This is a genomic window from Amycolatopsis stemonae (assembly GCF_054781455.1).
This window is the reverse complement of sequence record NZ_BAAGUJ010000004.1, coordinates 338,059-395,094: the sequence shown is the minus strand read 5'-3', so window position 1 is coordinate 395,094 and position 57,036 is coordinate 338,059. Positions and strand designations below refer to the sequence as shown.

The following is a 57,036-nucleotide window of genomic DNA, read 5'->3' as shown; positions in this document are numbered from 1 at the left end:
CGCGACGGGGTCCGGGTCGAGCCCGGCATCCTCGCGCAGCTCGGCCAGCAGCGGCCGGACGTCGGTGTTGTAGGCGTCCATCAGCACGGCGTTCGCGCCGAGCACGTCACCCGACTGCTGGGCGGTGCGCAACGCGGGCCGGTCGACGAGCAGTGCCTTGGCCGTGGCCTCCTGGACGTTCATCACCGACCGGATGATCGCCGGGATCTTGGCCTCGATGTTGTGGCACTGGTCGAGCATGAACGCGATGCCGTACGCCGGGTCCAGCGCGTCACCGCGGACGATCTCGTACATGATCCGGAACAGCTGGAACGGGTCCGCCGCGCCGACCATCAGGTCGTCGTCGGCGTAGAAGCGGGAGTTGAAGTCGAACGCGCCGAGCTTCCCGGCCCGCAGCAGGAACGCCACGATGAACTCGATGTTCGTGCCGGGGGCATGGTGGCCGGTGTCGATGCACACGGTCGCCCGCTCCCCCAGCTCGAGGCAGTGCGCGTACGACGTGCCCCAGTCCGGGACGTCGGTGGCGTAGAAAGCCGGCTCGAAGAGCTTGTACTCCAGCAGCATCCGCTGGTCCGGACCGAGCCGGTCGTAGGTCTCCTTCAGCGCCGCGGCCAGCCGGTCCTGGCGGTCCCGCAGGTCGTCCTGGCCCGGATAGTTGATGCCGTCGGAGAACCACAGCTTGAGGTCGCGCGAGCCCGTGGCGTCCATGATGGAGATCGCCTCGAGGAGGTGGTCGGTCGCCTTGCGGCGGATCCCGGCGTCCGGGTTGGTCACCGAGCCGAGCTTGTAGTCCTCGTCCTGGAAGACGTTGGTGTTGATCGCGCCGATCTCGACACCCTGGTCCCGCGCGTAGGCGGTCAGGGCGCCGTAGTCGTCGACGCGGTCCCACGGGATGTGCAGCGCGACGCTGGGTGCCACGCCGGTGAAGCGGTGCACGGTCGCGGCGTCGGCGATCTTCTCCTCGGGGGTCCGTGGCACGCCCGCCTGCGGGAACACCTTGAAGCGCGTGCCCGAGTTCGCGTACGCCCACGACGGCGTCTCGATGCGCTGGGCCCGCAGAGCCGCTTTGACATCCACAGGGATCACCGTCCTTCCCGGACGTCGAGGTGGAAGACCTCGCCGAGCAGCCGGACCCCTTCGTCCGGCCGGCCGCCGTCGAGGCCGGTGAAGAACTCCGCCATCTCCGCCTGCCAGCGGCGGTTGACCTCGGTGCGGGCCATCGCCGCCTGCGCGACCGCGAGGTCGTCGGCCTCGACGTAGCCGACCAGTAGCCCGTCGTCGCGCAGGAACAGCGAATAGTTGCGCCAGCCGGAGTCGTGCAGGGCCTGCCGCATCTCGGGCCACACCGCCCGGTGCCGCTCGGCGTACTCGGCACGCCGGTCGGGCTTCACCTGGAGGCAGAAGCAGTACCGTGGCATCAGAAGTTGAACTTGTCGATGTTGTTCGCGTCGAACGTCGTCGGCGGGCCGAGGACGATCTCGCCGTTTGCGCCGATCGTGTAGTCGCCGAGCTTGCCCGCCTTGAACTTCTCGCCTTCCTTGCCGGTGATCTGACCGGACTTGAGGGCGACGCCCGCGTAGGCGGCGAGGTAGCCGATGTCGGCCGGGTTCCACAGGGCGAACTGCTTGACCGTGCCGTCCTTGACGAAGGCGCGCATCTGGTTCGGCGTGCCCAGGCCGGTCACCGCGACCTTGCCCTTGTAGCTCGACGAACTGACGTACCGCGCGGCGGCCGCGATGCCGACCGTGGTCGGCGAGACGATCACCTTGAGGTTCGGGAACGACTGCAGCAGGCCCTGGGCCTCCTGGAACGACTTCTGGTCGTCGTCGTTGCCGTAGGCGATCTTGTCGAGCTTCAGGCCGGCGTACTCCGGCTTCGCCAGTTCCTTCTTGAGGACGTCGATCCAGGCGTTCTGGTTGGTGGCGTTCGGCGTCGCCGACAGCACCGCGATCTCGCCGGACCCGCCGGAGAGGTCCTTGGCCTGCTTGGCCAGCGCCTCGCCGATGCCCTGGGTGGTGGCCTGGTTGATGAAGACGTCTCGGCAGTCCTTGGCCGCGTCGGAGTCGAAGGCGACGACCTTGATGCCGGCGCTGCGGGCCTGGTTGAGCGACGGGCACACGGCGTTCGGGTCGTTCGCGGCGATGCCGATGACGTCCTGCTGCTGCTGGATCAGCGTGTTGATGTAGCTGACCTGCGAGGACGCGCTGGCGTCGTTCGGGCCGACCAGCTTGTACTCGCCCTTCAGCTCGGCCAGCGCGTCCTTGCCGCCGCTGACCTCGATGTCGCTGTAGGGGTTGTTGAGCTGCTTGGGCAGGAACGCCATCTTGACGCCCTGCGCGGCGGCGGCGTTGGGGTTCGCCGTCGCCGTGGACTGCTGCGCGCCGGAGCCGCTGCTGTCGTTCTTGGTCGTGCCGCCGCAGGCGGCCAGCACGAGCACCAGCCCGGCCGACACTGCGCCGGTGAGGAACCGTCGGGACATCTTCGTCACCTTTCCGGGGATACCGCTTGCCTGCGGCGCCGCACTGAGTTGCGGGCCGAGGACACGATGTTGGGCAGCAGGACCGACACGATCAGCAGCACGCCGGTCACGATGTTGAGCGCCTCGTTCGAGACGTCCTGCAGGCGCAGGGCGTTCTGCAACGACGCCAGCAGGACCACCCCGGCGAGCACGCCGGGCAGCGTGCCCTTGCCGCCGAAGATGGACACGCCGCCGAGCAGCACGGCGGCCACGACGGCCAGTTCGAGGCCGAAGCCGTTGTCGGCGCGGGCACTGGAGTAGCGCAGGGTCCAGAGGATCCCGGCGAGCCCGGCGACCGCGCCGCTCACGACGTACAGCCAGAACTTCAGCCGTCCGGTGCGGATCCCGGCGAACCGGGCCGCCTGCTCGCCCGCGCCGGCCGCGAACACGCCGCGCCCGACCGGCGTCGCGTGCAGCACGACGCCGAAGACCAGCGCCACCACGGCCAGCGGGACGAGCACGTTCGGGATCGGGCCGTCGCCGAGGGTCCCGGTGACCCAGGACGTGTAGGCGCGCGGGAAGTCGGCGACCGCGCCGTCGCCGAGGACGACGAACGCCAGCCCGCGGTACAGCGCGAGCGTGCCGATCGTGACGGCCAGCGAGGGCAGCTTCAGCACGGTGACGAAGAAGCCGTTCAACGCACCGAGGACCGCGCCCAGCACGATGCAGAGCGGGATGATCGTCTCGATCGACAGCCCCGCGTCCCACAGCGAACCCATCACCGCGGACGTCAGCCCGAGCGTGCTCGCCACCGAGAGGTCGATCTCGCCGGTGACGATGACGAACGTCATCGGCAGCGCGACCAAGGCGATCGGCAGCAGGTCGAGCAGCAGGAAGGTGAAGTTGCGGCTGGTGCCGAAGTTCTCGACGGCCCCGGAGGCGACGATCAGGACGATCACCGTCACCAGGACGACCGCGGCGTCCCAGCTGAGCAGCCGGGAGAACCGGCTCCCGTGGTCAGACATGGGCGTCCCTCTTCTTCAGTGCCTTGGCGACCCGGACCGCGACGAGCCGGTCGGCGCCGATGGCCAGCAGGATCAGCGCGCCGACGATCGCCTGCTGCCAGAACTGGTTGATGTCGAGCACGGCCAGGGCGCTGCCGATGACCGTCAGCAGCAGGGCGCCGAGGCCGGCACCCCAGACCGAGCCGCTGCCGCCGAACACCGCGACCCCGCCGACGACGGCGGCCGCGACGACGTTCAGCTCGTAGCCGGTGCCGGCGGCCGCGTCCACGGTGCCGAAGCGCGCGGCGAACAGGACCCCCGCCAGGCCGGCGAGCGCGCCGCTGACCAGGAACGCCGCGGTGGTGTTGCGGCCGACCCGGATGCCGGCGAGCTTCGCCGCCTGCGGGCTCGACCCCATCGCGTACAGCTCGCGCCCGGCCGGGTAGCTGCGCAGCACGACGCCCGCGACGACCAGCACCAGCAGCGCGATCAGCACCAGCCACGGCACGCCGAGCAGCGACGACGTGCCGAAGTCGAGGAACGACGCGGGCAGCTTGTCGGCGTTGATCTGCTGGCCGCCCGCCCAGAAGTAGCTGACCCCGCGGTAGGCGTAGAGCGTGCCGAGGGTGACGACCAGCGCGGGCACCTGGCCGAACCGCACCAGGGCGCCGTTGAGCAGCCCGCACACCGCGCCGACGGCCAGGCCGGCCAGCACCGCGACGACCACCGGCAGGCCCGGGTGGTCCTTCATCAGCGTGCCGACCGCGAACGCGGCGAGGCCCAGCACGGACCCCACCGAGAGGTCGATGTTGCGGGTGATCATCACGATCGCCTGCCCGACGGCCAGCACCGCGAGGATCGCCGTGCCGAGCAGGATGTCGCGGACGCTCTGCCCGGACAGGAACCGCGAGTTCTGCGTCGCGGTGAACGCGACGAGCACGATCAGCGCGAGCACGATGCCGGATTCGCGGGCCTTGAACACGTTCGCGGTCCACGACGGTCGCGTCGGGACGGCCGGCTTCCCCGCCACGGGGGCCTCCTTGGTCACGGTCATGCGGCGGCTCCCTGCCCCATCGCGGCGAACATGACGGCGTCTTCGGTCGCGTCGGCCCGCGGCAGCTCGGCGACGAGCCGGCCCTCCCGCATGACGAGCACGCGGTCGGCCATGCCGAGCACCTCCGGCAGTTCCGACGACACCATCACGATCGCGACGCCCTCGGCGGCCAGCGCCGACATCAGCCGGTGCACCTCGGCCTTCGTGCCGACGTCGATGCCGCGCGTCGGCTCGTCCACGATCAGCACCTTCGGCGCCATCGCCAGCCACTTCGCGAGCACGACCTTCTGCTGGTTGCCGCCGGAAAGGGTGCCGACGGGGTCGCCGAGGCGGCGGTACTTGGTGCGCAGGCGCCCGGTCCAGTGCCGTGCTTCCCGGCGTTCGCCCGCGCCGGTCAGGAAGCCGAGCTTCGCCAGCGCGCGCGACCGCGGCAGCGTCACGTTCCGCTCGATCGAGAGGTCCATGATCAGGCCCTGCTGCCGCCGGTCTTCGGGGACCAGCGCCATGCCCGCGGCCATCGCGGCCCGCGACGAATGCGCCTTGAGCTTCTTGCCGCCGACTTTCACGACTCCGGCGTCCCGTTCGTCGACGCCGAAGACGGCCTGGACGACTTCCGAGCGCCCGGACCCGACGAGCCCGGCGAAGGCGACGATCTCGCCCGCGCGCACCGAGAAGGAGATGTCGCGGAAGACGCCTTCGCGGGCCAGCCCGGCGACCTCGAGGACCACCGCGCCCGGCTCGACGTCCTGCTTGGGGAACAGCGCGTCCAGGTCGCGGCCGACCATGCGCTTGACCATGTCGTCGACCGTGACGTCTTCGAGCGGGTCGGTGGAGACGTGCTTGCCGTCGCGCATGATCGTCACGCGCTGGCACAGCTCGGTGATCTCCTCGAAGCGGTGCGAAATGAACATGATCGCGGCGCCTTCTTCGCGCAGCGTCCGGGCGACGGTGAAGAGCCGCTCGACCTCGACGCGGCTCAGCGCGGCGGTCGGCTCGTCCATCACCAGCACGCGGGCGTCCGCGCTGAGCGCCTTGGCGATCTCGACGATCTGCTGGTCGGCGATGGACAACCCGCGGGCGGGCCGGGCCGGGTCGATCCGCACGCCCAGCCGGGCGAAGAGGCGTTCGGCCTCGGCGCGGATCGCCGTCCGGTCGATCCGGCCCAGGCTCTTGCGCGGGTGGCGGCCCATCACGATGTTCTCCGCGACCGAAAGGTCCGGGAACAGCGTGGGCTCCTGGTAGATCACCGCGATGCCGGCCGCCTTCGCGTCGGCGGGAGAGCCGAACGAGACGGGCTCGCCCTGCAGCAGCAGCGTCCCGTCGTCGGGCCGGTGCACCCCGGCGAGCATCTTGACGATCGTGGACTTGCCGGCGCCGTTCTCCCCGACCAGCGCGTGGGCCTCCCCGGCGTGCAGGCCGAAGCTCACGCCCGCCACCGCCGCCACCGCGCCGAACGACTTGGTCACGCCGCGCACCTCCAGCAGAGGGGCCCGGCCCGGGTCCTGCCGCGTCATCGCGACCTCCGGATTGAAAGGTTTCACAAATCTGGTGCGGTGACGCTACTATGCGGTCGGAGAGCAAGTCAATGAATCCGGCGAACCGTGGCCAAACGGCTTCTGGACCGGGCAGGTCGTGGTGATGTTACGTTTCAAAGGGGGACGAGCATGACGGTCCAGGAGTCCGGCACCGAGCCCAGAACGGCGGGCATGAAGGACGTCGCGGCCGCCGCGGGCGTCTCCCTCGGCACGGTGTCCAACGTGCTCAACCGCCCCGACCGCGTCAGCCCCGCCACCCGCGCGAAGGTCGAAGCCGCGATGGCCGAACTGCGGTTCGTGCGCAACGAGTCCGCGCGCCAGCTGCGGGCCGGGCGCAGCCGCGTGCTCGCGTACGTGATGCTCGACGGCAGCAACCCCTTCTTCACCGATGTCGCGGCCGGCATGGAAGACGCCGCCGACGCGGGCGATCTCTCGCTGTTCCTCTGCAACAGCGCCCACCAGCCCGCGCGGGAAGCGGCCTACCTCGGCCGCCTCGAACAGCAGCGGGTGCAGGGCATCCTCATCACGCCGGTCGACCCGGACGCGCCCCTGCTGCACGAGATCGCGCTGCGCGGCACGCCCGTGGTGGTCGTCGACCGGACGCCCGGCGGCACCACGCACTGCTCGGTCGCGGTGGACGACGTCTACGGCGGCGAGATCGCCGTGCGGCACCTGATCGAGCAGGGCCACGACCGGATCGCGTTCATCGGCAACCACACGACCGTCGGCCAGGTCCGCGACCGCCGGCTCGGCGCGTTGCGGGCCCTTCGCGCGGCGGGACTCGACGCCGGCCGGCTGGTCGACCTCACCACGACGGCCCTGACCGTGGCCGACGGCCGCGGCGCGGGTGAGCGGCTGGCCGGGCTGCCGGCATCGGTCCGCCCGACGGCGGCGTTCTGCGCGAACGACCTGGTCGCTCTCGGCCTGCTCCAGACGTGCGCGAACCTGCGCATGCGCGTCCCGGCGGACCTGGCGATCGTCGGCTACGACGACATCGAGTTCGCGGCGGCGGCCGCCGTCCCGCTGACGTCGGTCCGCCAGCCCCGGCGGCGCCTGGGCCGCACGGCCGCCGAGCTGCTGCTGGCCGAGGCCGAGCCGGGCCACGAACACCGGCAGGTCGTCTTCACGCCCGAGCTGGTGGTCCGCGCCTCGACGTTGCGCTGAGCCCGAGCCAACCGTTTGATCGTCTGTGACGTCTTACCCTTCGGGAGCGATTTCCCGGTCGGGACGGCGAACACGGAGGTCGTGGATGGCGGCAGGGAAGCCCCGGTTGTCGCGGCGCGAGTTCCTCGTCGCCGGCGGCGCCGCGCTGACCGGTGCCGTCGTCTTCGGCGGTGCCGCCGGCTCGGCCGGGCTCGGCGAGCCGGACCCGGACGCCGTGCGGCTGGGCGATTTCTGGCTGTTCGGCCGGTACGAGGACGGCGCCGCCGAACTCGGCTACGACGAAACCGACCTGTCCCCGGTGCAGCTCCCCCACTGCGTGACGCCGCTTTCCTGGACCGGCTGGCAGCCGTCGTCGTGGCAGGAGCAGTGGATCTACCGCAAGCACTTCACGGTCTCCCCCGCGATGACCACCGAACGCGTGCGCGCCCGCTTCGAGGGCGTCATGACGAGCGCGGCGGTGTACCTCAACGGCGGCCTCGTCACGGCGCACGACGGTGGCTACCTGCCCTTCGAGGTCGAGCTGCCGCAGGTCACGGCGGGCGACAACGTGCTGGCCGTGGTCGTCGACGGGCGCTGGCAGCTCGACGTCCCGCCGAACCTGCCGCGCAGCGAGGGCCCGTCGGTGATCGACTTCTACCAGCCCGCCGGGATCTACCGCGCCGCCTCGATCGGCACCGTGCCGCGGACCCGGCTGTCCGACGTCTTCGCCCGGCCCGTCGACGTCCTCTCCCCCGGCCGCTCGCTGCACCTGACGTGCGAGCTCGACACGACCGTCGCGCTCGGCGAACCGGTGCAGGTGACCGCGTCGGTGCGCCAGGCCGGCCGGGAGCTGGCCCGCGGCAGCGCCGAGGTCCCGCCGATGGCGGTCGGGACCAGGACCGTCGAGTTCGACGTCGGCGGGCTCGGCGCGGTCCGGCTGTGGGACGTCGACGACCCGGCGCTCTGCGACGTCGTGGTCGGCATCCGGTCCGGGCCGCGGGCACTCGACCAGCAGACCGTGCGGATCGGCTTCCGCGAAGCCCGGTTCACCCCGGACGGCTTCTTCCTCAACGGGCGGCGGCTGAAGCTCTTCGGCCTCAACCGCCACCAGTGGTACCCGTTCGCCGGCGGGGCGCTGCCGGACCGCGTCCAGCGGCGCGACGCCGAGATCCTGCGCCGCGAGCTGAACTGCACCATGGTCCGCTGCTCGCACTACCCGCAGTCGAGCGCGTTCCTCGACGCGTGCGACGAGCTCGGACTGCTGGTGTGGGAGGAGATCCCCGGCTGGGGCCGCGTCGGCGACGCGCCGTGGCAGCAGCGGAACCTGCGCGACGTCGAGGCGATGGTCGTGCGCGACCGCAACCACCCGAGCATCGTCGTGTGGGGCACGCGGGTGAACGAAGCCGCCGGGACCACGGACATGTACCTGAAGACCGGGCGGCTGGCGCGGCAGCTGGACCCGTCGCGCCCGACGAGCGGGGCGCTGGCCAGCACCACCGGCGCGCGGCTGGCCCTGCCGCCGGGCACCGACGAGCAGGTCCTGGCCTACAACGACTACACCGCCCGGCGCGGCGCGCCCTTTCAGCTGCGCCCGCCGCGCGCGGGTGTCCCGTACCTGGTCACGGAGTCGATCGGGACGCTGGCCGGGGTCCGCGCCTACCGCCGGACGGATCCGCCGTCGACCCAGCACCTGCAGGCCGAGCTGCACGCGAAGGCCCACGACCTGGCCGCGGCCGACGACCGCTACTGCGGTTTGCTCGCCTGGTGCGCCTTCGACTACCCGTCGGGCTGGCAGCGCTCGCTGGGCGGGTCGAAGTTCGCCGGGGTGTCGGACATCTTCCGGATCCCCAAGCCCGCGGCGGCGTTCTACGCCTCGCAGGGCGACCCGCTCGTCCGGGCGGTCGTCGAGCCGGGCTTCGCGTGGGACTTCACCACCCAGCCCACCGGGCCCGGGCGGGACGCGACGATCTGGTCGAACTGCGACCGGCTCCTGCTGTTCCTCGACGACCGGCCCGCCGGCGAGGCCCGCAGCCGCCGCGCCGACTTCCCGCACCTGCGGTACCCGCCGTTCGCCGCCGACCTGACCGTGCCGCGCGGGCGGCGTCCACAGCTGCGGATCGACGGCTACGCGGGCGGCCGGCTGGTCGTCTCGCGGCGTTTCAGCGGTGACCGGAGCCGCGACGTGCTGAGCTGCGTCCCGGACGACACGCAGCTGCGCTCCGACGGCGGCGACGCCACGCGGGTGGTCGTGTCCGCGCTGGACCGCTTCGGGACGCTGCGCGCGGGAGCGACCGGCGCGGTGACGCTGACGCTGACCGGGTCCGGTGAGCTGGTCGGCGACCCGGCGCTGGACCTGGGCGCGACCGGCGGCGGCGCGGCGGTGTGGGTGCGGCCGTTCGCCGGGCCACCGGGGACGCTCACGCTGACCGCCCGGCACGACACGCTCGGCACGGCCACGGCGACGATCACCACGACCGCAAGCGGGACCGAACGCGGGTCCCGCTCGTGACTCACCCTTCGCCGGTGAGCACGCCCGCCAGCACGGCGGCCTGGCTGATCGGCGGCGAGCCGCTGGCCGTCAGCAGCGTCACCGGGCCGCCTGCGGCCAGTTCCCGCAGCCGCTCCAGCGCGGCCACGCGATCCGGCTCCCGCAGCTCCGAGCGGTACCGCTCGGCGAACTCGGCGAAGCGCTCGGGATCGTGGCCGTACCAGGTGCGCAGCTCGTCGGACGGCGCCAGCGCGCGGTACCAGCCGTCCAGGACGACCGTCCGGGACGTGCCGCGCGGCCAGACCCGTTCGACGAGCACGCGGACGCCGTCGGCGGGCCCGGCCGGGTCGGCCAGCCGCGCCACCCGGACGACCGTCGGCTGCATGCGCGCATTCTGCGGCGCGCCCGGCCGATCCGCCACTCCGGAAGGCCGGTGACCTGGTGCGCAACCGCGTGACACCCACCGGGGAGATCGTCGACGTCCCCCTGCGCGGCGCGTGGACGGGCAACCGGGGCGTGCTGCACCGCGGCCACGAGATCGTCCGCTTCCACGGCGGCGACCTGTGGATCACCTGCGTGCTCGCGTTCAAGGGCCGGTGGCGCGAGCAGTGGCTCCCGAACCGCTACACGCACCTGTACTTCCACGACGAAGCCGTCTCGTTCGCCGCCGGGCACCGGCCCTGCGGCGAGTGCCGTCATGCCGCGTACACGGCCTACCGCGACGCCTGGCCGGGCCGTCCGTCGGCGACCGCGATGAACCGGCGGCTGCACGCCGAGCGCCTGGTCCGCGGCACCCACGAACGCCGGCTCCACGAGCTGCCGTGGGCCGGCCTCCCGGACGGCGCCTTCGTCCTCCGCGGCCCGCACCCCGAGGTCGTCGTCGACGAGCACCTGACGGAGTGGACGCCCGCGGGCTACGGCCGCAAGCAGCGGCTGCCCACGGCAGGGACCGTCCCGGTGCTCACGCCCCCGGCCACGATCGCCGTCCTTCGCGCGGGCTACCCGGTGCAGATCGACGCGGGCGCCCGCTGACCGGCCCCCGTTCGTGCCCCGAGAGCGACGGCGAACAGGACTGTTGCACGTCGCGTCGCCACCGCCGAGACTGCCGGGATGGACCAGCACCTCGTCGACCGGGCCCGGCAGCACGCCCTCGGTGACCTCCTCCGCCGCACCGCGCTGCGGCTGCCCGGCAAGCTCGCCGTCGTCGACGGGACCGAGCGGCTCACCTTCGCCGAGTTCGAAGCCGCCGCCAACCGGTGCGCCCACGCCCTCGCCGCACGCGGGCTGCGCAAGGGTGACCGGCTCGCGCTGCTGAGCCACAACTGCTGGCAGTACGGTGCCCTCGCCTTCGCCACGGCCAAGCTCGGCGTGCTCCTCGTGCCGGTCAACTTCATGCTCGGCGCCGACGAAATCGCCTACATCCTTCGCCACGCCGAAGTGAAGGCCTTCCTCGCCGAGGACGCCCTCGAACCCACCGCCGCCAAGGCGCTCGAGCTGGCCGGCCGGCCCGACGTCGTGCGCGGGCGCATCGGCGCGGACGGCGAATGGGAGGACGTCGCCCCCTGGCTGTCCGAAGGGGACTCGACGGCGCCGGACGTCCTCGTCGCCGACGACGACCCGCTGCGGATCATGTACACCTCCGGCACCGAGTCGCGGCCGAAGGGCGTGCTGCTGTCGAGCCGGTCGCTCATCGCGCAGTACGTCTCCTGCGTGGTCGACGGCGGCATGAGCGCCGACGACGTCGAGGTGCATTCGCTGCCGCTGTACCACTGCGCGCAGCTCGACTGCTTCTTCTCCGTCGACGTGTACCTCGGCGCGACCAGCGTGATCCTGCCCGGCCCGGACCCCGCGAAGCTGCTCGCGGCCGTCGAACGCGAGCGCGCCACGAAACTGTTCGCGCCGCCGACGGTGTGGATCTCCCTGCTGCGCCACGAAAACTTCGACCGGACCGACCTCTCCAGCCTGCGCAAGGGGTACTACGGCGCGTCCGCGATGCCGGTCGAGGTGCTGCGCGAGCTGCGCCGACGGCTGCCGGACGTCGACCTCTGGAACTTCTACGGCCAGACCGAGATGGCGCCGCTGGCGACGATCCTGCGCCCGCACGAGCAGCTCGAGCGCGCCGGGTCGGCCGGGCGCGCGTCGCTCAACGTCGAGACCCGGATCGTCGACGACGAGGACAACCCGGTCGCGCCCGGGACGGTCGGCGAGATCGTGCACCGCAGCCCGCACGCCACCCTCGGATACTACCGCGACGAGGAAAAGACGGCGGAAGCCTTCCGCGCCGGCTGGTTCCACTCCGGCGACCTCGGGGTCGTCGACGAAGCCGGCTACCTGTCCGTCGTGGACCGGAAGAAGGACATGATCAAGACCGGCGGCGAGAACGTGGCGAGCCGCGAGGTCGAAGAGGCGCTGTACCTGCTCGACGGCGTCGCCGAGGTGGCCGTGTTCGGAATCGGCCATCCACACTGGATCGAAGCCGTGACCGCGGTCGTCGTGCCGCGGGAAGGCGTCACGCTCGACGCTGCGCGAGTGGTCGACCACGCAAAGGCACACCTCGCCGGTTACAAATGCCCGAAGTACGTCGTGTTCGCGGACCGCCTTCCCAAGAATCCGAGCGGTAAGATCGTCAAGCGGGAATTGCGGGAACGGCACAAGGGACTCGCGACCGAAGGCTGAGCAACCGAATTCTCCTTGCGGAGCACGGGAAACAGCGGATACCGCCGGGGCCGCACGACGGCTTTCCGAGGTCCGCGGGACACCCGTCCCACCAGGGCCGACCGGCCCGGAAACGGAATACCGACAAGCCGTGGCGCGTGACGTCCGTCGGGTCTAGGAATGAGGCCGTCCACCGTTTCCCCGACCACGGAGGTATCTCCCGTGTCCGTTTTCGTCGCCGTCCTGCTCGCCCTCGGCGCCGGGCTGCTCGTCGGCGCGCGGGTGCACAGCGCCCGCGAGGCCCGCTCCAACTACTCCGCCTACCGCGCCCGCACCGCCAAGGGGTTCGGGGAGATGATCCGCACCACCGTCTCCGCCGGGGTCGCCGTCGCCGCGGCCCTCGTGCTGCTGTTCATCCTCCTCAACGTGCTGCAGCAGGCCTGAACCCGAACCCGACTCATGGCGGGTTGTTGCGGCCCCGGCCGCAGAGGACGCTTTTCACGGCTCCCACGGGTGGAGCCGGGAAAGGACTACCTCCATGAGATCGAGGGTGCTTTCTGCTGCGCTCAGTGCGGCCGTGGGCCTGCTGGGCGCAGTCGTCGTCGCCGCGCCGGCCGAGGCCGCCGCGGTCTGCGGTGACCAGGTCGTCGGCAACGGCGGGTTCGAGAGCGGTACCGCGCCGTGGACCCAGAGCAGTGGCGTGATCTCCGCCGCCACCTCGGCGGAGCCCGCGCACGGCGGGACGATGGACGCCTGGCTGGACGGCTACGGCAGCACGCACACCGACACCTTGTCCCAGTCACTGACGCTCCCCGCCGGCTGTGCTTCCGCGTCGTTGTCCTGGTGGGCGCACGTCGACACCAAGGAGACGACGACCAGTACGGCCTACGACAAGCTGGTCGTGCAGGCGGGATCCGACACCCTCGCAAGCTATTCGAACCTCGACAAGAACACCGGGTACGTCCAGCGCACCGTCGACGTGTCGCGCTACCTGGGCCAGACCGTGACGCTGCAGATCACCGGCACCGAGGACTCGAGCCTCGCCACCAACTTCCTCCTCGACGACTTCTCGCTGACCACGACCGGGACGAGCAACCCGCAGTCCCCGGTCGTCACCTCGCCGGGTGCCCAGACCACGGCCGCCGGCCAGGCGGTGTCCCTGCAGGTCCAGGCCAGTGACCCGCAGAACGACGCGCTCACCTACAGCGCGACCGGCCTGCCCGCCGGGCTGACGATCGGCGCGAGCACGGGCAGGATCACCGGCACGCCGACCGCGGCCGGCACCTCGTCGGTGACGGTCACGGCGAAGGACCCGGCCGGCAACAGCGGCAGCGCCACCTTCCCGTGGACGATCACGGCCGCGCCCGCCGACTCCACGCGCACCCCGATCAACCCGGCCTACACGGTCAGCCTGACGTCGAACAGCTCCGGCACGACGTGGACCGGCCACCAGAGCGTCAGCTTCACCAACGGCTCGGCCAGCGCCCTGCCCGAGGTCTACCTGCGGCTCTGGGACAACTACCACGGCAGCTGCCCGACGACGCCGATCACGGTCACGAACGTCACCGGCGGCACACCGTCGGCGCTCAGCGTGAACTGCACGGCCATGAAGATCACGCTCCCGAGCCCGCTGGCCCAGGGCCAGTCGGCGACCATCGGGTTCGACCTGGGCATCGACGTGCCCAGCGGCGCCGACCGGTTCGGCCACGACGGCGCGTACAACATGATCGGCAACGCGCTGCCCGTGCTCGCGGTGCGCGACAGCGCGGGCTGGCACCTCGACCCGTACACCAACAACGGCGAGTCGTTCTACACGGTGATCAGCGACTTCGACGTCACCCTGGTGCACCCGACGTCGCTGCTGACGCCGGCCACCGGCACGTCGACCGAGACGACCAGCGGCACCACGACCACCACGCACGCCGTGGCGAGCAAGGTGCGGGACTTCGCCTGGGCCTCGGGGCCGTTCGCGAAGATCCAGACGACGTCCGGGAAGGGCGTGCGCGTCAACGTCTACTCGGTCAGCGGCATCTCCACCAGCAGCGCCAACCAGATGCTGACGCTGGCCGCGGACGCCATCGACGTGCACTCGGGCCGCTTCGGCGACTACCCGTACGGCGAGGTGGACGTCGTGCTGGACAACAACTTCTGGTTCGGCGGCATGGAGTACCCGGGCTTCGTGATGGACCTCGTGTCGACCACGGCCCTGCCCCACGAGCTGGCGCACCAGTGGTGGTACGGCATCGTCGGCGACGACGAGTACAACTCGCCGTGGCTGGACGAGAGCTTCACCGACTACGCCACCGACCTCTACCGCGGCATCACCGGCAGCGGCTGCGGCATCACGTGGCAGTCGAGCGCGGAGAAGCTGACCAACTCGATGGCCTACTGGGACGCGCACTCGTCCCGGTACTCCACGGTGGTCTACAACTACGGGAAGTGCACCCTGCACGACCTGCGGCGGACGATCGGCGACACGGCCATGGCGAACCTGCTGAAGTCGTACGCCCAGTCGCACTGGTACGGCGTCTCGACGACGGCCGAGTTCAAGGCCGCCGCCCAGGCGGCGGCCGGGTCGACCGACCTGACGTCGTTCTGGGCGTCGCACCGCGTGGAGGGCTGAGAAACCGGGTTGGGTTCCCCGTCCGTGTCCGGCACTGTGAGGGCATGGACGGGGAACGGCTCTTCTGCGACACGGCGCTCGCGGCACGGATCGAACGCGCCGAAGCCCGGTTGATCACCGAAAGCAGTGACGCCGCACGGGCGCGCCGCGGGGACGCCGTCGGCTTCGCGCGCCCGCTCGCCGGCGGTGTCGCGAGCCTCGCCGAAGCGGACTCGCCGTTCACCAAGATCTGCGGGCTCGGCTTCGACGGCCTCCCGGACGGCCTCGAAGAGATCGAAGCGGCCTTCGCCGAGCTGGGCGCGCCGGTGCAGGTCGAGCTGTGCCAGCTCGCCGACGCGGCGGTCGGCGCGTACCTCACCGGACGCGGGTACCGGCTGGAGTCGTTCGAGAACGTGCTCGGCCGCCGGGTCGGGGACGCCGGCGCCCCCGGCGACGTCCGGCTCGCGCGCGAGGACGAGCTGGAGACGTGGCTGGCCGAGGTCGCCGACGCGTTCGCCGTCGCCGACACCCAGGGCCTGCCTTCGCACGAAGAGTTCCCTCGCGAGACAGTCGTCGACGCGATGCGGGACATGGCCGGGGTGCGGCGGTACCTCGTGGAACGCGACGGCGAGTTCGCCGGCGGCGCGAGCCTCCGCGTCACCGACGGGATCGCGCAGTTCACCGGCGCGGCGACCGTGCCCGCGCACCGCCGCCGCGGCGTGCAGACCGCGTTGCTGCGGGCCCGGCTCGCGGCCGCCGCCGAAGCCGGGTGCGACATCGCCGTCGTCACCACGCAGCCGGGGTCGAAGTCGCAGCAGAACGTGCAGCGCCAGGGGTTCGACCTGCTCTACGCGCGGGCGATCCTCGTGAAAGGCGTCTCCTCGACGAGCTCCTCGGGCGCCGAGAGCCGCCAGGCCTCGTAGAGCAGTTCGGCGAGCTCGTCGGCGTCGATCCGGTCGAGGTACACCACGACCCAGCCGAAGCCGCCCGCGGTGAACTGCACCTCGAAGACGTCGGGCCGCTCCGCGACCAGGGCCAGCTGTTCGGAGATCTCCTGCTTGAGCCCGACGGTCCGGGTGCGCGGCCAGAAGTAGCCGAACCGCTTGCCGCGCACGCCGAACGAGGAGTAGTCGCGTGCCTCCGATCGCTGGACCTCCGCCAGCCGGCCGAGCAGCAGTTCGAGTTTCCGGACCGTGACCGTCACCTGTCGCTCCCCCTGTCTCCGGCGACCACCGTAGCGCGCCGGTACCGTGCGGGACATGAGCGATCCGCCTGACGTCGTGATCAAGCGGGGGCACGCTCCCGGCGCGACCGCCGCCGAGGCCGCGGGGCTGCGCTGGCTGGCCGCGGCGGGCGCGGTCCCGGTGCCGGTGGTCCGCAGCGCCGACGACGAGCGGCTGGTCCTCGACCGGGTGCCGTCCGGTCGCCCGTCGGCCGCCGCGGCCGAGCGGTTCGGCCGCGGGCTGGCCCGGCTGCACGCGGCCGGCGCGCCGGCGTTCGGCTCGCCACCGCCGGGCGGTCCCGCCGACGCGTGGATCGGCCTGGCACCGATGGCGAACGTCCCCGGGGACGACTGGGCCACCTGGTACGCGTCGCGGCGCGTGCTGCCGTACGTCCGGCTCGCGGTGGACGCCGGGACGTTCGGCAGCACGGAAGCGACGCTGTTCGAACGTGCCTGCGACCGGATCCCGGCGTCGGCCGAACCCCCGGCGCGGCTGCACGGCGACCTGTGGAACGGCAACGTCCTGTGGGACGGCCGGGACGCGTGGCTGATCGACCCGGCCGCCCACGGCGGGCACCGCGAGACGGACCTGGCGATGCTGCAGCTGTTCGGCTGCCCGCACCTCGACCGCGTCATCGCCGCCTACGACGAGACCGCGCCGTTGGCGGCCGGCCGGCGCGACCGGATCGGCCTGCACCAGCTGTTCCCGCTGCTGGTGCACACCGTCCTGTTCGGACAGTCGTACGCCGGGCAGGCGGTCGCGGCGGCGCGCTCGTTCTAGCAGTGCTGGAGCATCGACTCCAGGGCCGTCTTCTCCGGCACGGTGATCGTCAGGCCGTAGTTGCTCTTGACCACGATCCAGTCCGTGGCGTAGGTGCACCAGTACGAGACGAGCGGCGGTTTCCACTGGTCCGGGGCCTTGTCGCTCTTCTGCTCGTTGAGGTTGTCGGTGACGGCGTGCAGCTGCGGCCGGACCAGGTCGTTGGCGAACTGTTCGCGCCGCTCCTGCGTCCACGACTTCGCGCCGCTCACCCAGGCCTGCCCGAGCGGCACCATGTGGTCGATGTCCACATCGGACGCTTTGTGCCACGTCGCGCCGTCGTAGGCGCTGACCCACGTGCCGGACTTCGGGGCGCAGTCGGAGGTGGTGGTGACGTCCTGGCCGTCGCGCTTGAGCACCTGTTCGCGGGTGTCGCAGGCGCCGTCGACCTTGTCCCAGTGGGGGAACTTGTCGCGGCTGTAGCCGTCCATGGTGCCGCGCACGGCGACCGTCAGCTTGGCCAGTTCGGCCCGCGCCTCGGTGGGCGCGACCGGCGGCGCGGCGGCCGTACCGGTCGGCCGGCCGCCGGCCGCCGGCCCGTCGGGCACCTTGCAGCCGGTGAGGGAGGCCCCCGCGAGGGCGGCCAGCAGGACAAGCGCTCGGGTGCGCGGCATCGTGAACCCCTTTCACGTCCACCGGGAGATGCCCAGCCGACGCCGCGGGGAAACGGTGCAGTCGGTGTACTTGGCGCGAAAGTTACGAGCCGTGGAAGACCTGTGCGACGAACACGGCGGCCACGATCCCGGCGGCGACGAGCAGCGTCAGCACGACGACCAGCCCCCACGGCACCAGCCGGATCGGCCGCTGCCGCGGGAAGACCGCCGACCCCGGCCGCCGCTGGAGCGGAATGCGCGGGCCGGGCTCGTCGTCGGCGCTCGGCGCGGGCTGTTCGGCCGGCACCGGAACGACGGCGGGCAGCTCGGGCAGCCGGGAGAGCGCGGGAAGCCGGGCGGGGAAGCCGTCGGCGAGCAGCGCCGCGCGCGGTGGCGCGAGGTGGGCGAGCGAGAGGGCGTAGCAGGCGTCGAGGACGTCGTCGGCCGACCAGACGGTCCGCCACCGGTTGTGCTGCCCGATGATCCGCCGCAACCCCCGCGAGTCGGCGAGGACGACGGCCACGCCGGGCACGGACCCGGGGTGTGCCGGGACTTCGAGCACGCCCTGGTCCACGGCGTGCGGCTGCGCCGACCCGGCGGCCACGTCGCCCGGCTCGCGCACGTCGGCCGAACCCGGCCCCGCGCCGGACGGGATGACCGCGGCCTGCGGCCCACCGGCCGACGGAACGACCGCGACCAGGCCGGTCACGTACTGCCCGCCGTCGTGCGCGGCCAACGCACCCTTCGTGGCCTCCACCGCCGCACCAGCACGCTCGCCCGGGCCCGCCGACCGTCCCTCCCCCGGCTCGTGGGCCGCGATGACCACCACGCCGAACCGGGTGAACACCAAGGCGTCGACGAACCGGGGGCCGAGGCGGCTCGGGACCGTGATGCCCGCCAGGGCCAGGCCCGTCAGGTGGTCGGGCCCCGGGCCCCACGACCGCAGCAGCGCCACGACGTGCTCGGCCGCGGCGGGCAGCCGTGATTCTTCGCCGGTGCGCTGGCTGGCCACGAGCACCCGGGTCACCCCTCCCGAAGACAACCGTCCCTCGTTCGACGGTAAGAGCCGGACCGGCCGTCGCCCCAGCAGCCGAACGAGTGGTCGAACGCCACCGTGCGTAGCCGGGGCATCCTGGACCCCGCAGCCGCACACCGACGAAGGAGCCGCCGATGGTCTCAGCCGCCTACCAGGGCGCCGCGCTCGAAGTCGACCGGTCGTTCTACCGGCGCCTCGCCGAGGACGACGGCCGCGAGCTCGTCGAGACGTTCGAGATCCCGATCCGCTCCGGCCGCGCGTGGCGGGTGCCGCGAGGTCACCTGTGCCGCCTGCGCACCGTCGACGGCCCGCAGGTCGGCGACCTCAACCTCTGGAACGCCGACGACCCGCGCGAACGCTTCTGGGCCTCGCGCACCCGGCAGCTGCAGCGCGCCCACGTCAGCACGTTCGACCGGCTCTGGTCGACGCTCCCGTTCCTGCGCCCGCTCGCCACGATCACCGCCGACACGCTCGAGGACTACGGCGAGGACAGCGAGGGCGGCCGCGTCCACGACCTGCTCGGCACCCGCTGCGACCCGTACGTCAACCGGCTGCTCACCGGCGAGGACTTCGACTTCCACTGCCACTCGAACCTGGTACGCGCGGTCGCGCCGTTCGGGCTCACCGAATTCGACGTGCACGACGTCCTGAACGTCTTCCAGTGCACCGGGCTCACCGAAGACGACCGGTACTTCATGAAGGCCTGCCCCGCCCGCCCGGGCGACCACTTCGAGTTCTTCGCCGAGATCGACCTGCTGTGCGCCCTCTCCACGTGCCCCGGCGGCGACCTGTCCGTCCCGCTCTGGGGACCGGACGCCCGCGACCCGGTCGACGTCTGCCACCCGATCGGCGTCGACGTCGTCAAACCGCGTCCTGAGCTGCTGACGGACTGGCGCCCGCCGGAGCGCGCGGCCTACCGCGGGCTGCACGGCACCCGGCTGCCCGACTGGGCCGGCCTACCCGATCGGACGGGTCGGGCGGGGGAACCGGCGAGGTAGCCTGGGCCGGAAGTCATCGTCGACGTCGGGAGTGTCTTCGTGGTCCTCACTCGCCGGCCCTCGCCCGCCCGGGTGGCCGGCGAAGACGCGTGGCCGGCCACCTCGCTGGCCCAGCCCGCCGCGCTCTACAGCGCCGCGATGACCCCACCCGGCCCCGAAGGTCTCACGATCGCCAAGTTCCACGCCCCCGAGATCATGTTCGGCGAGGGCGCGCTCGCGGAGGCCGGGCACGTCGCCGCCCGCCTCGGCGCCCGGCGGCCGATGCTGGTCACCGACGCCGGGCTGCTCGCGACGCCGTGGGTGGAGGAGCTGCTCGGCCACCTGCGGGCCGAAGGCCTGACGCCGACGGTGTGGGCGGGGCTGACGCCCAACCCGAAGGACCACGAGATCCGCGCCGGGCACGAGCGCTACCTCGAAGCCGGCTGCGACGTCATCATGGGCCTCGGCGGCGGCTCGGTGATCGACGCCGGCAAGGGCGTCGCGCTGCTGGCGGCCAACGGCGGCGACATCCTCGACTTCGAAGGCGTCGACCGCAGCCGCCAGCCGATCCCGCCGATGGTGATGATCCCGTCGACCGCGGGCACCGGCGCCGACGTCTCGCAGTTCTGCATCGTCACCGACACCGCGCAGAACACCAAGATCACGATCATCGGCCGCACGCTGGTCCCGGACGTCTCGGTGACCGACCCGCGGCTGCTCACCACGATGCCGGACTGGCTGGCCGCGGCGACCGGGCTGGACGCGCTGACGCACGGCATCGAGGCGTTCGTGTCGCGGGCGCACAACCCGCTGACCGACCACCACGCGCTCAACTCGATCGCCCTGGTCGACGGGAACCTCGTCGGCAGCATCGACCGGCCGGCCGAGCGCTCGCCGCGGGTGCTGATGGCCCAGGCCAGCCTGGAGGCCGGGCTGGCGTTCACCAACGCGATCCTCGGCGCCGCGCACGCGATGAGCCACCAGGTCGGCGGCCTGCTCGACCTGCCGCACGGCGTGATCAACGGCGTCCTGCTCCCGCACGTCGTCCGGTTCAACGCACGCGCCAACCCGGAGCGGTACGTGCCGATCGCCCGCGCCCTCGGCTGCGTGCCGGAGGGAGCGCCGCCCGAGGAGGCCGGGCCCGCCGTCGCCGACCGCGTGCGGGCGCTGGCCGACGACGTCGGCGTGCCGAAGGGGCTGGGCGAGCTCGGTGTCACCGTCGCCCACGTTCCGGTGCTGGCGCGGAACACGCTGCACGACGCGTGTCTCGCGACGAACCCGCGCGACGCCGACGTGGCGGAGATCGAAGAGCTGTTCCGGGCGGCCCTGTGACCCGCGCCCCGCTCGACGACCACGACCGCCCCGGCTACCTCGCCGAGCTGACCGGCGTCCGGTCCGGGAAGCGGTCGTTCTACCCCGCGTACGTGACGTCGATCGAGCGCCTCGAGGGCGTGATCCACGCGCTGGACCGGATTTCCCGGACCCTGGTGCGGACTGTGGAGCAGCAGGACGACCTGCTGCGCGCCACCGTCCGGACCGCGGCCGAGCACGTCGACGCGGAGTACGCCCTGTTCGCCGTCGCCGACTCGGTGCTGCCCGAAGCCGAGCCGCGGTGCACGATCATCGGGCCGGGCGGCCGCCAGCTGTCCACTGTGGACCCGATGCCCGGGTACGTGCGGGCCTGCCTGACCCGGATGCTCGGCGGGGCACTGGACTTCTCCGAAGCCGGCGACCAGCCGGGCCGGCACCTGCGGGTGCCGGTGACGCTGGAGTGCGAAGTCGTCGGCGGGCTGCTGCTGTGGGCCCCGCACGGGCGCCGGATCGACGCGACCGACGAGGCCGTGCTGCGGATCCTGGCGAGCCAAAGCGTGGTGGCCCTGCACAACTCGTCGCTGCACCGGCGCAGCGCCCGCGCCCAGCAGGAGCTGCTCGCGGCCCGCCAGCGCGAGGTGATCGACTCGGAACGGCACCGGATCGCCCGCGAGCTGCACGACAGCGTCACGCAGTCGGTGCTCTCGGCCGGCATGCAGATCGAGCTCTGCCGGGCGGACGCCGCGGGCGAGACGGCCGAGCGGCTGACCGTGGCCAAGGACCTCACCCGCGGCGCGGTCGACCAGCTGCGGTCGGTCATCCACGCGCTCAGCCACGACCGCGAGGGCGCGCACGCCAGCCTGCCCGAGCTGCTGGAGCAGCTGACGAAGGTGCACCTGCCGACGGAGCTGGCGGTCGAGCTGCGGATCGGCGGCAAGCCGGCGGACCTGCCCGCCGCGGCCGAGCACTCGCTGTTCCGGATCTGCGGCGAGGCGCTGTTCAACAGCGCGGTCCACGGCCACGCCCGCCGCGCGCTGATCCGGCTGAGCTACCGCGCGGACGAGGTGGTGCTGGCGGTGTCCGACGACGGCAGCGGCGAGCCGGAGGTGCTGCGCCGGGTGCTGCGCGTCGCGGGCGGCCACGACCTCGACGGCGCGCACCGCGGCCTGGCCAACATGGACGCCCGCGCCCGCGAGCTGGGCGGCACGTTCTCCGTGCGGCGGTCGCGGATCGGCGGGGTCAAGATCGTGGTGGGGGTGCCCCTTGGCTGAGCCGATCACGATCGTCCTGGTCGACGACCACGCCATCCTCCGCCAGGGCCTGCGTTCGGTCCTGGAGCGCGACCCGCTGTTCCGGATCGTGGGCGAGGCTTCGACCGCGGCGGAGGCCCGGACGGTGATCGCCGCCCGCCGGCCGGCGGTGGTGCTGCTGGACCTCAAGCTGTCGACCTCGTCGGACTCCGAGGGCCTGGCGCTGTGCGGGTCGCTGACTTCGCAGTACCCGTCCCTGGCGGTCCTGGTGCTGACGACGTTCCTGGAAGACCACCTGGTGATCGAGGCGGTCCACGCGGGTGCGCGGGGGTACGTGGTGAAGGACGTCGACACGACGGCACTGGCGAACGCGATCAAGGCGGTTTCGCGCGGGGAGACGGCGTTCGACTCGCGCAGCGTGTCTTCGGTGGTGCGGACGTTGTCGAGCCGCACCCAGCCCGACACCCAGCGGCTGACCGGCCGGGAGCTGACGGTGCTGAAGCTGCTGGCGCAGGGGTTGTCGAACCAGGCCATCGGGGCGGAGTTGTTCATTTCGCCCACCACGGCCAAGTTCCACGTCGGCAACATCATGCGGAAGCTCGAGGTGGGCAGCCGCGCGGAGGCCGTGTACGCGGCCTCGAAGCGGGCGTTGATCTAAGCCACGTCGAGGACCAGCCAGCCGCCGTGGTGTTCGAAGACCGTGAACGGCACCCCCGACGCCCGCCCCCACGCCTGCAGGGCCCCGAAGCCGAAGCACCGGACGTGCCCGAACGCCGGGTTCGGCGTCGCCTCGAACGGGACCGCCACCACCACTCGCCGCCGGGCGACGCGCAGCATCTCCCCGAGCACGGCAGTTCCGTGCTCCGGTGACACGTGCTCCAGCAGGTGGATCGCCGTCACCGTGTCGACACTGCCCGACGCCAGCGGCACGGCCGCCGCGTCGCAGGCCAGGGTCGGCAACGGCGTGCCGAACCAGGAGGCGACCTGCGTCAGCAGGCCCATCGTGCCCGGCGAGATGTCCGACGCGATCGGCCTCAGGCCGCGGGAGACCATCTGCAGCGGCAGGAACCCGAAGCAGGACCCCAGATCCAGCACCGAACGGCCCCGCACCAGCTCCAGCGCCCGCGCATGCACCGGTGCGAACGACGCGATCGCGCCCGTCGGCGCCGGGCGGCGCAGCGCGGCCAGGGTGTTGGCGTAGAACACCGTCCAGGCCAGCAGCGGGTCGTGGACGGTCGTGCGCACCACGCCCGTGAAGATGTCCTCGAAGTGCGGCGCCAGGAAGCCGAGTTCGGCCGCGAGGTGCCCGGCCAGGTCGTCGTCCAGCTCGTCGCCGCGGTAGCGGTGCGAGACCAGCGTCCGCTGCCCCAGGGAGTACACCCGGAAGTGCGACGTCACGCGCGTGGGCACCAGCCGCGCGGTCAGGGCGTTCGGCACGGCGACGCCGTCCTCGTGGCAGACCAGCAGTTCGCCGCGCTCCCACCAGCCGCGGTGGCCCGGCGCCAGGGGGTCCAGGATCGCGGTCACCGACCGGTCCTCGCCGAGGCCAGGTCGGTCGCCGCACTGTCCAAACCGGACAGATCGCGGACGACCCGCACGCGGTCGCAGAACTCCGCGTACGCCGGCAGGTCGCACGGTCCGAGCCCCCACGAGTAGCGCGGTTCCTGCGTGAGCCAGATCGTCTCGCGCGCCCGGCGGGCCAGCTCCTCGAACGCGGGCAGGTTCGGGTCGTTGCCGTTGCCGCGCCCGTCGCCGAGCACCAGGACCGTCGTGCGGCGGGTGACCGACGCGCCGTGCTCGCCGAGGAACGTGCCGAACACCCGGCCGTAGTCGGAGTTCGCGTCGATGTCGAGGACGTCGCCGCCGAAGACCCGGCCGAGGGCCTCTTCGACGTGGTACCGCCCGAACAGCCCGGTGATCTCCGCGAGGTCCGCGACGAACGCGAAAGTGCGCACCTGCCCGAACATCCCCTGCAGCCGGTGCACGAGGTGCAGCGTGAACCGCGCGGTCGCCCGCACCGACAGGCTGACGTCCGCCAGCACCACCAGCCGCGGCTTGTCCTCGGCCTTCGCGACCGTCACCGGCCGGAACGGGACGCCGTCGTAGCGCAGGTTCCGCCGCATCGTCCGGGCCGAGTCGAGGCGCCCCCGCGCGTGCTCGCGCTTCCGGTGCGTCGGGGCGCCGCGCAGGCTGTGCACCAGCCGTCGCACGGCGGCTTCGAGCTGGTCCTGCTCCCGGCCGTCCAGCTCCCCCACGGGCGCGACGCGGCGGCCCTCCACCGTGTGCTGCAACGACATCAGGTATTCGAGGTGCCGCTTCAGCGCCTCCGGCAGCCCGGCGAGCCGGGCCCGGATCGCCGCCGCGTCGTCCTCGTCGCCGCCCGGGTCGGCCGCGTCGTCGAGCCAGCCCAGCAAGGCGTCCTGCTCGGCCAGGCTCAGCTCGGTGTCCAGCTTCGTGCCCGGCGCCGTGCTCACCGCCCCGGGGTCGGCGCCGTGCGTCCGGTCGACGTCGAGCCGGACGGAGTTGGAGTCCTCCAGGGAGCCGACGTCCTGCTGGGAGAACACGATCTCGTCGGTCGTGTCGTTGTCGAGGACGATCGGGTTCAGCTCCGGGTGCGGGCTGTAGCGCTCGACGAGCTTCGAGCGGTCGAACAGGTCGCCGACCTCGGCGTCCGGGCTCTCCATGTCCGCCCGCGGCGGCCGCTGGCCCAGCTCCTCGGCGAGGGTGAACTCCTCGAGGTCGCGGGCCCGCCGTCGCGACGGCTCGCCGGAGAACCGGACGAAGGCGAAGAACGCGGCGAAGAGCTCGTCGAACCGGTCGTCGTCGCGGTGGTCCTTGACCAGCGACGTCCGCAGCGCCTCGCGCAGCAGCGCGCGGTCGGCCAGGATCCCCGGCGCGGCGGCCCCGGCGAGGGCGTCCAGCGTCTCCGACACCGAGATCCGGACGCCGGCCGCCCGCAGCAGCCGCGCGAAGTGGTGGACGGTCGCTTCCATCACGCCCGCCGGTGCCGGCCGAGGTTCGCCGTGAACGACCGCGCCCCCTGGCTCGTGCTGACCTGCCGCACGCGGCCGTTCTCGTCCCCGGGAGCCGGTTGCTGCTTCTCGCCGTAGTACCCGGGCCCGTGCCGCCCCGGCCGGTCACGCTCGCCGCGCACGGCCGCACCTTCGTTCTCGGCCGTGACGTGCTCCCCCGCGACGAGCTTCGGCAGCGCGGCCGCCGCCCGCTCGACGTCCTTCTCGTACTTGGCCACCACGGAAATCGTGTCTTCGAGCAGGCCGGGCTCGAGTTCGGTGGCGCCGAGGACGGCCAGCGTCCGGGCCCAGTCGATCGTCTCGGAGATGCTCGGCGGCTTCCGCAGGCCCAGGCCGCGCAGCCCGCGCACGAGGTCGACGAGGTGCCCGGCGAGCGCGTCGGGCAGCCCGGTCTTCTTCGACCGGATGATGTCCAGCTCGCGCGCCGCCGACGGGTAGTCCAGGAACAGGTGCAGGCACCGCCGTTTCAGCGCCGCCGAGAGGTCCCGCGTGTTGTTCGAGGTCAGCACGACGAAGGGCGGGTGCGCCGCGGTGAACGTGCCCAGCTCGGGCACCGACACCTGCTGCTCGGCGAGCATCTCCAGCAGCACCGCTTCGAGGGCTTCGTCGGCCCGGTCGACCTCGTCGACCAGCAGCACCAACGGCTCCGGCGAGCGCACGGCCGCCAGCAGCGGCCGCGCGGCGAGGAACCGCTCGGAGAAGAAGACGCTGTCCTGCGCGCTGATCCGGTCGACCGCCTCGCGCAGGTCGGCCGCGTCCTCGACGATCGCGCCGATCTTCTCCCGCAGCAACTGCGTGTAGAGCATCTGCTTGCCGTAGTCCCAGTCGTAGAGGGCCTTGGTCTCGTCCTGGCCCTCGTAGCACTGCAGGCGCAGCAGCCGCCGTCCGGTGGCGGCCGCGAGGGACTTGGCCAGCTCGGTCTTGCCGACGCCGGCGGGCCCTTCGAGCAGCACCGGCTTGCCCAGCTCGGCCTGCAGGAACACGGTGGTGGCCAGCCGGCGGTCGGTGAGGTAGCCGACCTCGGCCAGCCGCGCGGCGACGTCGTCGACCGAAGCGAAACTCGTCACGGGGGTCCCTTCGGAGGCGGGGCCCGCGGGTGCCGGGGCACCCGCGGGCCGCGGTTCAGGAGAGGAAGTCGTCCAGGTCGCCGTTGAAGCAGTGGTCGACGACCGGGCGGACCGTCTCGAACGTCGTCTCCTTCGGGTTCCCGGGCGTGCAGGAGTCGCCGAGGATGTGGTTCGACACGCGGTCGACGTCGTGGTCGTCGCCCTTGATCACCGCGGCCTGCTCGTAGACCTTCGTCGGGCCCGTGCCGAGCCGGTTCTTCGGGTGGGTGTCCTGCTTGACGTCGGTGAACTTCTCCGGGATGCCGACGTCGCGCAGCAGCCGGACCGCGGCCGCGACCGCCGCGTCGGCCGCCTTGACCTCGGTCATGCCGGTGGTGTCGACGCCCAGCGCCTCGGCCAGCTTCGCGTAGCGCTGGTAGGCCACGGGCAGGTTCCACGCCCACACCCGCGGCAGCGCGATGGCGTTGTTCAGGCCGTGGTGGGTGTCGTAGAACGCGCTGACGGCGTGCGAAACCGAGTGGATCACGCCGAGACCACCGGAGTTGAACGCCTGCCCGGCGGTGTACTGGGCGTACATCATGCCTTCGCGGGCTTCGAGGTTGTCGCCGTGCCAGGTCGCGGTGCGCAGGTGCCGGCCGACCAGCTCGGCCGAGTACAGCGCGTTGCCGAGCGAGGGGATGAAGTTCAGCCGGGAGACGTACGGTTCGGACGCGTGGGCGAGCACGTCGAAGCCGCACTGGGCGGTGAAGTGCGACGGGCAGTCGTAGTAGAGCACCGGGTCGTCCACCGCGAGGGTGACGACGGACGCGTCGTCGAAGGCGACGTATTTGTGCGGATTCTCCGGATCGGTCGTGGTGTCGGTGATGACGTAGGCCCACGACGTCTCGGACCCCGTACCCGCCGTAGTGGAGACGGCGATGTGCGGCGGGTTCTTGGTGTTCTCGCTCTTGTTGAAGCCTTCGAACTCGTTGATGTTCCGCCCGTCGTGCGCGACCGAGATGCGCGCGCCCTTGCAGGCGTCGTGCGAGGAGCCGCCGCCGATGGAGACGAAGCCGTCGCAGTCGTGCTCCTGGTACAACGCGACGGAGTCCATCACGTTGTAGTCCTTCGGGTTGGACTCGACCTGGTCGTAGAGCACCGGGTCGAGGCCGTGGTACTTGAGCGACTCGAAGATCTTGTGCACGATGCCGGTGCCGCGCAGGCCCGACGTCATCACGAGCGGCCGCCGCATGCCCATCTTCAGGGCCTCCGGGCCGATCATCTCGTGCGCGCCCGGGCCGAGCAGCGCCCGCGGCATCGGGTGGAACTCCTTGAGCGGGAACGGCTTGATCAGTTCGTCGACCTGCATGGGGTGTCCCTTCCACGATCGGGCTTCACTGCGGGGCCGACGGTATTTCCGTTGTGGCGCAGGGGGAACAGCTCATCCCGGAAACCGTCCGGGTGGGGACGGCGGAACCGTCCGGCCGGAGCGGGCCGCGACCTGCCCGGACGGAGAGGTTCACCCCGCGCCCGGTCCGTGTGATGATGACCCCGGGTACCGGCTCGACGAGGAGTGCGCGTGGACCTGCGGACCGAGATCGCGCAGTCGTGGCGGCGGGCGGAGCTTTCCGGGCTCTCGCCGGCGTCGTCGGTGGACCGGCTGGACGTCGCCGACGTCGACAGCCGGAGCCGCTTGCTGCGAGCGGCGTCACCGGTGCTCGACGAGCTGGCCCGGCAGCTGGCCGGCACGCGCTTCTGCGTCGTGCTCGCCGACGACGAGTGCCGGATCGTGGCCCGGCGGTTCAGCGAGCGGTCGGTCGAGCTGGCGCTGGAGAACATCAGCGCGGTGCCGGGCTGCCAGTTCCTGGAGGAGCGGACCGGGACGAACTCCCTCGCGACGCCGTTCGAGACCCGCCGCGGCGTCTCGGTCGACGGCGACGAGCACTTCCTCGAGGCCATGAAGCAGTTCACCTGCTACGGCCACCCCGTGGTGCACCCGGCGACCCGGCGGCTGGCCGGCGTCCTGGACATCACCGGCCCGGCCGACGACGCGAACCCGCTGCTCGCGCCGTTCCTGCGGCGCGCGGTCGCCGACATCGAACGGCGGCTGCTCGACGGCGCGAAGCTCGCCGAGCAGCAGCTGCTGGCCGCGTTCCAGTCGGTGCAGCACCGGGCGTGCGCGGTCCTGGCGCTCGGCCACGACGTCGTGCTAGCGAACACAGCGGCGACCGAGCTCGTCGACACCGCCGACCACCGCCTGCTGCAGGAGCTGGGCCGGACCCAGCGCGGGCTGCGGCGCATCCAGCTGACCTCCGGCACACCGGTCGAGGTCCGGGTCGAGGCGGTTTCGGCGAACGCCGGGCTGCTGTTCGAGCTGGCGCCGGTGCGGACGACGAGCCCGGTGGTGTCGCGCCCGCGCGGCCGGCGGGCGCGGTTCCCCGCGCAGATCGACGAGCGCCGACGCGGCGCCGGCCGTGCCCGCCGGCGCGTGCTCATCTCCGGCGAGCCCGGAGCCGGCCGCAGCACGGCGGCCCGCGTCGTCGCCGGCGACGAGCCGGTGCGCGAGTTCGACTGCTCCGACGTCCTGGCCGGCGAAGGCGAGTGGTGCGCCCGGGTGGAGGCGGCGTGCGACGGGTCCGGGTTGATCGTGATCGACGGCATCCAGCTGCTCCCCCCGCTCGCGGCGGTCCGCCTGGCCCGGCTCCTGGACACGACGACGGCGTGGTTCGCGCTGCTCAGCGGCCCCTCGGCGGAGCTGAGCGGCGAGCAGGCGACCCTGGCCGCACGCGTGCACCGGCGCATCGAGCTGCCACCGCTGCGCGAGCGCCGCGACGAGATCCCGGCGATCGCCCGCGAGCTCCTGCGCGGCTTCGGCGACTCCCTGCGCCTGACCCCGGGCGCGCTGGAGCTGCTGGGCTCCCAGCAGTGGCCGGGCAACCTGCGCGAGCTGGCCGGGGTCCTGGCGGGCGCGGCCGACCGCCGCTCCGCGGGCGACCTCACGGCCTCGGACATCGCCCCGGGCTGCGTGGAGACGGCCCCGGGCGCCGCGCTGAGCGGCTGGGAGCAGGCGGAGTACGACGTGATCGTCCGGACGCTGCGGGCGTGCGACGGCAACAAGGTGCGCGCGGCCAAGCAGCTGGGCATCAGCCGCTCCACGCTCTACAACCGCATGCGGGCGCTGCGGGTCCGCTGAGTCGTGCCGGTGTCCGGGATTCGGACACTCCGTCAGACGGCCCCCTCGACACAATCGAGGCACGAAGGGTGCACCGCCGCACGTGGAGGAGAGGGCCGTGAAGACCAAGGCAGCCGTACTGTTCGATGCCGGTAAGCCGTTCGAAATCATGGAGCTGGACCTCGACGGCCCGGGTCCCGGCGAGGTGCTGATCAAGTACACCGCCGCCGGGTTGTGCCACTCGGACCTGCACCTGATCGACAACGACCTGGTGCCGCGCTTCCCGATCATCGGGGGCCACGAAGGGGCCGGCATCATCGAAGAGGTCGGGCCCGGCGTCACCAAGGTGGCTCCCGGCGACCACGTCGTCTGCAGCTTCATCCCCAACTGCGGCAGCTGCCGCTACTGCTCGACCGGGCGCCAGAACCTGTGCGACCTGGGCGCCACCATCCTCGAGGGCCACATGCCCGACGGCACGTTCCGCTTCCACGGCGGCGGCCAGGACTTCGGCGCCATGTGCATGCTCGGCACGTTCTCCGAGCGCGCCACGATCTCGCAGCACTCCGTCGTCAAGGTCGACGACTGGCTGCCGCTGGAAACGGCCGTGCTGGTCGGCTGCGGCGTGCCCACCGGGTGGGCCACCGCGAACTACGCCGGTGGCGTCCGGGCCGGGGACACCACGGTCGTCTACGGCATCGGCGGCATCGGCATCAACGCCGTGCAGGGCGCCGCGCACGCCGGCGCGAAGTACGTCGTCGCCGTCGATCCGGTCGAGTTCAAGCGGGAGGCCGCGCTCAAGTTCGGCGCCACCCACGCCTTCGCCTCCGCCGCCGAAGCCGCCGAGAAGGTCAACGAGCTGACCTGGGGCCAGCTGGCCGACCAGGCCCTGATCACCGTCGGGACCGTGGACGAAGACGTGGTCAGCGCGGCCTTCGACGTCGTCGGCAAGGGCGGCACGGTCGTCGTCACCGGGCTCGCCAACCCGGAGAAGCTCACCGTGCACGTCTCCGGCGGTGTCCTGACGCTGTTCGAGAAGACGATCAAGGGCACGCTCTTCGGGTCGGCCAACCCGCAGTACGACATCGTCCGGCTGCTGCGGCTCTACGACGCCGGCAAGCTCAAGCTCGACGAGCTGGTGACCCGCAAGTACACCCTCGAGCAGGTCAACGAGGGCTACCAGGACCTGCGCGACGGCAAGAACATCCGCGGCGTGATCGTCCACGCCTGAGCCGGTCCACCGGGAGTCCACAGTGGACCTCGACCGGGCGTACCGGCTGAACCCGGGGCGGCCCGAGCCCCTCGGCCACCAGTGCGAACGCCGGGAGGAGTGCCTGCTCGGCAGCCCGCACGTCGTCCGGGTCGTGCGCGCCCTGGCGATGCACGCCACGGTCCGCGACGCGCTCGACGCCGCGGAGCTGGGCGAGGCCTGCCGGGCCCGGATGGTCGCCGCCCTCGATCACCTCGCCGCCGCCGGGGTGATCGTGGCGGACCCGTGACGCGGAAGGCCCACCGGGCGGTGGCCTTCCGCGCTACGGCCGGGGCGCGTTGCGCAGGTTCGTGCGCGCCAGGTCGACCATCTTGCCGACCCCGCCGTTGAGCACGGTCTTCGTGGCGCCGAGGGCGAACCCGCGCACCATCTCGCCGGTGATCCGCGGCGGGATCGACAGCGCGTTCGGGTCGGTGACGACCTCGACGACCGCCGGGCCGGGGTGGGCGAACGCCTTCTGCAGCGCGCCGCGGACGTCGGCGGGGTCCTCGACGCGTTCCGCGAAGATCCCGCACGCGGCGGCGATCGCGGCGAAGTTCACCGGCGGGTGGTCGGTGCCGAAGGCCGGGAGGCCGTCGACGAGCATCTCCAGCTTCACCATGCCCAGCGTCGCGTTGTTGAACACCACGACCTTCACTCCGGCGTCGTAGACCGGCAGCGTCAGCAGGTCGCCCATCAGCATCGCGAGCCCGCCGTCGCCCGAAAGGGACACCACCTGGCGGCCCGGCTGGGCGAGCTGCGCGCCGATCGCGTGCGGCAGCGCGTTCGCCATGCTGCCGTGCCGGAACGAGCCGAGCACGCGGCGGTGGCCGTTCGGGGTCAGGTAGCGCGCGGCCCAGACGTTGCCCATGCCGGTGTCGACGGTGAACACGGCGTCGTCGGCGGCGACCTCGTCGAGCACCGAGGCGACGTACTCCGGGTGGATCGGCCGCCGGTGCTCGATCTTCGTCGTGTACGCGCCGACGACCTTTTCCAGCTTCCGCACGTGCTCGCGCAGCATCCGGCCGAGGTACGCGCGGTCGGTGCGCGGGCGCAGCAGCGGGAGCAACGCGCGGAGCGTCTCCTTCACGTCACCGTGCACCGCCAGTTCCAGCGGGGTGCGCCGGCCGAGCCGGGACGCGTCGTGGTCGATCTGGATCGTGCGCGCCTGCGGGAGGAAGTTGTCGTACGGGAAGTCCGTGCCCAGCAACACGATCCGGTCGGCTTCGTGCATCGCGTCGTAACAGGCGCCGTAGCCGAGCAGGCCGCTCATGCCGACGTCGAACGGGTTGTCGTACTGGATCCACTCCTTGCCGCCGAGCGAGTGCCCGACCGGCGCGGCCAGCTTGTCGGCGACGGCCAGCACCTCGTCGTGCGCGCCGCGGACGCCCGCGCCGGCGAACACCATCACCTTCTCACCCGAGTTCAGCAGGTCGGCCAGCTCCTGGACGGTCTCCGGCGAAGGCACGGCCGGCGACGGCGTGACGAGCGGCAGGCGCTCGGTCAGCGGGCCGGTTGCCTTGCGGTCCGCGAGGTCGCCGGGGATGGTCAGCACCGCGACGCCGCCCTTGCCGACGGCGGCCTGGGTCGCGATCCGCAGCAGCCGGGGCAGCTGCTCGGGCTGCGAGACCATCTCGCTGTAGTGGCTGCATTCGGTGAAGAGCCGCTCCGGGTGGGTCTCCTGGAAGAAACCGGTGCCGATCTGGTTGGACGGGATGTGCGACGCGATGGCCAGCACCGGCGCGCCGGACCGGTGCGCGTCGAACAGGCCGTTGATCAGGTGCAGGTTGCCCGGCCCGCAGCTGCCCGCGCACACCGCGAGCTTCCCGGTGACCTGGGCTTCGGCCGCCGCGGCGAAGGCAGCGGTCTCCTCGTGGCGGACGTGCACCCACTCGATGCCGTCGGTGCGGCGGACCGCGTCGACGATCGGGTTGAGGCTGTCGCCCACGATGCCGTAGATGCGCTCGACGCCCGCGTCCCGCAGGGTCCTGACCAGCTGTTCTGCCACGGTTGCCATACCTCCAGGGTGACGCCTGCCGACCGATGCGTCCAATGCCTGATGGGCTGAACATCCATACACTGGACGCATGGACGTGCAGACGCTGCGGCTGTTCCGGGCGGTCGCCGAGGGCGCGACCGTCACGGAGACGGCCGCGCGCGGGCACCTCACCCAGCCGGCGCTCTCCCGCGCCCTGCGGCGGCTCGAGCACGACGCGGGTGCCGAGCTGTTCCGCCGGTCGGGGCGCGGGCTGAAGCTGACCCCGGCCGGACACGCCTTCAAGCGCCACGTCGACGTCGTGCTCGACCAGCTGGACCTGGGCCTGCGCGAGGTCGGCGAGATCGTCGACCCGGGCACGGGCGTCGTCCCGCTGGCGTTCCTGCACACGTTCGGGACGTGGCTGGTGCCGTCGGTCCTGAGCGGCTTCCTGCGCGAGTACCCGGGCGCGCGGTTCGAACTGCGGCAGCACGGCGAAGAGGGGCTCGAAGCGGAACTGCTCGAAGGCACCGCGGACGTCGTCCTCACCAGCGGCGACCGCGGGCACCCGCAGCTGGAGTGGGCGCGGCTGCTCGTCGAGCCGCTGCGGCTGGCGGTCCCGCCGCGGCACCGGCTGGCCCGGCGCCGGCGCGTCCGCCTCGCCGACGTCGCGGACGAGACGTTCATCCTCCTCCGAACGGGTTACGCGTTGCGCGAGACGACCGAGCGGCTTTGCGCCGAAGCCGGGTTCAGCCCGCGCATCGGCTTCGAGGGCGACGAAGTCGAGACGCTGCGCGGGCTCGTCACCGCCGGGTTGGGCGTGTCCCTGCTGCCCCTGCCGCGCTCGGCCGCGTTTCCCGCACCGCACCTCGAACTGACCGATGTGGACGCTGCCCGCGACATCGGGCTCGCCTGGGCGGCCGGGCGGACTCTTCCGCCGTTGAGCGAAAGCTTCCGCCGGCACGTGCTCGACGTCGTGCCCGACCGTCCACAGGGGACAGTGCCGGAAATGTGAGAATCGCCTTACGACCACGCATCGTGACCGAGGGTGTGCGAGGCTGGGGACATGGCCGCGCTGAGATCCTTCCTGACGTCCTGGACCTCCGTCACCCCCGTGCTCGGCGTGGTCGTGCTCGCGCTCGCCTGGGGCCGCGACCTCGGCCCGGTCTTCGTCGCGCTCGTGGCCGTCGCGCTCGGTGCGACCGTGCTGGCCGCGGTGCACCACGCCGAGGTCGTCGCGCACCGCGTCGGCGAGCCGTTCGGGTCGCTGGTGCTCGCGGTGGCGGTCACCGTCATCGAGGTCGCGCTGATCGTCACGATGATGGTCTCCGGCGGCCCGGAGGCCGGGTCGCTGGCGCGCGACACCGTGTTCGCGGCGGTGATGATCACGACCAACGGCATCGTCGGCATCGCGCTGCTCGTCGGCGCGCGCCGCTACGGCGTCACCCTCTTCAACTCCGAGGGCAGCGGCGCCGCGCTCGCCACCGTCGCGACCCTGGCGACGCTCAGCCTCGTGCTGCCGTCGTTCACGTCGAGCACGCCCGGCCCGGCCTTTTCCTCGGCGCAGCTGACCTTCGCGGCCGTCGCCTCCCTGGCGCTGTACGGGACGTTCGTGCTGACGCAGACCGTGCGCCACCGCGACTTCTTCCTCCCGGTGGCGGCCGACGGCGAGGTCAAGGAGGACGACCACGCCGAGCCGCCGTCGAACCGGGCCGCGCTGGGCAGCCTCGCGCTGCTGCTGGTCGCCCTGGTCGCCGTCGTCGGGCTGGCGAAGGTGGAGTCCCCGGCGATCGAGGCGGGGGTCCGCGCGGCCGGGTTCCCGCAGTCGTTCGTCGGCGTCGTGATCGCGTTGCTCGTCCTGCTCCCGGAGACCCTCGCCGCGACGCGCGCGGCCCAGCGCGACCGGATGCAGATCAGCCTCAACCTCGCCTACGGCTCGGCGATCGCCAGCATCGGCCTGACGATCCCGGCGATCGCGCTGGCGTCGATCTGGCTCCCGACCGAGCTCCTGCTCGGCCTCGGCCCGACCCAGATCGTCCTGCTGGCCCTGACGGTCGTGGTCAGCGTCCTGACGGTCGTCCCCGGCCGCGCAACCCGCCTGCAGGGCGGCGTCCACCTGGTCCTGCTGGCCGGCTTTCTGGTCTTGGCGGTAAACCCCTGACCCCGTGATGCCCCTCCAATCACGCGTGATGCCCCTTCAATCACGGCCGATGCCCCGCTGATCACGCCCAAGTCGACGTCGTCCGCGATGCAGCGGAACCTGCGGTGGCCCAGAAGCCGGGGTTACCGTGGGCCGATGCGGATCGTCTCCCTGTTGCCCGCGGCGACCGACCTGGTCGCGACGCTGGGACGGCTGCCCGACCTCGTCGGCCGCACGCACGAGTGCGACTGGCCGCCGGGCCACGTCGAGGACGTGCCGGTCGTGACGCGGGCCGGGTTCGACCCGGACTCGCTGTCCAGCCGGGAGATCTCGGACGCGACGCACCGCGGGTCCGGGCTCTACACGCTCGACAGCGCACGCCTCGCGGAACTCGCTCCCGACGTGGTGTTCACCCAGGACCTGTGCGAGGTCTGCGCGGTGTCGTACCGCCAGGTGTCCGAAGCCGTGCGCACGCTCGACACCGGGCCGCTGGTGGTGAGCCTGGAACCGGCCACGGTGGACGGCGTCCTCGACTGCCTGCGCCAGGCCGGCGAAGTGCTGGACGTCCCCGGCCGGGCCGAGGCGGAGATCCGGGCGCTGCGTGAGCGCCTCGAAGCCGTGCGCCCCGCTACTCGCCGTCCTCGCGTCGTCGCCTTGGAGTGGCTCGACCCGGTCTGGCCCGCGGGGCACTGGGTTCCCGAGCAGATCGCCCTCGCCGGCGGCGAACCGCTGCTGGCCGAAGCGGGCGAGCACACCCGGCCGGTCCCGTGGGACGCGGTGGTCGACGCCCGCCCGGACGTGCTCCTCCTGATGCCGTGCGGCTTCGCGCCGGAACGCACCTTCGCCGAGGCCCCGGCACTGGCCGGCCGGCCCGGCTGGACGGACCTCCCGGCGGTCCGCCAGGACCAGGTGTGGGTGCTGGACGGTCCGGCGTACTTCAACCGCCCGGGCCCGCGGGTGGTCCGCGGCGCCGAGATCCTGGCCGACGTCCTGCGCGGCGGCGAACCTCCCGAGGCCCGGCGGCTCAGCTCGCGCCCGTGACCTCGATGCCCACCACGCAGGTGTCGTCGTCGGTGTCGGCGGTGCTGTAGGTCAGCAGCGTGTCCAGCTGGTGTTCCAGCTCGCCGCCGTGGCCCTCGACCAGGGTCAGCAGCCGCGCGACGGTCTCCTGGACCGGGCGGTCGCGGCGCTCGATCAGGCCGTCGGTGTAGATCAGCAGGATGTCGCCGTCGTCGAGTTGCAGCTCCTCCTCCTGGTACACGACGTCCCGGACCGCGCCCAGCAGCGAACCCCGGATCAGCGGCAACGTCGTCGCGTCGCCGCCGCGGTGGCGGACGATCGGCGGCAGGTGCCCGGCCCGCGCCCAGCGCAGCTTGCGGCTCGCCGGGTCGTAGACGGCGGCGACCGCGGTCGCCGTCACGTGGTCGGTCAGGTGGTAGGCCACCAGGTTGAGCCACGTCAGCAGCTGCGCCGGCCCGGCACCGGTCGCCGCCAGCCCGCGCAGGGCGTTGCGGAGGCTGACCATGCCGGTGGCCGCGTCGATGCCGTGCCCGGCGACGTCGCCGACGCACAGCAGCACCTCGCCGGTCGGCAGCGCGACCGCGTCGTACCAGTCGCCCCCGACCAGGTGCTCCTTCTCCGCCGGCCGGTACCGGACCGCCGCCCGCAGGCCCGGCATGTCGATCGGGCCGGTGGCGGGCGGCATGATCGCGTGCTGCAGCTGCAGGGCGAGCCGGTTGCGCTCGATCGACTGCTGCTCGGTCTCGGCCAGCTTGTCCCGCGTGGCGGCCAGCGCGACTTCGGTCCAGTGCTGCGCCGAGACGTCCTGGTAGGCCCCGCGGACCGCGACGAGCTCGCCGCGGCCGTCCACGACCGGCTCCGCGACCACCCGGATGTGCCGGGCGACGCCGTCGGAACGCTGCAGCCGGAACGCCGTCGACGACGGGCGCCGGTGGTGCAGCACCGCGCGCAGGAAGCGGCCGATCGACGGGGCGTCGTCCGGGTGCGCGTGCGCCGCGAGCTCGTGCAGCGACAGCGGGGTGGCGTTCGGCGGCAGGCCGTAGAGCGCGAACAGCTCGGTGTTCCAGGTGATCGCCCCGGTCACGACGTTCTCTTCGAAGCCGCCGATGCGGCCGAGCCGCTGCGCGTGCTGCAGCAGCACCGCGAGCTTCGCCGCGTCGTCCTGGATGCGCAGGATCAGCAGCACGTTCCCGGCGAACCGGGTCACGCTGACGTCGGTGAGGACGGTCAGCGGTACCTGGTCGACGAGCGTCGTGACGGCCATGCTCTCGGCGCGAAACGGCTCCCCGGTGGCGTAGACGCGCTGGATCATGTCGAGCAGGCCGCTCTCTTCGGCGGCGAGCGGGTACGCCTCCAGCATCCGCGTGCCGACGATCCGGCTGCGCGGCCGCCCGCCGGGGTCGGCGAACCGGACGTTGGCGTGGTGGATCCGGAAGTCGGTCAGCCGGCCGGCGTCGACGCACGGCGAGAGCAGCACGGCCGGGTCGTGCAGGCCGTCCACGAAGTCCACCAGCTCGCCGAGGAAGTCCCCGGACCCGGCCACCGGGGCGACCACGCCGTCCCAGGTGTCCAGGGTGTGCGCGCACAGTTCCGCGAGCGCGTCGAGCTGACGGCGCTGCCGCCCGGGTTCGGCGGGCAGCGGCTCGGGCCAGCACATCTCGACGACGCCGATGATCCGGCCGCCCGTCCCGGTGGGCACGGCGACGCGGCCGCCCTCGGCGAGCGTGTGCTGCCCGATGGACGGCAGCCCGGCACCCTTGAGCGTCGGGTACCAGATCGTGTCGCGCTCGATCAGCGCGCGGCGGGCCGGCGTCGCGACGCCGGGCGGGACGTAACGCCAACGCCCCGCCTCCTCGGCGGAGAACCCCGCCGAGCCCGCGAGCGTCAAGGACCCGTCCGGCCCGGCCAGCCACACCGCGACCGCCGTCGCGCCGAGCGGGCGCAGTGCGTGCTCCAAAATGGACTCCGCGACGCGCTGGGTGTCGCCGGCCGCCAGCACGCCGCTCTCGGCCGTGCGCAGCCGCACCGCGACCGAGTCCTCCCCGTCGGCGCGGGCCAGGAACTCCTGCGTCACCTCGGTGATCCGGTCCTCGGCCGCCTCGCCGACGACGTCCGCGGCGAACTCCAGCGGCGTCATCCCCGCGCGTTCCGCCAGGCTTTCCAGCTGCCGGGCGGCGTCGGCGGGCGTGCAGTGCAGGCGTTCCATCAGGACGCCCTTGGCGAGCTCGATCAGCGCGCGGCCGTCCGCGACGGCGTGCGCGTGGTCGACCTCGCCCCGCAGGCGGGCGACCGTGTCCGCGAGGCGGGCGAGGTTGGCGGACACCTCGGCGGGTGGCGTGAGCGCCGGGAGCGTCTCTTCTTCGGCGGTCACCCGATCACGCCGTCACGTGCCGCTTGATGCGGGCGATGAGATCGTCCGCGTCGACCGGCTTGGTCACGTAGTCGGTGGCTCCCGAGGCGAGGCTCTTCTCGCGGTCGCCCGGCATCGCTTTCGCCGTCACCGCGACGATCGGGATGCGCGCGTGCTCGGGCATCGCGCGGATCTTCGCGGTCGCGGTGTAACCGTCCATCTCCGGCATCATCACGTCCATCAGGATGAGGTCGATGCCGGGGTGCGCGGCGACCGTCTCGACGCCCTTGCGGCCGTCTTCGGCGTGCAGCACCTGCATCCCGTGCAGCTCCAGGATCCCGGTGAGCGCGTAGACGTTCCGGGGATCGTCGTCGACGATCAGCACCGTGCGCCCGGCCAGCGTGGTGTCGACGTCCGCTGCCCGCACCGGCGCCGCCGGCTCGTCCGGGCGGACCAGCGGCAGCACCGCGCCGGGCTCCTCCGCCGACAGGTGCAGCGCGATCCGCTCGCGCAGCTCGTCCAGCCCCGACAGGACCTCCAGCGACTGGACGTCCGCGCGGGACTGCAGCAGCTGCTCGAGCTCGACGTCGAGCCGGCGGCTGTTGTGCGCGAGCACCGGCACCAGCCGCAGCGCGCTGTCGCCCTGCATCGCGTCGAGGAACCCGAACGCCGCCCGCTCGGGCAGGTCCAGGTCCAGCACGACGCAGTGGAAGGCGTCGGTGGCGAGGGCGGCCGCGGCCTCCTGGGTCCCGACCGCGGTGACGACCTCGACGTCGGCGGGCGAGATGCCGATGTCGCGGCTGTCGGCCAGGTCCGCGGCGGCGCTTTCGGCCACGAGCGTCAACAGCCCGTGCTGACGCTCCTCCACGACGAGCAGCCGCCGGTAGGCCCGCGGCGCCGACGTCGTGACGCCCACTCCCGCGTCTCCGGTCACCACGGTGGTGCCGGGGTACTCCCCCGCCGGCAGCGCGGCGAAGTCCGGGCGCGCGACCGGCAGGGAGAAGGTGAACGTGCTGCCTTCGCCGGGTGTGCTCTCGGCCGTGATGAACCCGCCGAGCAGCTGCGCGATCTCGCGGCTGATCGACAGGCCGAGCCCGGTGCCGCCGTACTTGCGGCTGGTGGTGCCGTCGGCCTGCTGGAACGCGCCGAAGATCGATTCCAGCTGGTGCTCGGCGATCCCGATGCCGGTGTCGGTCACCCGGAACGCGACGGCGGGCCCGTGCGCGCGCAGCGGCCGGGGCAGGCGCTCGGCCTCGACCGGCTCGATGTGCAGCTCGATCCCGCCGACGTCGGTGAACTTGACCGCGTTGGACAGGAGGTTGCGCAGCACCTGGCGCAGCCGCGAGTCGTCGGTGAGCAGTTCGGCCGGCGACCCGGGCGCGACGGTGATCCGGAAGTCCAGGTGGCGCTGCGAGGTCATCGGCCGGAACGTCGCTTCGACGTAGTCCAGCAGGCCCCGCAGGGACACCTGCTCCGGGGTGACGTCCATCTTCCCGGCTTCGACCTTCGACAGGTCGAGGATGTCGTTGATCAGCTGCAGCAGGTCCGACCCGGCCGAGTGGATGATGCCCGCGTACTCGACCTGCTTCGCGGTGAGGTTGCGGGTCGGGTTCTGCGCGAGCAGCTGAGCCAGGATGAGCAGGCTGTTGAGCGGGGTGCGCAGCTCGTGGCTCATGTTGGCCAGGAACTCCGACTTGTACTTCGACGCCAGCGTCAGCTGCTGGGCGCGGGCCTCCAGCTCCTGGCGGGCCTGCTCGATCTCCAGGTTCTTCGTCTCGATGTCGCGGTTCTGCGTGACCAGCAGCGCCGCCTTCTCCTCCAACTCCGCGTTGGACGACTGGAGCTCCTCCTGCCGCGCCTGCAGCTCCTCCGACCGGGTCTGCAGCTCGGCCGTCAGCCGCTGGGACTCGCCGAGCAGCTCGTCGGTGCGGGCGTTGGCGACGATGCTGTTGACGTTGACGCCGATCTGCTCCATCAGCAGCTCGAGGAACGCCCGGTGCACGGCGGTGAAGCCGTGCACCGACGCGATTTCGAGCACGCCGAGCACCTGGTCCTCGACCACGATCGGCAGCACGATCAGGCTCGTCGGCACGGTGCGGCCGAGCCCGGAGGAGATCGTGGCGTAGCCGGGCGGGACGTCGTCGACGACGATCGGGCGGCGGCTGCGCGCGGCCTGTCCGACCAGGGACTGGCCGACCCGGAACCGGACGGCCGGGCCGTCGCCGTCGTCCGGGTGGCCGTATGCGCCGACGAGCCGCAGCTCCGGCACCTCGGCCGTGTCGTCGGCCAGGTAGAACGCGCCGTACTGGGCGTTGACCAGCGGGACGAGCTCGTCCATCACCGCGGCCGCGACGACGGCGAGGTCCCGGCGGCCCTGCATCAGCCCGGTGATGGTGGCCAGGTTGGACTTCAGCCAGTCCTGCTCCTGGTTCGCCCGCGTCGTCTCGCGCAGCGACTCGACCATCGAGTTGATGTTGTCCTTCAGCTCGGCGACCTCGCCGGAGGCGTCGACGGTGATCGAGCGGGTCAGGTCGCCCTCGGCGACGGCGCTGGTGACCTCGGCGATCGCGCGGACCTGCCGGGTGAGGTTCCCGGCCAGCTCGTTGACGTTCTCCGTCAGCCGCTTCCAGGTGCCCGACACGCCTTCGACCTCGGCCTGGCCACCGAGGCGGCCCTCGCTGCCGACCTCACGCGCCACGCGCGTGACCTCCGCGGCGAACGCGGAGAGCTGGTCGACCATCGTGTTGATCGTGGTCTTGAGCTCGAGGATCTCGCCGCGGGCGTCGACGTCGATCTTGCGGGTCAGGTCGCCCTGCGCGACGGCGGTGGTCACCTGGGCGATGTTGCGGACCTGCCCGGTGAGGTTGTTCGCCATCGAGTTGACGTTGTCGGTGAGGTCCTTCCAGGTGCCCGCGACGTTCGGCACGCGGGCCTGCCCGCCGAGCATGCCTTCGGTGCCGACCTCGCGCGCCACGCGGGTGACCTCGTCCGCGAACGCCGACAGCGTGTCGACCATCGTGTTGATGACGTCGGCCAGCGCGGCGACCTCGCCCTTGGCCTCGACGGTGATCTTGCCGGACAGGTCGCCGCGCGCGACCGCCGTCGCGACCTGGGCGATCGAGCGCACCTGGCCGGTCAGGTTCGAGGCCATGACGTTGACGTTGTCGGTGAGGTTCTTCCAGGTCCCGGACACCCCGCGGACCGTGGCCTGGCCGCCGAGGTTGCCCTCGGTGCCGACCTCGCGGGCCACGCGGGTGACCTCGTCCGCGAACGCCGAGAGCTGGTCGACCATCGTGTTGATGGTGTCCTTCAGCTCGAGGATCTCGCCGCGGGCGTCGACCCGGATCTTCTGGGACAGGTCGCCGCGCGCGACGGCCGTGGTGACCTCGGCGATCGAGCGAACCTGCGCGGTGAGGTTGTCGGCCATGACGTTGACCGACTCGGTGAGGTCCTTCCAGGTGCCGGAGACGCCCTTGACGTCGGCCTGGCCGCCGAGCCGGCCCTCGGTGCCCACCTCGCGCGCCACGCGGGTGACCTCGTCCGCGAACGCGGACAGCTGGTCGACCATCGTGTTCAGCGTGTCCTTGAGCTCCAGGACCTCACCGCGGGCGGTCACGTTGATCTTCTGGGACAGGTCGCCCTTGGCGACGGCCGTGGCGACCTGGGCGATGTTGCGGACCTGGTCGGTCAGGTTGCCGGCCATGAAGTTCACCGAGTCGGTGAGGTCGCGCCAGGTACCGGAGACCCCCTTGACGTCGGCCTGACCGCCGAGCCGGCCCTCCGTGCCCACCTCACGGGCCACGCGGGTGACCTCGTCCGCGAACGACGACAGCTGGTCCACCATCGTGTTGATCGTGCTCTTGAGCTCGAGGATCTCGCCCCGGGCGTCGACCGTGATCTTCTGCGAGAGGTCACCCTTCGCGACCGCCGTCGTCACCTGGGCGACGTTGCGGACCTGGTCGGTCAGGTTCCCGGCCATGAAGTTCACCGAGTCGGTCAGGTCGCGCCAGACACCGCCGACGCCGGGCACCTGGGCCTGGCCGCCGAGCCGGCCTTCGCTGCCGACCTCGCGGGCGACGCGGGTGACCTCGTCGGCGAACGACGACAGCTGGTCCACCATCGTGTTGACGGTGTCCTTCAGCTCGAGGATCTCGCCGCGCGCGTCGACGTCGATCTTCTGCGACAGGTCGCCCTTGGCCACCGCGGTCGCCACCTGGGCGATGTCCCGGACCTGGGTGGTCAGGTTGCCGGCCATGGCGTTCACCGAGTCGGTGAGGTCCTTCCAGGTGCCGGACACACCGGGGACCTTCGCCTGCCCGCCCAGCTGGCCCTCGCTGCCGACCTCGCGGGCGACGCGCGTGACCTCCGAGGTGAACAGCGACAGCTGGTCGGCCATCCCGTTGAACACCGTGGCGATCTCGCCGAGCAGACCGTCGGTCCCGCCCGGCAGCCGGATGCCGAAGTCGCCGTCGCGGACGGCGGTCAAGCCGGCCAGCAGCCGGCGCAGCTCCTGCTCCCCCGCCTCGCCCACGCCCGAAGCGCCCGCACCCGTGCCCGGGCGCGTCCCCTCGACCATTGCCCCACCCATCCGCCACCCGTTTCTTCGGTTTTCGGCGCCCCGGCGCCGTCCCGATGTGCACACCGGGTGGTTCAGCATAGTGCAGCTGCACTATTCTGAGCGGCAACGGTTGAGCAACCAGCCGCGCCCGTGTCCGCGCGCGTACTCCAGGCGGTGCTCGCGAGTCTTTCCTTCCCTGTCAGGCCATCCGACCGCGTTGCCCCGTTCGGCTGAACGCGGTCTCGGCCAGCGGTGACGCGCGCTCGACGGCGTCACCGGCTTTCGTCGTACCCAAAAAGCGTCCACAATGGACGATCCACTGTGGACCGCTCGGCCGCCCGGCGTGTACCGCGCCGTTCCGGCGGGTACGCGAGGGCCATGGATGCCGAAACCCTGGTTGTCGTCGGCAGCGGACCGGCCGGCGTGTCGGCCGTGCGCGCCTACCGCGAAGCGGGTGGCGCGGGACAGGTCCGGCTGCTCACCGCCGACCCCGACCCGCCCTACGAACGCCCGCCGCTGTCCAAGGAGTTCCTGCGCGGCGAGGCCGGCGAGGACGACATCTCCCTGCTGGACAAGGACTTCTTCGCCGACAACGACGTCACCCTCGCCCTCGGCGACCCCGTCGTCGCACTGAGCGGCGGCCGGGTGCGCACCGCCGCCGGCGCCGTCCACCCGTTCACGCAGTGCGTGCTGGCGACCGGAGCCGAACCCGTCCGGCCCGACCTCCCGGGCGCCGACCACCCGGACGTGCGCACCCTCCGCTCGGTCGCCGATTCCCGCGCCCTGCGCGCCGCCGCCACCGGGGTGCGGAGCGCGATCGTCGTCGGCGCGGGGTTCATCGGCTGCGAAGCCGCCGTTTCGCTGTCGCGGCTCGGTGTCCAGGTGACGGTCGTCTGCCCGGACGACGTCCCGCAGGAGAAGCGCTTGGGCCGGGAAGCGGGCGAATTCCTGCTGCGCTGGCTGAAATCCGAAGGCGTGAGCGTCCTGCGCGGCACGAAACTCCTGTCGGTCGAAGGCGGGTACCGCGTCCGCACGGATCTGGTGCCGGTGCTCGACACCGGGCTCGTCGTGCTCGCCACCGGGATCCGGCCCCGGGTCGGGCTGGCCGAATCGGCCGGCCTCGCCGTCGAAAACGGCCGCGTCCGCACGGACGAGCACCTGTGGACGAGTGCGCCCGGCGTGCTCGCCGCGGGCGACATCGCGTTCGCCCACAACCCCGCGGCGGGCCGGGCCCTGGCGGTCGAACACTGGGGCGAAGGCCTCGCGATGGGCGAGGTCGCCGGCCGGACCGCCGCGGGCGAAGACGCCACCTGGGCCGAGGTCCCCGGATTCTGGTCGGTCATCGGCGACCGCGTCCTGAAGTACGCGGCCTGGGGCGACGGTTTCGACCGCGCCCGTCCGGTCGCGCGCGACGGCGAGGCGTTCACGGTCTGGTACGAACGCGACGGTGCGACGGTCGGCGTGCTGACCCACGAAGCCGACGAGGACTACGAACGCGGCCGTGAGCTGATCCGCGGCGGCCACCCCGTCCCGGACCGCTGACTCAGAGCCAGTCCCGCTTCTTGAAGAGCACGTACAGCCCGAACGAGAGCACCAGCATCACGATCGTCGACACCCAGAACCCGGTCGGCGTGCCGTTGCCCGGGTACGGGACGTTCTGGCCGTAGAACCCGGTCACCGCGGTGGGCACCGCGATCACCGCCGCCCACCCGGTGACCTTCTTCATGATCAGGTTCAGCCGGTCGCTCTGCAGGTTGAGCTGGGTCTCGCGGACCGTGGTGAGGCGGTCCCGCAGCGCCTCGACGTGCTCGGCCGCCTGCCGCGCGTGGTCGCGGACGTCCTCGAAGTACGGGCGGGTGAACTCGTCGGCCAGCCGCAGGTCCGGCCGCATCAGGGAGGCGACGACGTCGGGCACGGGCGCGATGACCCGGCGCAGCCTGCTCAGGTTCTTGCGCAGCCGGAAGGAGCGGCGCTGCAGCTCCGAGGTGTCGGGGCGGTCGTCGAACACCAGGTCCTCCAGGTCCTCGACCTCGTCGTCGAGGGCCTGGACGGCCTCGAAGTGCCCGTCGACGACGTAGTCGAGCAGGCCGTGCAGCAGGAACGGCACCCCGGACTTCGCCAGGTCGGTGGCGTGGTCCCAGCGCTGCGTGACGGCTTCGATCGGGAACCCGTCGTCCTTGCGGACCGTCACCAGGGCCCGCGGTGTCACGAACACGGCCAGCTCGGAGGCGGTGGTCTCCCCGCTCGCCCGGTCGAACCGGACCGCGTAGGCCGTCAAGAACGCGTGGCTTTCGTAGCGGTCCAGCTTGGGCCGCTGGTGCTCCTGGACGGCGTCTTCCACGGCGAGGCGGTGCAGACCGAGCTCGTCGGCGAGCTCGGCGAGGTCCGCTTCGGACGGTTCACACAGGTCGACCCAGACGGCCGTGTCCGGTTCGGCCAGGAAGTCGGAGACGTCGGCGACCGCGAAGTCTTCCTTCTGCAGCCGGCCGTCTCGGTAGGCACGGGTTCTCGTCATCCCGGGGGGATGCCCGCTCGAGGCGGTGTTCACACCCGCGCGTAACCGGCGGGGAAGCGGGTAAACCGATCTTGTGGAGACGCTCCTGGCGAAGACGCCACCGAAACCCCTGCCCTCGCCCCGGACCACTGCCGTGGTCGGTGCCGAGCTGCGGTCGCTGTTCGCGGCCGGCGGGCTCGACCTGCCGCTGCCGGGCGGGGAGCGGACGGCGGACCGCTGGGCGGCCCTCGCCGCCTTCGGCCGCCGCGACCTGACCCTGGCCCGGCTCGCCGAGGGTCACACGGACGCCGTCGCGATCCTCGCCGAGGCCGGCCACTCCCCCGCCCCGGACGCGCTCTACGGCGTGTGGGCGGCGAAGTCCGGCGGCACCGGTGCCGCCTTCGAAGGCGGCGCGGTCCGCGGGACGGTCCGGTTCTGCTCGGGGCTTTCCCTGCTGGACCGCGCGCTGGTGGCCGCCGGTGACCGGCTCGTCGAGGTGGACCTCGCCGACCCGCGCGTCCGGCGGCACCCGGACGCGTGGCAGGCCGTCGGGATGGACGCCTCCGACAGCGGCGACGTCGTGTTCGACGGCGTGCCGGGCACGCTCGTCGGGCCGCCGGGCTGGTACGTGACCCGGCCCGGGTTCGCGCTCGGCGGCGCCGGGGTCGCGGCCGTCTGGCTCGGCGGGGCCGCGGGTGTCTTCGACGGCGTGCTGGCCTACCTGCGCGAGCACTCCGCCGACGAGCACCAGCTCGCGCACGCCGGCGCGATGCACACCGCGCTCAACGCCGCCGACGCCGTGCTCGCCCGGGCCGCCGAGACGGGGGTCGACGCCCTGGTTGCCGGGACCTGCCGGGCCGCGGCGGAACGCACCGCCGTCGAAGTGCTCGAGCGGGCACTCAAGGTGACCGGGCCGACGCCCGCGTGCCGCGACCGGCGCTTCGCCCAGCGGATCGCCGACCTGCCGGTGTACGTCCGGCAGCACCACGCCGAGCGGGATCTCGCCGGGCTCGGCCGCACTGTCCTGGACGCGGTATGACCGAGTACGTCCCGGAAGCCGAGTGGGCATCGCTGCCCGCCTTGCCGGCCTGGCCCGAGGAACCGTTCGAACGCGCGCTGGTCGTCGCCGCGCACCCGGACGACGAAACGCTCGGGGCGAGCGGGCTCCTGCAGCGCCTGCACGCGGCCGGCACCGAGGTGACCCTGGTGGTGGCGACCGACGGCGAAGCGGCGTTCCCGGCCGCGGACGCCGCGGAACGCCGCGACCTGGGCCGCACGCGCCGCCGCGAACTGCGCGAATCCCTGCGGGCCCAGGGCCTTTCCGACGTCGAGCCGGTGTGGCTGGGCCTGCCGGACTCCGGGCTCGCCGCGCACGGCGACGCCTTGGCCAGTGCCGTGCGCTCGCACGCGACCGGCCACGACCTGTGCCTGCTGCCCTGGCCCGGCGACCCGCACCCGGACCACCAGGCGGCGGCGCGCGCCGCGTTGGCCGCCGCGCCCCTGACCACGCAGTGCTGGTCGTACCTGCTCCGGCTGAGGCACCGGCTGCGGCCCGGCGACCCCGCCATCCCGTGGGCGCGGGCCCGCTCGCTCCGGCTCGGTCCGGCGGAGCGCGACGCCAAAGCCGGCGCCATCGCCGCGTTCGCCTCGCAGCTCAAGCCGGGCCCGCGCGGCGAGGACCCGATCCTGCCGGACGAGGTGCTGGCCCACTTCGCCCGGGACACCGAGGTGTTCTTCCGCGAACCGCCGCGGGAGTCGGCGCCGGTGAGCCGGTTCGCCGAGCTGTACGCGTCCGCCGAAGACCCGTGGTCGGTGCGGACGAAGTGGTACGAGCGCCGCAAACGCGCGATGGTGCTGGCGTGCCTGCCCGACGAGCACTACGGCACGGTCGTCGAGCCGGGCTGCGGCGTCGGCGTGCTCACGCGCGACCTCGCGGGCCGGGCCGGGCGGCTGATCGCGTTCGACCCGGTGCCCGCCGCGGCCGAGCGGGCCCGCGCCGCCGTCGCCGATCTGTCCCATGTGGACGTCCACATCGGAGCGGTGCCCGGCGCGCTGCCGTCCGGTCCCGCCGATCTGCTGGTGTACGGCGAACTCCTGTACTACCTGGACGATCGCACGCTCGACGAGACGGTCGAGGCGTCGGTCGCGGCACTGCGGCCCGGCGGCCACCTGCTCGCGGTGCACTGGCTGCCGTGGGCGCCCGAAGCACCGCGAGACGGCCGGGACGCGCACGCCCGGTTGCTCGCGCACCCCGCGTTCGAGCCCCTGGTCGAGCACACCGACGAGCAGTTCCTCCTGCACGTGCTGAGGCGCCGGTGATCGGCGCGGTCGGCGTCGTCGTCCCCGCGCGGGACGAGGCGGAGTTGATCGGCGCCTGCCTGCACGCGCTCGGGGAAGCCCTGCACCGGCTGCCCGCCGGGATCGCCCACGCGGTCTGCGTGGTCGCCGACCGGTGCCGGGACTCGACCGCCGCGATCGCCCGGGCCGCGTCGGACGTGGTGGTGTCCGAAGCCGCGCGCACGATCGGCGAGGTGCGCGACCTCGGCATCGCCCGGGTGCGCGAGCGGCTGGGCTCGCCGGCGGCGGAAACCCTGCTGCTGAGCACGGACGCCGACACGTGCGTGACGCCGGGGTGGGCGCTGGTGCACCTGGCCCGGGCGCGGCAGGGGTACCACGCGATCGCCGGGACGGCCGAGCTCTCGGCCCCGTTCAGCGAGTCGGAACAGGCGTTGCGGCGGTACGACCGCCTGCTCGACCAGGCCCCGGGCTCGGTCTACGGCGCGAACCTGGGCGTGCGCGCGGACGCCTTCGACGCGGTGGGCGGCTTCGGCCGGTGCGCGACCGGCGAGGACCACGACCTGTGGCGCCGCCTGGGCCGGGCGGGCTTCCGGCGCTGCTTCGAGCCCGCGGCCCCGGTGGTGACGAGCGCCCGGCTGGACGGCCGCGCCCCCGACGGCCTCGCGGCCCTGTTGCGACGCCTGGCGGAGGAGACGGACTCGGTCGCCTGACCGGCCGGTCGTGGAGGTCGTAGCAGGGGTTGTCTCCGCCGTACCCCGGGCCCGGTCGGCCAAGCCCAGCAGGCCGACGTAGGGCGAGCCGGTCGAGCGCGTCGCGGTGCGGGTCCCGGCGGCCGCCGCGTTCGACCGCGCCGATCGCCTGGCCGCTGAGCCCCCACTTCTCCGCCACCAGGAGCGTTGTCGCCGAAGATCGTATCGCTTATCGTATACGACACTGCTCCCCTCCCGACGCTGCGAGGTGACCCCGTGTCCGCCCCCACGACCCTCATCGCCCGCGACTTCACCGAGTTCCGCACCGCTGTCTCGCAGTCGTTCGTCCCGCTGCACGTCACGGCGGGCGGTGACGGCTTCCGCGGCCGGATCCGCTCGTCGGCCGCCGACGAGGTCCAGGTCTCCGAGGTCACCGCGTCGCCGCACGTCGTCGAGCGCACGCCCGAGCTGATCGCGCGCGGCGAACGGCGCTACTACAAGCTGAGCCTGATCCTGGCCGGCACCGGGCTGCTCGTGCAGGACGACCGCCAGGCCGTGCTGCGCCCCGGCGACGTCGCCCTCTACGACACGCACCGGCCGTACTCGCTGGTCTTCGAAGAGGACTTCCGCACGCTCGTGGTGATGTTCCCGCAGCGGCTGATCGACCTGCCCGCCGACCTCGTCGGGCGGCTGACCGCGGTGCGCATGTCGGGCAAGGAAGGCGTCGGCAACGTCGTCGTGCCCTTCCTCGCCCAGCTCGGCGGCAACCTCGAACAGCTGGCCGGCCCGGCCGGCGCGCGGCTCGCGCACAGCGCCGTCGACCTGCTCTCGACGCTCGTCGCCACCGAGCTGGACCTGGCCCACGACGACCCGCACCACGAGCTGATGCGCCGGATCCGCGCGCACATCGACGCCAACCTGCACTCGGCCGACCTCACCCCGGCGCGCATCGCGGCCGAGCACTTCATCTCCACGCGGCACCTGCACGGGCTGTTCCAGGAGCAGGGCACGACGGTCGCGGGGTGGATCCGCACCCGGCGGCTCGAGCACTGCCGCCGGGACCTGCTCGACCCGGTGCACGCCGGCCGCCCGGTCGCGGCCATCGCCGCGCGCTGGGGGTTCGTCGACGCCGCGCACTTCAGCCGGGTGTTCAAGAGCGCGTTCGGCCGGGCGCCGAGCGAGCTGCGCCGCGAGTTGACCGTCAGCGTCCGGTAGTTGCCCCGCAGCGCGTGACCGCTCGCCTCGCCGCCGGGCGGGCCCGACGATGACGCCATGCCCGAAGCCCCCACCGACGGCTGGCGCACCTACGACGAGTTCGCCGCCGGGATCGCCACCTACCGCCTGCCGGACGCCGACCTCACCGGCCGCGACGTCACGCTCACCCTCGACGACGGCGAAGTCCTAGCGCTGAGCTTCAAGGACGCCGGACAGGTCGTCTGCAACGGCGTCGAAGACCCGTACGACGCGGTCGCCGTGCGTGACGACGTGTTCTTCGTGAACCTGCCGCTCACCAGCGTCGACGGCGAGGCGCTGACCGTCGTCTACTCGACGACGACCCATCGCGCGCTCGCCGTCCGCTCGGTGATCGGCGCGGAGGACGTCGTTCCCCGGGTGTCCCAGAGCTTCCAGTCCGGTGTCACGGACGGCGGCACCCCCACCGGCGTCGCGCCCGGGCCCTCGCGCGACCTGATCGGCAAGCGGAACGTCTACCGCTACAGCCCCGAACACCTCTACGAGCACGTCTACATCTCGTCGGAGCGCTACGCCTGGCAGTGCCTCGAAGGCGTGCAGCGCGGGCACGGCGACATGGACCTCTCGACGGTCTGGAAGTTCGCCGACGGCCTGTACCTGTTCTGCTTCCGCGAGTTCCGCATCGCCGTCGCGAGCGTGTGGCTGCACGACCTCGGCTACGCGCTGCGCACCACCGGCGTCTTCCTCGGCCTGACCGGCGACGGCCGGTCGGAGCACTCCCGCGCCGGCGGGCACATCTACCCGCTGGGCTCGGTGGCCTACCCCGACGCCCAGCCCGTCTGAAGGAGCCGCACGTGTCCAATGTGGACGTCATCCGCGCGCACTACGCCGCCAGCGACCGGGGCGACCTGCCCGGCATGCTCGCCCCGCTCGGCCCGAAGACGACCTGGACCGAGGCCGCGGGCTTCCCCTACGCCGGCACGTACACCGGCCCCGGCGAAGTCCGGGAGCACGTCTTCGAGGCGATCGGCCGGGACTGGGACGGCTACACCTTCACCCTCGCCGACCTCCTCGACGCCGGCGACACGGTGGTCGGCGTCGGCACCTACACCGGCACCCACGGCCGGACCGGCCGGTCCTTCACCGCCCGCGTCGCGCACCTGTGGCGCTTCGATGGCGGCCAGGTCACCTCGTTCGAGCAGATCGTCGACTCCGCGCCCGTCGTGGCCGCGGCCCGGGAGCAGTCATGAGAAAGATCCTTCCCACCCTGGCGGTCGCCCTGCTGGCCGTCGCCGGCTGCGCCGGGTCCGAAGCCGGCGGCTCCGGCCCGGTCGTCGTCGGGTCGGTCAACGCGCTGAGCGGCGCGGCCACCTTCCCCGAGGCCTCGCGGGCGGCGAAGGCCGTGTTCGACGCGGCCAACGCCGCCGGTGGCGTCAACGGGCGGCAGATCGAGTACAAGGCGATCGACGACAAGGGTGACCCGGCGGCCGCCGCCGCGGCCGCCCGCGAGGTCGTCGGCGGGGACGGCGCCGTCGCGCTCGTCGGGTCGTCGAGCCTCATCGAGTGCGAGATCAACGCGAAGTACTACGAGCAGCAGAAGATCCTCTCGGTGCAGGGCATCGGCGTCGACCCGGCGTGCTTCTCGAGCCCGAACATCGCGCCGGTCAACGTCGGCCCGTTCCACGACATGACGCTCACGCTGCTCTACGGCTCGGAGACGCTGAAGCTCGACAACATCTGCGCGCTGCTGGAGATCGCGGGCAACACGCTCCCGGCGTACCAGGCCGCGATCGGCGAGTGGACGAAGATCACCGGCAAGAAGCTGAAGTACGTCGACGCGACCGTCCCCTACGGAGGGTCGGACTACACCTCGTACATCGTCAAGGCGCGGGCCGCGGGCTGCCGGGCGATCACCGTCAACCCGGTCGAGCCCGACTCGATCGGCCAGCTCAAGGCCGCGCAGGCGCAGGGCTGGAACGACGTCACGTGGCTGCTGCTGACCAGCGTCTACAGCGAGAACTACGCCAAGGCGATCTCGAACGCGGGCGCCGGCGTGTACGTGCCCGCCGAGTTCTACCCGTTCACCGACGCCGGCAGCCCGCAGACCAAGGACTGGCGCGACCTGATGACGAAGAACGGCATCCCGCTGACGTCCTTCAGCCAGGGCGGTTATCTGGCGGCGAAGTACTTCCTCGACGTCGTGCGCGGGATCAAAGGCGACATCACCCGCGAGTCGGTGACCAAGGCCCTGCGCGAGATGAAGCCGGTCAGCGACCCGATGGTCGGGACGCCGTACGTGTTCGGGCCGGCGCAGACGCACCACGACAACACCGCGGGCTGGCCGATCAAGCTGGCCACCGGCACGAACAAGTGGGAGCTGGCCGGGCAGGACTGGCTCCGGATCCCGAAGCGGTAGGAGGACGTTCATGCTGCAGGGCGCTCTGGCCGGTCTCGCCGCCGGCGGCCTCTACGCGGTGCTCGCGGTGTGCCTGACGCTGATGTCGCGCCTGGTGCGCGTGGTCAACTTCGCGCAGTCCGCCACCGGGATGTTCGGCTGCTACGTCGCGGTGTTCCTCGCCGTCCACTTGGGACTTCCCGAAGGGCTGGCGACGGTGGCCGGGATCGTGCTCGGCGGCGCGCTGAGCGCCGTGCTGGGCTGGATCGTGTCGACGTGGCTCGCCGAGGCGGACACCGCGACGCGCTCGGCGGTCACGGTCGCGGTTCTCCTGCTGCTGATCTCGCTCGCGTTCATCCTGTTCGGCACCAAGCCGCAGCCGTTCCACCCGCTGCTGGCCGGGCCGGCGTTCACGGCCGGCGGGGTGGTGGTCAGCCAGGTCACCGTGGTGACGGTCGTGCTGGCGGTCCTGGTGGCTCTCGGCTGCCGGGTGGTGCTGGCGCGCACGACGCTCGGCGTCCGGCTGCGGGCCCTGTCGGAGCGGCCGACGACGGCGGAGCTGCTGGGCATCCCCGCCCGGCCGCTCTCGGTCGGCGTCTGGACGGCGACCGGGGTGATCGCGACGCTCGCGGTCTCGATCGTGGCGCCGTCGCAGTCGAACGACCCGACGTCGCTGGCGATGCTCGTGGTGCCGGCCGCCGCGGCCGCGCTGCTCGGGAGCTTCCGGCGGCTCGATCTCGCGGTGGTGGGCGGGCTGGTGCTCGGGATGGCGCAGGGTGCGGTCGCGCAGTCCGACCGGCTGTCCGTGCTGCGCTACTTCCTGCCGTTCTTGGTCATCGTCGCGCTGCTGCTCTGGACGCAGCGCAAGGAGGTGTGGGATGCGGCTCGCTGAGCGGTTCCTGCCGTTCGCCGTCGCGGCCGTGGCCGTGGGGATCGGCTACGCGCTGAGCGTCGGGCTCGCCGGGTACTTCGTCTACCTCGGGGTGAGCGCGGTCGTCGCGGCCATCGCCCTGCTCGGGCTCGGCGTCGTGACCGGCACCGCCGGGATGATCTCCCTGTGCCAGCTGACGTTCGGCGCGGTGGGCGCGTTCGTCGTCTCGGCGTGCAACGTCGCGGGCGTGCCCGGCGGGTTCGTCGGGTGGCTGCTGCTCGGCGGCCTGGCCGCGGCCGCCGCCGGGGTGCTCGTCGGGCTGCCCGCGCTGCGGCTGCGCGGGATCACGCTGGCCGTCGTCACGCTCGGGCTCGCCGCGGCCGCCGACCTGACGCTCGTCCAGATCCAGTTCCCCGGCGCGACCGACGGGCTGCCGGTCGAGCGGCCGGAGGCCTTCTCCGACGACCGGTCGTACTTCCTGTTCGCGGTGCTGGTGCTCGTGGCCTGCGGGCTGGTCGTGCACTTCCTGCGCCGCGGGCGCTGGGGCAGCAGCTGGCACCTCGTCGCGTTCTCCGAGCGCGGCACGGCGGCCGTCGGCGCGGGCGTGCGGACGTCGAAGCTGACGGCGTTCGCGGTCAGCGCCGCGCTCGGCGGGATCAGCGGCGGCCTGCTCACCGGGCAGGTCGGGCTGGCGTTCCCGGCCAGCTTCACCGCGATCCAGTCGCTCGCGCTGTACGTCCTGGCGATCATGTCCGGCGCGCACCTGATCGACATGGCGGTGTTCGGCGCCCTCCTCTGGGTCGCGGTACCCGAACTGCTGAAACGCTGGGGCGTGCCGCAGGACTGGGGGTTCGTGATCTTCGGTGTCCTCGGCATCCAGGCCCTCGCCGGCCGCGGCAACCTCGGCACGGCCGTCCGGAACCTCCGGTACCGCTCTCGCGTGCCGGCCGGCCTCGGGCTCACGGAAGTCTCCGAGGTCGAGCCCCTGCCGCCCGGCGACCCCGTGCTGGAGGTCCGCGGGCTGAGCGTCTCCTTCGGACACGTCCGCGCCTTGTCCGAAGTGGACATCTCGGTACCGGAACACGGCGTACTGGGCGTCATCGGGCCCAACGGTGCCGGGAAGTCCACCTTGGTCGACGTCATCAGCGGCTTCCTCCCGCAGGCGACCGGAACCGTGACCCTCGACGGCCGTCCGCTGACCGGCTCACCGACGCGGCGGGCCCGCGCCGGGCTGCGGCGGACGTTCCAGCAGGACCGCGTCCCGCCCGGCCTGACGGTCGGCGCCTACGTCCGGTTCGTGGCCCGACGGCGGCTTTCCGGCACCGAAGTCGCCGACGCGCTCGAGTTCTTCGGCTGCCCCTCGCCGCGCACGCCGCTTTCGCGGGTCGACGCCGGGGCGCGGCGGCTCGTCGAGGTCGTCGGGCACCTGCTGGCGCGGCCGCGGGTGCTGCTGCTCGACGAGCCGGCGGCCGGGCTGCCACACGAGGAGCACGTGGCGTTCGGGCGGCGGCTGCGTCAGGTCCCCGCGCGGTTCGGCGTGTCGGTGCTGCTCATCGAGCACGACCTCGACCTCGTCCGGTCGGTGTGCGACCGGCTGACGGTCCTCGACTTCGGCGAAGTGCTGGCCGGCGGGCCGCAGGCGGACGTGCTGGCCGACCCGGCCGTCCTCAAGGCGTACATGGGTGAAACGGAGCTGCTGTGAACGCTTTGCGAGTCGACGGCCTGACGGTGAAACGCGGCGCCGGCCCCGTGATCCGCGACGTCACCCTGACCCTCGAGCCCGGCCACATCACGGCGCTGGTCGGGCCGAACGGCGCCGGGAAGACCAGCCTGCTCGAGGCGGTGTCAGGCGTGGTGCCGTGTGCTTCCGGCCGCGTCCACCTGGGCGACGTCGACGTCACGCGGCAGTCGCGGGTGGCGCGGGCGCGGCTCGGGCTGGCGCACATCGAGCAGGGCCGGGCGGTGTTCCCCGGCCTGACCGTGCTGGAGAACCTCCGCCTCACCGCGCGGACCCCGGCCGGGCTCGACGCCGTGCTGGAACTGTTCCCCGAGCTCGACAAGCGCCGCGACTCCCCCGCGGCGCTGCTGTCCGGCGGCGAGCAGCAGATGGTGGTGCTGGCCCGCGCCTTCGCGGCGCGCCCGGCGTTCCTGCTCATCGACGAGATGTCGCTGGGCCTGGCGCCGGTGGTCTTCACCCGCCTGCTGCCGGTGGTGACGCGGTTCGCGGCCGAGGGCACGGCGATCCTGCTGGTGGAGCAGTTCACGCAGGCCGCGCTCGGGGTGGCGCAGGAGGCCCTGGTGGTCTCCTCCGGCCGGGTCACGTACGCGGGGGACGCCCGGACCCTGCTGGACTCCCCCGCGACGTTGCACACCGCTTACCTCGGCTCGTGACTCACATGCCGGCGCGCTCGAACGCCAGGGTGGGCAGGTCCACGGCGTGGGCGCCGCCGTCGGCGACCAGGACCGCGCCGGTGATGTACGACGACTCCGCCGACCCGAGGAACCGGACGATCGCCGCGATCTCCTCGGGCTCGGCCGGGCGGCGCAACGGGACTTCGGCGGTCACGCGGCGGTAGCCCTCGTCGTGGCCGCCCGTGAAGCCGGCCGCCGCGGCGAACTGGTCCATCTCGCCGTCCGCCATCGGCGTGCGGACCCAGCCCGGGCAGACGGCGTTCGCGCGGACCCCGCGCGGGCCGAAGTCGCGGGCGATCGAGCGGGTCAGGCCGATCAGGGCGTGCTTCGCGACGGTGTACCCGGCGACGTTCGGCCCGGCGAACAGCCCGGCCAGCGACGACACGACGACGACCTGCCCGCCGGTCCCGACCAGTGACGGCAGCGCGGCCCGGCAGAACACGAACGCACTCGACAGGTTCGAGCGCAGGGCCAGCTCCCACTCGTCGTCGCCGGTGTCGACGACCGAGGACAGGCCGTGCCCGCCGGCGTTGGCGACCACGACGTCCAGCCGCCCGTAGCGGCCGACGATCTCGGCGATGGCGTGCTCGGCGTCTTCGCGCACGCTCGCGTCGCAGACGATGGCGTGGGCGCCGGCCACCTTCTCCAGGGGCTCGCGCCGCCGTCCCAGCACCACGACCTGCGCGCCTTCGCTCAGGTAGCGGCGGGCGACCGCGGCGCCGATGCCGGTGCCGCCGCCGGTGATCGCGACGACCGTGTCCGATGTGTCCACTGTGGATCCTTTCTAGGCGGGGAACGCCGAGCGGGCCGACATCCCGAAGTCGGCCAGCAGGGCTTGGCCGTTGACCGGCCGGGAAGCGGGAGACGCGAGGAACAGCACCTGCCGGGCGACGTCGTCGGCCTGCTGAACGGGGAACGCGGGGTCGTCGAGGACGTCGCCCAGGTCGCCGCGCGCCATCGGCGTGTCGACGACCGACGGGCAGACGCAGTTGACCCGGACGCCCGGCACCTCGACGGCCAGCGCCCGCGTCATGGCCACGACCGCACCCTTCGACGCGCAGTAGGGCACCATCCCGGGCGCGGCCGTGAACGCCGAGTCGCTGCCGAGCAGCACGACCGAACCGCCGTCCGAAAGGTGCGGCAGCGCGTGCTTGACCAGCAGGAACTGCCCGGTGACGTTGACCGCGAGCACCGCGGCCACCTCGGCCGCGGTGGTCCCGGCGAGCGGCTTGCCGACGGGTCCGGAGATCCCGGCGCACCCGACGACGACGTCGAGCCCGCCGAGCCGGCCGGCGATGGTGTCGACGGCGGTGGCCAGAGCTGGCTCGTCGGTGACGTCCGCGATCTCGACGCCGTCGCCGGGCACCCGGTCGATCACCCCGACCCGCGCGCCCTCCTCCCGGAACGCCCGCACGCACGCCAGGCCGATCCCGGACGCCCCGCCCGTCACCAGCACCGCCTTCCCGGCCAGTTCGGTTCGCATGCGCCCATCCTCACCGCGGGCGCGTCCCGGTGGTTGGCGTCGAGCGCAGCCTTGTTGTCCGCCCCCGCACGAGCGGTTCCCCGCGGCCCGGCGGCGCGCGAGACTGACCGGGGTGAGCACTCTCTCCGACACCTCGACCTGGCTGCCCCTCGACGGCCTCGCCCCCGGCTTCGACGCGAACAAGGCGCCCGTGACCGCCGACCTGGACGACCGCCAGTTCGTCCTGCGCGACGACGACGGCGTCGTCTTCACCGGGAACGTCGGCGAAACGTTCCTCGTCGACGACGGCCTGTACTACGTCCAGCTGCCTCCCGGCGACCGCGAGACCGGGTCGCTGGTGCTCGACCTGCGCGAAGGCCGCGCCCTGGTGGTCACCACCCGGATCGGCGACACCGGCACACCGCGCGTCACCCAGGAGTTCCGCCCGGCGACGATCGACGGCGTCGAGGTCCGCGGCGAGCCGATGGCGCCGAGCACCGCCCTGATCGGCCGGCGCGTGGTGTGGGTCTACAGCGA

50 protein-coding genes (2 of these 50 cut by a window edge) are annotated in these 57,036 nt (G+C 72.6%); 30 read left to right on the top strand and 20 right to left on the bottom strand.

Annotated features, from left to right (window positions below; all coding sequences use genetic code 11):
• The 6 genes in view from rhaI to ACYVLJ_RS17605 are tightly spaced (at most 5 nt apart) and all read right to left on the bottom strand, a layout consistent with a single transcriptional unit that may run on beyond the window.
• Positions 1–1,086: the 5' portion of an L-rhamnose isomerase gene (rhaI, locus tag ACYVLJ_RS17630; protein ID WP_451973098.1), read on the bottom strand. It extends 78 nt beyond the left edge of the window; 1,086 of the gene's 1,164 nt are visible here — the first part of the coding sequence; it begins with the start codon at positions 1,084–1,086; its stop codon lies off the left edge, out of view.
• Positions 1,083–1,418 carry an L-rhamnose mutarotase gene (locus ACYVLJ_RS17625; protein ID WP_460439400.1) on the bottom strand — a complete coding sequence of 112 codons (336 nt, stop codon included), beginning with the start codon at positions 1,416–1,418 and terminating at the stop codon, positions 1,083–1,085. The genes rhaI and ACYVLJ_RS17625 overlap by 4 nt, the downstream gene beginning before the upstream one ends.
• Positions 1,418–2,479 carry a rhamnose ABC transporter substrate-binding protein gene (gene rhaS, locus ACYVLJ_RS17620; protein ID WP_451973102.1) on the bottom strand — a complete coding sequence of 354 codons (1,062 nt, stop codon included), beginning with the start codon at positions 2,477–2,479 and terminating at the stop codon, positions 1,418–1,420. Before rhaS ends, ACYVLJ_RS17625 begins: the two co-directional genes overlap by 1 nt.
• Before the next feature lie 5 nt (positions 2,480–2,484).
• A complete protein-coding gene (locus ACYVLJ_RS17615) occupies positions 2,485–3,483 on the bottom strand; it encodes an ABC transporter permease (protein WP_460439399.1) in 999 nt (332 codons plus the stop codon).
• Positions 3,476–4,516 carry an ABC transporter permease gene (locus tag ACYVLJ_RS17610; protein ID WP_460439398.1) on the bottom strand — a complete coding sequence of 347 codons (1,041 nt, stop codon included), beginning with the start codon at positions 4,514–4,516 and terminating at the stop codon, positions 3,476–3,478. The genes ACYVLJ_RS17615 and ACYVLJ_RS17610 overlap by 8 nt, the downstream gene beginning before the upstream one ends.
• Positions 4,513–6,030 (bottom strand): sugar ABC transporter ATP-binding protein, encoded by a 1,518-nt coding sequence (locus tag ACYVLJ_RS17605; RefSeq protein WP_460439397.1) that lies wholly within the window; start codon positions 6,028–6,030, stop codon positions 4,513–4,515. Before ACYVLJ_RS17605 ends, ACYVLJ_RS17610 begins: the two co-directional genes overlap by 4 nt.
• Before the next feature lie 150 nt (positions 6,031–6,180).
• On the opposite strand from ACYVLJ_RS17605, the gene ACYVLJ_RS17600 reads away from it, so the two are divergent.
• The gene (locus ACYVLJ_RS17600) at positions 6,181–7,215 is read left to right on the top strand and encodes a LacI family DNA-binding transcriptional regulator (protein ID WP_460439396.1); all 1,035 of its coding nucleotides are present in this window, start codon (positions 6,181–6,183) and stop codon (positions 7,213–7,215) included.
• 85 nt (positions 7,216–7,300) lie between these two features.
• Positions 7,301–9,703, top strand: a complete 2,403-nt coding sequence (locus tag ACYVLJ_RS17595; RefSeq protein ID WP_460439395.1) for a glycoside hydrolase family 2 protein — start codon at positions 7,301–7,303, stop codon at positions 9,701–9,703.
• 1 nt (position 9,704) lies between these two features.
• On the opposite strand, the gene ACYVLJ_RS17590 is transcribed toward ACYVLJ_RS17595, so the two are convergent.
• The gene (locus ACYVLJ_RS17590) at positions 9,705–10,067 is read right to left on the bottom strand and encodes a DUF488 domain-containing protein (RefSeq protein ID WP_460439394.1); all 363 of its coding nucleotides are present in this window, start codon (positions 10,065–10,067) and stop codon (positions 9,705–9,707) included.
• Between the two features lie 56 nt (positions 10,068–10,123).
• Here ACYVLJ_RS17590 and ACYVLJ_RS17585 point away from each other — a divergent pair, with 56 nt between their 5' ends.
• From ACYVLJ_RS17585 to ACYVLJ_RS17565, 5 genes are all read left to right on the top strand, one after another.
• Complete coding sequence (locus ACYVLJ_RS17585) at positions 10,124–10,714, top strand: hypothetical protein (protein ID WP_460439393.1); 591 nt, start codon at positions 10,124–10,126, stop codon at positions 10,712–10,714.
• Between the two features lie 78 nt (positions 10,715–10,792).
• Positions 10,793–12,358 (top strand): acyl-CoA synthetase, encoded by a 1,566-nt coding sequence (locus ACYVLJ_RS17580; protein WP_460439392.1) that lies wholly within the window; start codon positions 10,793–10,795, stop codon positions 12,356–12,358.
• A gap of 201 nt (positions 12,359–12,559) precedes the next feature.
• On the top strand, positions 12,560–12,781 hold the full coding sequence (locus ACYVLJ_RS17575; protein ID WP_451973120.1) for a hypothetical protein: 222 nt from the start codon (positions 12,560–12,562) through the stop codon (positions 12,779–12,781).
• A 106-nt stretch (positions 12,782–12,887) separates the two neighbouring features.
• Positions 12,888–14,960, top strand: a complete 2,073-nt coding sequence (locus ACYVLJ_RS17570) for a putative Ig domain-containing protein (protein ID WP_460439615.1) — start codon at positions 12,888–12,890, stop codon at positions 14,958–14,960.
• 44 nt (positions 14,961–15,004) lie between these two features.
• Entirely contained in the window at positions 15,005–15,862 is an 858-nt protein-coding gene (locus ACYVLJ_RS17565) for a GNAT family protein (protein ID WP_460439391.1), read from the top strand.
• Here the strand turns inward: ACYVLJ_RS17565 and ACYVLJ_RS17560 are convergent.
• Entirely contained in the window at positions 15,787–16,143 is a 357-nt protein-coding gene (locus ACYVLJ_RS17560) for an MmcQ/YjbR family DNA-binding protein (RefSeq protein WP_451973124.1), read from the bottom strand. The genes ACYVLJ_RS17565 and ACYVLJ_RS17560 overlap by 76 nt on opposite strands.
• A 55-nt stretch (positions 16,144–16,198) precedes the next feature.
• Here ACYVLJ_RS17560 and ACYVLJ_RS17555 point away from each other — a divergent pair, with 55 nt between their 5' ends.
• Positions 16,199–16,942 (top strand): fructosamine kinase family protein, encoded by a 744-nt coding sequence (locus ACYVLJ_RS17555; protein WP_460439390.1) that lies wholly within the window; start codon positions 16,199–16,201, stop codon positions 16,940–16,942.
• Here the strand turns inward: ACYVLJ_RS17555 and ACYVLJ_RS17550 are convergent.
• Together ACYVLJ_RS17550 and ACYVLJ_RS17545 are read right to left on the bottom strand one after the other, a co-directional pair.
• The gene (locus ACYVLJ_RS17550; protein ID WP_460439389.1) at positions 16,939–17,595 is read right to left on the bottom strand and encodes an HNH endonuclease family protein; all 657 of its coding nucleotides are present in this window, start codon (positions 17,593–17,595) and stop codon (positions 16,939–16,941) included. The genes ACYVLJ_RS17555 and ACYVLJ_RS17550 overlap by 4 nt on opposite strands.
• Positions 17,596–17,677: 82 nt before the next feature.
• Positions 17,678–18,601 (bottom strand): hypothetical protein, encoded by a 924-nt coding sequence (locus tag ACYVLJ_RS17545; RefSeq protein ID WP_460439388.1) that lies wholly within the window; start codon positions 18,599–18,601, stop codon positions 17,678–17,680.
• Positions 18,602–18,744: 143 nt separating this feature from the next.
• Here ACYVLJ_RS17545 and ACYVLJ_RS17540 point away from each other — a divergent pair, with 143 nt between their 5' ends.
• The 4 genes from ACYVLJ_RS17540 to ACYVLJ_RS17525 are packed head-to-tail and all read left to right on the top strand — an operon-like array spanning position 18,745 to position 22,806.
• Positions 18,745–19,608 carry an urea carboxylase-associated family protein gene (locus ACYVLJ_RS17540; RefSeq protein ID WP_460439387.1) on the top strand — a complete coding sequence of 288 codons (864 nt, stop codon included), beginning with the start codon at positions 18,745–18,747 and terminating at the stop codon, positions 19,606–19,608.
• Positions 19,609–19,647: 39 nt separating this feature from the next.
• Positions 19,648–20,919: an iron-containing alcohol dehydrogenase gene (locus ACYVLJ_RS17535; protein WP_451973134.1), complete on the top strand. Its 1,272-nt coding sequence runs from the start codon at positions 19,648–19,650 to the stop codon at positions 20,917–20,919.
• A complete protein-coding gene (locus ACYVLJ_RS17530; protein ID WP_451973136.1) occupies positions 20,916–22,169 on the top strand; it encodes a sensor histidine kinase in 1,254 nt (417 codons plus the stop codon). The genes ACYVLJ_RS17535 and ACYVLJ_RS17530 overlap by 4 nt, the downstream gene beginning before the upstream one ends.
• Positions 22,162–22,806: a transcriptional regulator gene (locus ACYVLJ_RS17525; protein WP_460439386.1), complete on the top strand. Its 645-nt coding sequence runs from the start codon at positions 22,162–22,164 to the stop codon at positions 22,804–22,806. Before ACYVLJ_RS17530 ends, ACYVLJ_RS17525 begins: the two co-directional genes overlap by 8 nt.
• Here ACYVLJ_RS17525 and mftM read toward each other — a convergent pair.
• The 4 genes from mftM to mdo are packed head-to-tail and all read right to left on the bottom strand — an operon-like array spanning position 22,803 to position 27,595.
• Positions 22,803–23,675 (bottom strand): mycofactocin oligosaccharide methyltransferase MftM, encoded by an 873-nt coding sequence (gene mftM, locus ACYVLJ_RS17520; protein WP_460439385.1) that lies wholly within the window; start codon positions 23,673–23,675, stop codon positions 22,803–22,805. The genes ACYVLJ_RS17525 and mftM overlap by 4 nt on opposite strands.
• Positions 23,672–25,141: a VWA domain-containing protein gene (locus ACYVLJ_RS17515; protein ID WP_460439384.1), complete on the bottom strand. Its 1,470-nt coding sequence runs from the start codon at positions 25,139–25,141 to the stop codon at positions 23,672–23,674. Before ACYVLJ_RS17515 ends, mftM begins: the two co-directional genes overlap by 4 nt.
• Complete coding sequence (locus ACYVLJ_RS17510; RefSeq protein ID WP_460439383.1) at positions 25,141–26,247, bottom strand: AAA family ATPase; 1,107 nt, start codon at positions 26,245–26,247, stop codon at positions 25,141–25,143. Before ACYVLJ_RS17510 ends, ACYVLJ_RS17515 begins: the two co-directional genes overlap by 1 nt.
• 55 nt (positions 26,248–26,302) lie before the next feature.
• Positions 26,303–27,595 (bottom strand): NDMA-dependent methanol dehydrogenase, encoded by a 1,293-nt coding sequence (mdo, locus tag ACYVLJ_RS17505; protein ID WP_451973146.1) that lies wholly within the window; start codon positions 27,593–27,595, stop codon positions 26,303–26,305.
• Between the two features lie 210 nt (positions 27,596–27,805).
• Here mdo and ACYVLJ_RS17500 point away from each other — a divergent pair, with 210 nt between their 5' ends.
• The 3 genes from ACYVLJ_RS17500 to mftB all read left to right on the top strand — a co-directional run bounded on the left by ACYVLJ_RS17500 (position 27,806) and on the right by mftB (position 30,894).
• Positions 27,806–29,419 carry a sigma-54-dependent Fis family transcriptional regulator gene (locus ACYVLJ_RS17500; RefSeq protein WP_460439382.1) on the top strand — a complete coding sequence of 538 codons (1,614 nt, stop codon included), beginning with the start codon at positions 27,806–27,808 and terminating at the stop codon, positions 29,417–29,419.
• Between the two features lie 97 nt (positions 29,420–29,516).
• Complete coding sequence (locus ACYVLJ_RS17495) at positions 29,517–30,626, top strand: NDMA-dependent alcohol dehydrogenase (protein WP_451973150.1); 1,110 nt, start codon at positions 29,517–29,519, stop codon at positions 30,624–30,626.
• 22 nt (positions 30,627–30,648) lie between these two features.
• Entirely contained in the window at positions 30,649–30,894 is a 246-nt protein-coding gene (gene mftB / locus ACYVLJ_RS17490) for a mycofactocin biosynthesis chaperone MftB (protein WP_451973152.1), read from the top strand.
• A gap of 33 nt (positions 30,895–30,927) precedes the next feature.
• On the opposite strand, the gene ACYVLJ_RS17485 is transcribed toward mftB, so the two are convergent.
• The gene (locus tag ACYVLJ_RS17485; RefSeq protein WP_460439381.1) at positions 30,928–32,661 is read right to left on the bottom strand and encodes a pyruvate dehydrogenase; all 1,734 of its coding nucleotides are present in this window, start codon (positions 32,659–32,661) and stop codon (positions 30,928–30,930) included.
• A 70-nt stretch (positions 32,662–32,731) separates the two neighbouring features.
• Here ACYVLJ_RS17485 and ACYVLJ_RS17480 point away from each other — a divergent pair, with 70 nt between their 5' ends.
• The 3 genes from ACYVLJ_RS17480 (at position 32,732) to ACYVLJ_RS17470 (ending at position 35,800) form a co-directional block, all read left to right on the top strand.
• Positions 32,732–33,634 carry a LysR family transcriptional regulator gene (locus ACYVLJ_RS17480; protein WP_451973156.1) on the top strand — a complete coding sequence of 301 codons (903 nt, stop codon included), beginning with the start codon at positions 32,732–32,734 and terminating at the stop codon, positions 33,632–33,634.
• Positions 33,635–33,685: 51 nt separating this feature from the next.
• Positions 33,686–34,780, top strand: coding sequence for a calcium:cation antiporter (locus ACYVLJ_RS17475; RefSeq protein ID WP_460439380.1), 1,095 nt, complete (start codon positions 33,686–33,688; stop codon positions 34,778–34,780).
• Positions 34,781–34,915: 135 nt separating this feature from the next.
• The gene (locus tag ACYVLJ_RS17470) at positions 34,916–35,800 is read left to right on the top strand and encodes a cobalamin-binding protein (RefSeq protein WP_460439379.1); all 885 of its coding nucleotides are present in this window, start codon (positions 34,916–34,918) and stop codon (positions 35,798–35,800) included.
• Here ACYVLJ_RS17470 and ACYVLJ_RS17465 read toward each other — a convergent pair.
• Positions 35,784–38,150 carry a SpoIIE family protein phosphatase gene (locus ACYVLJ_RS17465; RefSeq protein WP_460439378.1) on the bottom strand — a complete coding sequence of 789 codons (2,367 nt, stop codon included), beginning with the start codon at positions 38,148–38,150 and terminating at the stop codon, positions 35,784–35,786. The two genes, ACYVLJ_RS17470 and ACYVLJ_RS17465, sit on opposite strands and share 17 nt — an antisense overlap.
• A gap of 4 nt (positions 38,151–38,154) precedes the next feature.
• Positions 38,155–42,705, bottom strand: coding sequence for a HAMP domain-containing protein (locus ACYVLJ_RS17460; protein ID WP_451973164.1), 4,551 nt, complete (start codon positions 42,703–42,705; stop codon positions 38,155–38,157).
• 360 nt (positions 42,706–43,065) lie between these two features.
• On the opposite strand from ACYVLJ_RS17460, the gene ACYVLJ_RS17455 reads away from it, so the two are divergent.
• On the top strand, positions 43,066–44,229 hold the full coding sequence (locus ACYVLJ_RS17455) for an NAD(P)/FAD-dependent oxidoreductase (RefSeq protein WP_460439377.1): 1,164 nt from the start codon (positions 43,066–43,068) through the stop codon (positions 44,227–44,229).
• A 1-nt stretch (position 44,230) separates the two neighbouring features.
• Here ACYVLJ_RS17455 and ACYVLJ_RS17450 read toward each other — a convergent pair whose 3' ends face one another.
• Positions 44,231–45,202, bottom strand: coding sequence for a magnesium transporter CorA family protein (locus ACYVLJ_RS17450; protein WP_460439376.1), 972 nt, complete (start codon positions 45,200–45,202; stop codon positions 44,231–44,233).
• A 73-nt stretch (positions 45,203–45,275) separates the two neighbouring features.
• On the opposite strand from ACYVLJ_RS17450, the gene ACYVLJ_RS17445 reads away from it, so the two are divergent.
• The 10 genes from ACYVLJ_RS17445 to ACYVLJ_RS17400 all read left to right on the top strand — a co-directional run bounded on the left by ACYVLJ_RS17445 (position 45,276) and on the right by ACYVLJ_RS17400 (position 55,016).
• A complete protein-coding gene (locus ACYVLJ_RS17445; protein WP_460439375.1) occupies positions 45,276–46,220 on the top strand; it encodes an acyl-CoA dehydrogenase family protein in 945 nt (314 codons plus the stop codon).
• Positions 46,217–47,500 (top strand): bifunctional PIG-L family deacetylase/class I SAM-dependent methyltransferase, encoded by a 1,284-nt coding sequence (locus ACYVLJ_RS17440; RefSeq protein ID WP_460439374.1) that lies wholly within the window; start codon positions 46,217–46,219, stop codon positions 47,498–47,500. The genes ACYVLJ_RS17445 and ACYVLJ_RS17440 overlap by 4 nt, the downstream gene beginning before the upstream one ends.
• Positions 47,497–48,189, top strand: coding sequence for a glycosyltransferase family 2 protein (locus ACYVLJ_RS17435; protein WP_451973174.1), 693 nt, complete (start codon positions 47,497–47,499; stop codon positions 48,187–48,189). The genes ACYVLJ_RS17440 and ACYVLJ_RS17435 overlap by 4 nt, the downstream gene beginning before the upstream one ends.
• Before the next feature lie 255 nt (positions 48,190–48,444).
• Positions 48,445–49,383, top strand: coding sequence for an AraC-like ligand-binding domain-containing protein (locus tag ACYVLJ_RS17430; RefSeq protein ID WP_451973176.1), 939 nt, complete (start codon positions 48,445–48,447; stop codon positions 49,381–49,383).
• 57 nt (positions 49,384–49,440) lie between these two features.
• Positions 49,441–50,202, top strand: a complete 762-nt coding sequence (locus ACYVLJ_RS17425; RefSeq protein WP_451973178.1) for a MoaF C-terminal domain-containing protein — start codon at positions 49,441–49,443, stop codon at positions 50,200–50,202.
• A gap of 11 nt (positions 50,203–50,213) precedes the next feature.
• Positions 50,214–50,609, top strand: coding sequence for a nuclear transport factor 2 family protein (locus tag ACYVLJ_RS17420; RefSeq protein ID WP_460439373.1), 396 nt, complete (start codon positions 50,214–50,216; stop codon positions 50,607–50,609).
• Positions 50,606–51,775 (top strand): ABC transporter substrate-binding protein, encoded by a 1,170-nt coding sequence (locus ACYVLJ_RS17415; protein ID WP_460439372.1) that lies wholly within the window; start codon positions 50,606–50,608, stop codon positions 51,773–51,775. Before ACYVLJ_RS17420 ends, ACYVLJ_RS17415 begins: the two co-directional genes overlap by 4 nt.
• A 10-nt stretch (positions 51,776–51,785) precedes the next feature.
• Positions 51,786–52,646: a branched-chain amino acid ABC transporter permease gene (locus ACYVLJ_RS17410; protein ID WP_460439371.1), complete on the top strand. Its 861-nt coding sequence runs from the start codon at positions 51,786–51,788 to the stop codon at positions 52,644–52,646.
• Positions 52,633–54,327, top strand: coding sequence for a branched-chain amino acid ABC transporter ATP-binding protein/permease (locus tag ACYVLJ_RS17405; RefSeq protein WP_460439370.1), 1,695 nt, complete (start codon positions 52,633–52,635; stop codon positions 54,325–54,327). The genes ACYVLJ_RS17410 and ACYVLJ_RS17405 overlap by 14 nt, the downstream gene beginning before the upstream one ends.
• A complete protein-coding gene (locus ACYVLJ_RS17400) occupies positions 54,324–55,016 on the top strand; it encodes an ABC transporter ATP-binding protein (RefSeq protein ID WP_460439369.1) in 693 nt (230 codons plus the stop codon). Before ACYVLJ_RS17405 ends, ACYVLJ_RS17400 begins: the two co-directional genes overlap by 4 nt.
• A gap of 1 nt (position 55,017) precedes the next feature.
• Here ACYVLJ_RS17400 and ACYVLJ_RS17395 read toward each other — a convergent pair whose 3' ends face one another.
• Entirely contained in the window at positions 55,018–55,809 is a 792-nt protein-coding gene (locus tag ACYVLJ_RS17395) for an SDR family NAD(P)-dependent oxidoreductase (RefSeq protein ID WP_460439368.1), read from the bottom strand.
• Positions 55,810–55,821: 12 nt separating this feature from the next.
• On the bottom strand, positions 55,822–56,520 hold the full coding sequence (locus tag ACYVLJ_RS17390; protein ID WP_460439367.1) for an SDR family NAD(P)-dependent oxidoreductase: 699 nt from the start codon (positions 56,518–56,520) through the stop codon (positions 55,822–55,824).
• A gap of 112 nt (positions 56,521–56,632) precedes the next feature.
• On the opposite strand from ACYVLJ_RS17390, the gene ACYVLJ_RS17385 reads away from it, so the two are divergent.
• Positions 56,633–57,036: the 5' portion of a MoaF C-terminal domain-containing protein gene (locus tag ACYVLJ_RS17385; protein ID WP_460439366.1), read on the top strand. It continues 331 nt past the right edge of the window; the window shows 404 of its 735 coding nt (coding positions 1–404); its start codon is at positions 56,633–56,635; its stop codon lies beyond the right edge, outside the window.

Bases quoted from the DNA above. Each gene is read 5' to 3' on its own strand.
- ACYVLJ_RS17515 (WP_460439384.1), bottom strand. From the start codon at position 25,141: ATGGAAGCGACCGTCCACCACTTCGCGCGGCTGCTGCGGGCGGCCGGC.
- ACYVLJ_RS17615 (WP_460439399.1), bottom strand. From the start codon at position 3,483: ATGTCTGACCACGGGAGCCGGTTCTCCCGGCTGCTCAGCTGGGACGCC.
- mdo (WP_451973146.1), bottom strand. From the start codon at position 27,595: ATGCAGGTCGACGAACTGATCAAGCCGTTCCCGCTCAAGGAGTTCCAC.
- ACYVLJ_RS17580 (WP_460439392.1), top strand. From the start codon at position 10,793: ATGGACCAGCACCTCGTCGACCGGGCCCGGCAGCACGCCCTCGGTGAC.
- ACYVLJ_RS17460 (WP_451973164.1), bottom strand. From the start codon at position 42,705: ATGGTCGAGGGGACGCGCCCGGGCACGGGTGCGGGCGCTTCGGGCGTG.
- ACYVLJ_RS17415 (WP_460439372.1), top strand. From the start codon at position 50,606: ATGAGAAAGATCCTTCCCACCCTGGCGGTCGCCCTGCTGGCCGTCGCC.
- ACYVLJ_RS17610 (WP_460439398.1), bottom strand. From the start codon at position 4,516: ATGACCGTGACCAAGGAGGCCCCCGTGGCGGGGAAGCCGGCCGTCCCG.
- ACYVLJ_RS17405 (WP_460439370.1), top strand. From the start codon at position 52,633: ATGCGGCTCGCTGAGCGGTTCCTGCCGTTCGCCGTCGCGGCCGTGGCC.
- ACYVLJ_RS17550 (WP_460439389.1), bottom strand. From the start codon at position 17,595: ATGCCGCGCACCCGAGCGCTTGTCCTGCTGGCCGCCCTCGCGGGGGCC.
- ACYVLJ_RS17600 (WP_460439396.1), top strand. From the start codon at position 6,181: ATGACGGTCCAGGAGTCCGGCACCGAGCCCAGAACGGCGGGCATGAAG.
- rhaS (WP_451973102.1), bottom strand. From the start codon at position 2,479: ATGTCCCGACGGTTCCTCACCGGCGCAGTGTCGGCCGGGCTGGTGCTC.
- ACYVLJ_RS17470 (WP_460439379.1), top strand. From the start codon at position 34,916: ATGCGGATCGTCTCCCTGTTGCCCGCGGCGACCGACCTGGTCGCGACG.
- ACYVLJ_RS17590 (WP_460439394.1), bottom strand. From the start codon at position 10,067: ATGCAGCCGACGGTCGTCCGGGTGGCGCGGCTGGCCGACCCGGCCGGG.
- ACYVLJ_RS17390 (WP_460439367.1), bottom strand. From the start codon at position 56,520: ATGCGAACCGAACTGGCCGGGAAGGCGGTGCTGGTGACGGGCGGGGCG.
- ACYVLJ_RS17485 (WP_460439381.1), bottom strand. From the start codon at position 32,661: ATGGCAACCGTGGCAGAACAGCTGGTCAGGACCCTGCGGGACGCGGGC.
- ACYVLJ_RS17625 (WP_460439400.1), bottom strand. From the start codon at position 1,418: ATGCCACGGTACTGCTTCTGCCTCCAGGTGAAGCCCGACCGGCGTGCC.
- ACYVLJ_RS17425 (WP_451973178.1), top strand. From the start codon at position 49,441: ATGCCCGAAGCCCCCACCGACGGCTGGCGCACCTACGACGAGTTCGCC.
- ACYVLJ_RS17440 (WP_460439374.1), top strand. From the start codon at position 46,217: ATGACCGAGTACGTCCCGGAAGCCGAGTGGGCATCGCTGCCCGCCTTG.
- ACYVLJ_RS17410 (WP_460439371.1), top strand. From the start codon at position 51,786: ATGCTGCAGGGCGCTCTGGCCGGTCTCGCCGCCGGCGGCCTCTACGCG.
- ACYVLJ_RS17555 (WP_460439390.1), top strand. From the start codon at position 16,199: ATGAGCGATCCGCCTGACGTCGTGATCAAGCGGGGGCACGCTCCCGGC.
- ACYVLJ_RS17455 (WP_460439377.1), top strand. From the start codon at position 43,066: ATGGATGCCGAAACCCTGGTTGTCGTCGGCAGCGGACCGGCCGGCGTG.
- ACYVLJ_RS17480 (WP_451973156.1), top strand. From the start codon at position 32,732: ATGGACGTGCAGACGCTGCGGCTGTTCCGGGCGGTCGCCGAGGGCGCG.
- ACYVLJ_RS17595 (WP_460439395.1), top strand. From the start codon at position 7,301: ATGGCGGCAGGGAAGCCCCGGTTGTCGCGGCGCGAGTTCCTCGTCGCC.
- ACYVLJ_RS17605 (WP_460439397.1), bottom strand. From the start codon at position 6,030: ATGACGCGGCAGGACCCGGGCCGGGCCCCTCTGCTGGAGGTGCGCGGC.
- ACYVLJ_RS17450 (WP_460439376.1), bottom strand. From the start codon at position 45,202: ATGACGAGAACCCGTGCCTACCGAGACGGCCGGCTGCAGAAGGAAGAC.
- ACYVLJ_RS17475 (WP_460439380.1), top strand. From the start codon at position 33,686: ATGGCCGCGCTGAGATCCTTCCTGACGTCCTGGACCTCCGTCACCCCC.
- ACYVLJ_RS17540 (WP_460439387.1), top strand. From the start codon at position 18,745: ATGGTCTCAGCCGCCTACCAGGGCGCCGCGCTCGAAGTCGACCGGTCG.
- ACYVLJ_RS17565 (WP_460439391.1), top strand. From the start codon at position 15,005: ATGGACGGGGAACGGCTCTTCTGCGACACGGCGCTCGCGGCACGGATC.